Below are 54,553 nucleotides of genomic sequence, written 5' to 3' on the forward strand. Positions count from 1 at the left end.
CACCGTCGGGGCAAACAGCAACTCGGCCCCCGTCGCGCCCGCCGTCGGGGCGAACGCGCTCTCGGTCCTGAAGGCGGCCCTCCTCGTCGGGCTCGTCGCCGGGCTCGGCGCAATCCTCCAGGGCGGGAGCATCTCGGAGACCATCGGCAAGGACCTCATCACGGGCGTTGCCATCACGCCGCTCGCAGCGGCGGCGGCCCTGCTGACGGCCGCGACGCTCATCACTATCGGAAACACGTACGGGTATCCCATCCCGTCCGCGTTCACCGTCACCGGGGCGATGATCGGGTCGGGCATCGCTCTCGGCGGTGGGTTCGCTGTCCACGAGTACGTCGTCATCCTCGGATTCTGGTTCGCGATTCCCATCGTCGAGGGCGTTCTCGCGTACGGGCTCGCCCGTGGGCTCCGAAGCGATGCCGTCCCCGAGGTTGTCGGCATCCCGCTCCTCGGTGGGACGGTCGGCTATGCGTTGGCCAACATCCAGCTTACTATCATCCCGACTGCGAGCGGCACACAGGGGTCAGTCGCTCAGTATCTCGCCACCACGTACCAGTTTCTGCCGACGGTCATCGGCGGCTCTTACACGCTGGGAATGGTTGTCGTGAGTGTGCTCAGCGGGCTCGTTGCGCTCGTCGGGACGCGCGCGTTACTCCGCCGCGACGAGACCGCCGGTATCAATCAGTTCCTCATCGCGCTGGGACTCGTCGTCGTGTTCACAAGCGGCGGGACGCAGGTGGGGCTGGCGACCGGCCCGCTGGAGGCCGTCTTCGAGACGGACCTGCAGCTCCCGTCCATCTACCTGCTCGCACTCGGCGGCGGCGGGATTCTCCTCGGAGCGTGGATCAGGGGGCCCCGGCTCGTCCATGCCGTCTCGAACGAATACGCGTCGCTCGGCCCGAGACGGTCGATTGCGGCCCTGATTCCGGCCTTTCTGGTCGCACAGCTCGCTATCGTACTGGGAATCCCGATATCGTTTAACAAGGTGATGATTGCGAGTATCGTCGGCAGCGGGCTGGCCGCCAGTTCGTCGGGCGGGAGCGGCATCTCGCTGCGAAAAGTCGGTATCACTATCGGGTCGTGGGTCGGCTCGATGCTCGGCGCGGGTATCGTCAGTTACGGCCTGTACAGCGTCTTGAACGCGTTCCCGGGCGTGGCATAATCACGAGACTATCTGGTCGATGATGTCCTCCTCTGCGGCCTGGGTCTTCATCCCCTCCCACGTCTCGAACTCCGTGGTGTCGTCGATATACTCGTTGAGCCGGTCACGGGAGATATCCTGTACGTCGCTAATCCCGTCGAGGTCCCACGGACTTTGGGCACAGAAGGCTCCGAACGAGTCGAACTCGGTGTGGTCGCCCATAAACCGCCTGGAGAAGAACGTTTCCGACTGGACTCGGGTGCCGGCTTGCAGTTCGCCGATTCGTTCGAGCGCGTCCCCGACTTTCTCTTCGAGGTCTTCCAACCCAGCGACCTGAAGATCCATACCCCCAAGTGAACTCTCGACGCTGGTAAAAGCCACGACCATCGTGCTGGCGGGTCTCTCCGGGGACCCGAGTTCGCCGTCGGTCGTCTCTCAGTCGTCGACTGTCGCCACCTCGAGTTCCTCCTCCAAGTCGGACTCCCCGACACTCGTGGGCTCTCGGACGTCACCGTCACGCCAGGTTCCGCGACGGAACCACAGCCAGGCGATGGTCGCGCCGGCGATGTTCGAGATGAAGAACGCGATCCAGATGCCGCGAACGCCGAAGACGAGGTCGGCGTACGGTATCGGCAGGCGGTACTGCGAGGCGACGTAGGCGATGGGGAGTCTGATGACGGCGAGCGTCAGGACCGAGATGGCGGCGGCGACGAGCGTCTTCCCCGCGCCGCGGAACCCACCGGTGAACGCCCGCATGATGCCGATGAAGCCGAACGACAGCGAGACGTACCGCAGGAACGTTGCCCCCTCGGCGATAACGGCGGGGTCGTCGGTAAACACGGCGACGATGGGCTCGGGCAGCAGGAAGATGCCCACGCCCATGAGCGCGAGGATGACAAAGAGCCCCTTCGCTGCGAGGTAGTTTGCCTCCTCGGCGCGGTCGTATTTGCCGGCCCCGATGTTCTGTCCGCTCATCGTCTCGACCCCGCGGGCGACGGCGATAGCGGGCAGGAAGATGACCGAGAAGACGCGGGTCCCGATACCGAACGCCGCGACGACCGTCGTCGAGAACATTCCGACGACGAGGAGCAACGCGTTGATAGAGAGCGCTCGCCCCGTCCCCTCGACGCTCGCCGGGACGCCGATTTCGAGAATCTTTCGCAGATACGTGAAGTCGGGAACGAGGTCCGAGATGTGGACCTGGATTCCCCGGGTTCCCGAGAGCATAATCGCGAGGCCGACGACCATCGCCAGGCTCCGGGAGAAGACCGTCGCAATAGCCGCCCCCTCAATGCCCAGCTGGGGGACGGCAATCGGGCCGATGTCCCAGCCGTTGATCAGGAACGGGTCGAGGATGACGTTGAGGATGACGGTTCCCAGCATCACCAGCATCGGCGTGATGGTGTCGCCGGCCCCGCGCATCAGCGAGATGAACACGAAGAAGCCGAACATGAACGGCAGACCGAGGGCGATTACCTGCATGTAGGCCGTCGCCCCGGGGAGCACGTCCGGTGAGGCCCCGAGGAAGTCCAGGAACAGCCGGATGAACGGGTACGATGCCAGTCCGAGTATCAGCGACGCGGCGAAAGCGAACGTGAACGTCTGGGAGGCCGCGTACTCGGCTTGTTCCGTCTCGTCCGCACCCGTGTGCTGTGCGACGAGGACGCTTCCGGCGACCGACAGGCCCATGCCCAGCGAGATGAGCAGGAAGACCATCGGGAACCCGAAGGAAACCGCGGCCAGCGCCTCCGTTGAGTAGCGGCCGAGCCAGAACGTGTCCGCGAGGTTGTAGGCCGTCTGCAACAGGTTCGTGACGACGATTGGCAGCGAGAGATACACCAGCGGTTTGAGGATGTCACCGTCGGTAAGCTGGAGTTCGTCTTGCCCCTTGAACAGCTTCATGCCCTCACCTCCGAACCGGGCTGCCAGCCCAGATACAGCGCCAGCGTCCACTCGATAGCCTCGCGGGTCCGGGTGGTCTCCTCGCCGAGCGCGACCGACCGGACGTGTGCGCCGTTCATCATCGTCGCGACCAGCCGTGCCACCTGCTCGGGGTCGGCGTCGTCGAAGTGTCCGTCCTCGATACCGTCCCGAACGGCCGTCGCCACCACGTCCTGGACCACGCTGTCGAGCTCGACGAACCGGTCCCGGAAGACGTCGTGATAGGGCGCCTGCGCCTTCAGCTCCATCATCGCGACCGGAAAGTCGTCGTGGTCGGAGGAGGGCTCTTCGAAGACGGCGTCGAGAAATTCGTTCAGTCGCTCGCGCGGGTCGCGGGCTTCGCAGGCCAGTCGCGACTCGAAGCGGTCGAGCAAGTCATCGAGAAAGGCGTTCAGTAACTCCTCTTTGGTATCGAAATGGTAGTGAATCGCGGCCGAAGTGACGGAGGACTCGGCGGCGATCCGCTGCATCGTGAGGTCGGCGTAGCCGTGCTCGCAGAGCGCACGCCCCGTCGCCTCGATGATTTCGGCAGTGCTCTCAGAACTCATGCTACCGGACTTACTGACTAGTCAGTAAAGAAGGTTTTGACTGACTAGTCAGTTAGATTGGCGCCGCTTCTGTGCGACGACCCGCAACACCGACACCGTCCGTGAGAGTGCTTATAAGTGAATCCGGGCCAAAGTCCGTAGTGTGAATCATCGACCGCTCGGAAACACCGGCTTTTCCGTGACGGAGATAGGGCTCGGAACGTGGGAAATCGGCGCTGATTGGGGCGACGTGCCCGAGGAGACCGGGTACGAGGCCGTATCGACGGCCTTCGACGCGGGCGTCGACTTCCTCGATACGGCCGACGTGTACGGCGACGGCCGGAGCGAACGGCTGATTCGCCGCGTGCTCGACGAGGAGGACATCGACGAGGACGATGTCGTCGTCGCCACGAAGGCCGGCCGTCGGTTGGACCCGCACACGGCCGACGGCTACACCCGGGACAACCTCGAACGGTTCATCGACCGGTCGCGGGAGAACCTCGGCGTCGAGACCGTCGACCTCCTGCAGTTGCACTGTCCACCGAACGAGGTGTACTACCAGCCGGAAACGTTCGAGGCACTGGCGGCTATCAGAGCGGCCGGCAAGATCTCCCACTACGGCGTCAGCGTCGAAAAGGTCGAACAGGCGCTCAAGGCTATCGAATACCCGGGCGTCGAGACGGTCCAGATAATCTTCAATCCGTTCCGCCAGCGTCCGAGCGAACGGCTGTTCGAAGCGGCACGCAAGCGGGACGTCGGCATCATCGTACGGGTCCCGCTGGCATCGGGGTTGCTGACGAACGCCCTGGACCACGAGACCGAGTTCTCGGCGGATGACCACCGGAAGTTCAACCGCGACGGGTCGGCGTTCGACCGCGGCGAGACGTTCGCCGGACTGTCCTACGACGATGCGCTCGAAGCGGTCGACGAGCTGGAGCCACACGTCCCGGCGGACATGACGATGGCCCAGCTCACTCTCCGGTGGATTCTCGACCACGACGCCGTGTCGACGGTTATCCCAGGCTCGACCTCCCCCGCTCATATCCAGGACAACGTCGCAGCCAGCGACTTTGCGCCGCTCTCCCACGAGCTACACGGCGTGATTCGGGACATATACGAGTCACACGTCTACGACGACGTCCATCACCGCTGGTGAGTTCCGGTCGCTTTGCTGCGTACCACCCGTCCGTCTGCGACCGCTGTCCGTGGATTCGGAATCGGTCTCTCCCAGACTCGCAGTTGAGGAGCAAGTCCTGACAAGCAGGGCCCTCATCACTGAGCTTCGCGATGAGTCCTCGGTCAGGCGCCGCGAAGTCAAGTCAGGCAACGAGTGAGTCACCGCACCGACCCGATGAGATTCGGCGGCAGACCGCCGCCCAAACGCGGGCCCTCGCGAATATTGGGTGGACTGGCGCCGTGATTGGCCGGTGTTCTCAGACGTCTCCAGAGACGATTTCCGCGATGCGCTCGCGGTCGAACAGCGTCGCATCGGCAAACGCGTCGGGATAGATGTCCTTTGCCGCTTTGTCAGTATGGTAGAAGTTGATTATCGGTCCCTGGTCGAGGTATCCGGCGTTGTAGACGGCGTCGTTCTGTACCGCCTGCATATTGCTCGTGACGGAATGTTCCGCTAGCGGTTCAACGACGCTTTTCCTGAATTCGGCTTCGGATGCACCGCCGTAGTTGCGTACCAGTAACGCTTCGGGGTCAATTTCGAGGAGGGCCTCCGGGCCGAGCGTCCCGTCGTCGGAGTAACTGTAGTGGCCAACGTCAGTCTCGGCGAGCGCATCACTTAGGCCGAGATTACGCCACTGTTTGGTGCTGACCCCGCCATCGTCGATTCGGAATGGGTAGAACGAGGTCCCCGTCTTGCCGGCTGGGAAGACGAGCATCACGGTCGGTCGCTGGTCGGCCGGTGGCAATCGCTCGTCGATCGTGTCCAGCATTTGTTCGTGGAGCTCAACGAACGCTTGGTACCGATTGCGGGCCTGGAAAACATCGGCCATCAGATCGAAGGCCTCGTAGAGGTCGTAGTAGCGATAGTCGTGCCAGTCGTCGCTGTGACGACGGATGAAGCTCCCGAAGAAGGGACCCAGGCTGGTCCTGACTTCGTCGATATCGGCCTGGCTCCAGTCATACCAGAGGTCCAATATATTCGGGTCGATGAAGTGGGTATCGGCGTTCATATCATAGAACAGTTCCTTGTCGACATTGCCGCTGACGAGCTCGACAATCTCGTCTCGGTCATGCGAAACGCCTGGCAGTGCGTCAAAGGCTTCGGCGGCGTAGCGGTCGTGGTTCTGAATGCCCAGTGTTTGGCCGCCACCGAGTGCGAACGCCATGTCCGCAAAGGTCGGCAACAGGGCGGTCCATTGCTCCGGTGGTCCATCGAACTCGACTTCACCGACTGGTTCGATATCGACAGTATACGTGCCAGCACTCGCTTCCTGGTCTGAACTAGAAGCAGTACATCCCGCAAAGAGCATACTGCCAATCACACCACTCGTCCCCAAGAACTCCCGTCGCGTTGATTCGACACGTCGCATACTCCCTAGAATTTAGGGTGGCCTAAAAATACTTTATGCAATCCGATGGTGGCTGCTACAGCATGGGACCTTGCCATCGAAGCGACAACCTCGACTCGGGCTGGAAGTTCAAAGTACGCTCGTCAGGTCTACTGCTAGTAGCGGCCACAAAGCGCAACTGAGCGGGCTTGGGACGATGGGAAACGAACGGTCACCCTGCGCGAGGTCTTTCGAGCCAGATATAAGGACTGGCGTGGTCCGGCGCCAGCGTCGACGGCGCTATGCGGGGTGTTCGGCCAGAGCGTCCACCAGAACGCGGCAGTAATCGGGGATGTCCGCGACGACGCGTCCCCAGACGATGTTACCGTCGCGGAACGCCGGTTCGTCGACCCAGGTCGCGCCGGCGTTAACCAGGTCGTCCTTGATGCCCAGCGAACCCGTAGCGTCCGAGCCCTCGACGATGCCGGCGGAGATGCCGACCAGCCCGGCGTGACAGATCATCCCGACGATTTTGTCGTCCTCGTAGATGTCCCGGACGAGGTCGAGTACCGACTGGTCGCGACGGATCTTGTCGGGCGTCCAGCCACCGGGAACCAGGACCGCGTCGACCGCCGCCGGGTCGACCTCCTCGGCCGCGAGTTCGCTCTCGGCGGTGAGTCCACCGCTCTTTCCCGTGTACTCCACGCCGGCGTCCACACCGACGACATCGAGCTGTGCCCCTTCCTCTTCCAGGCGCATGTAGACGGCCCAGAACTCGAGGTCCTCGAATCCGGGTCCGACCAACATGGCGATTCGTTTGTCTTCCAGTTTCATGTCTCATCACTGTTGGGAGCGCAAACCGGATGCGCCGGATGTACCTCTCCCGTATCGGCCCGCACCGGTCGCTTCCCAACCGTGTATCCGCATAGGCCCCGTTTCGGGATAGTCTTTTATTCTGGTGTTGCGAGAGGATGTCGAACTGGTTTGAAAATCAGAAAATCACCGTTTTATCCCACAAACGACACGTGAAAGACCGACGGCAGCGTACATCGATAGCTGTCAAACTCACCCTCTTTGCGCATATTTCTTACACGACCCTGGGAGTGATTAACAGCTGACTAGAAGGCAGGTATGTGGGCCGACGTTGTCGAAGCGTTCCCCACGAGTAGCCCCAGGATGTTCTCAGTCTTCCGCCCCAATGGTCGAATGCGAAATCCATTTCGACTAGTTCATCGATCACAACATTTTCTCGGGGGTAGACGAGTTTCACAGCCAACTCTCAGTCGGGAAAGCGTGGACACCAGAGTGGACAGGACGTGATTCCCTTTCACCCGCTGTTATCCCAGCTTTCACCGGCTAACTCGTTCTGTTGACCCATCTGAGACGTTGCAGACTATGGTCAGTTAGCAGGTGCTAGAAGCGCCAAGTAGTGAGGGCAGACCGTAGTTATAAGAACACTTGGAATGAACGTAAATTTATGGTACGAGTGCTGCTAGCCCTTGACGATGATTTAGCACAGACAAAGGCCCAGGTTGCGGCCATCGAGGACATGGTGGAAACGGCCGACGACGCGGAGGTGTTTATCCTACACGTCTTCGAGAAGAACCCTGAGGGAGCGTCTGTGCACCAGGTAGAAGCGGTCAGAGAGGCGAAGAAACGCCTCGAAGCGGCGGGCGTCACAGTCGAACTCCTCGAAGCCAGCGGTGACCCGGGAGAGGAGATACTCGAACGCGCGAAGGAGCAGGACGTCGATCAGATCTGTGTCAGCGGCCGGAAGCGCAGTCCTGCGGGGAAAGCGCTGTTCGGGAGCGTCACACAGGACGTGATTCTCGGAACCAACCGCCCGGTGCTGGTCTGTGGCAACTCGGAGGAGTAACCACGCCACCGGTCCGCCGTGGTTTCGGGAACTCGTTTGCCAGCAGGAGGAGCCCAGCGCTCCTGCCCCGGCCACTCCGACACAGCAGTGGAGGTAAGCGTAGTCGCTCTTTCCCCGCTGAAGACGGCCACGCCTCGTCTCGCTCACTGTTCGTCGGCTCGTCGCCGGACCATCGCGGTCGCCGCGTAGGAGATAATCAGCTCGTCGTCTTGATTCAGCCCCTGGTGGCGGGTCGTCACGACACCGCAGCTGGTGTCACTCTCGGAGATCCGTTTATCGATTATCTCGGTTTCCAACCGTAGTTCGTCACCCGGCCGGAGCGGCCGATGCCACCGGAGGTCATCCACACCGAGGCCGGCCTGTGTCGCCATGTCTTCGCTGCTCTCGACGTAGAGGCGCATACTGACGGCGGCTGTCTGCCAGCCGGAAGCGACCAGGCCACCGAAGACGGAGTCCTTGGCCGCTTCCTCGTCCGTATGGAACGGCTGTGGGTCGTACTTTTCGCCGAACTCGATGATATCCTCCTTGGAGAGTTGATATCCGTCCGAGTGGTGCGTGTCGCCCACCGAGATATCCTCGTAGAAGCGCATGGATGTTTTACCGCGGCGGGCGAATAAAAAACCGACGCGAACACCCGCAAGCGAAGGCCTACAACGCGATTACCGAATTTTATTTCACCCGGAAGTCCACCACTGTAAGGGCGAAACCACCACGGGTTTCTCGCTCTTCAAGTACTGCAGCTCTCGGCCGTGCATATTCTGGAATGGGTCAGTAAATGTGTCTCCGGGGCGGCTGCTCAGCCGGGCTCGGCCCAACAGGCCCAAAGTAATCCTAGAAATACAAAAACATCATCACCTTTAGAATTTGATATGATTTCGAGATATTCCACTCCTCTCCTGAATCGGGAGTATTTGACTGAAGCAAATCTAGGAGGGAGCTCTCCTCCCCGGAAAACGACTCGGTAGACTGATTTCAGAATTTCCCAATATCACCACCTATAAGCCGCGATAATTGTAGCTTATACGGATTATTTCGCTTTTTGTTCGAATAGGCGCTCGGTACTACCCTGTATCGGTCATAGTCAGAAGCCTGTTTCTTTATTTGTTGATTTGCGTCTGCGACCAATCCCTACGTAGCCGGGGGTCGGTTTGCAATATTCGTCGTGACCTCTTCTGGAGCTTTCTGAAGGAAATTCTATTAGAAAAGCACATAACATAGAATATTATAATATCGGCATAGCTATTCGGACTCCAGACACTCACATTCGAGCCCGTCTATGGCGTACAGTAAATACGTCAATACAGATGAAAGATAGTCCAATATCAAGTGCGTTGATTACCAACCGTCCGTTTCAGTTTTGTGGCCCCGTGGGTATCATATTAACTCTTATATATCTCTCGGAATAACAATCGTCAAATGCCGACATCCAAAGAAACTTCAAAAACTGCTACGTTCGGCGTAAAAAATATCGGTGGGATAAACAGTACTGAGATCTCGATTTCACCCGGCGTGACTGTCCTTACTGGCAAGAACGCGACAAATCGAACCTCTTTTCTCCAGGCGATTATGGCGGTTATGGGTAGCGACCGTGCGTCACTCAAGGCTGACGCGGACGAGGGACACGTCAAATTGGACCTCGGCGACGAGACGTACACACGGACGCTCACGCAGGCCGGAGACACGGTCAGAGCCGAGGGCGACCCCTACCTCGACGACCCGGAAGTCGCTGATCTGTTCGCGTTTCTGTTGGAGACAAACGAGGCCCGACAGGCTGTAGCCCGCGGCGACGACCTCCGGGAGATCATCATGCGGCCGGTCGATACTGACTCGATTAAACGCGAAATCCGGCGTCTAGAGGAGAGGAAAGACGATATCGATGCGGAGCTCTCGACGATTGAGTCCCGGCAGCGCGACCTCACCGACCTCGAACAGCGACGGAACTCACTGCGGGAGGAAATCGGTGAAAAGCGGGAGGAACTCGCCGCCAAAGAGGAGGAAATCGATCAGAGTAGTCGTGATATAGAGGAGGGCCGGAAGGAACAGGAGCAGTTCGAGCAGAAACTCAAAGAGCTCCAATCAACACGGTCGAGTCTAGAGTCCATACGGAACAAGATCGAGTCACAGGAAGCGAGCATCAGTTCGCTGAAACAGGAACGGAATCAGATACAGAACGAGATCGACGAGCTGCCGGAAGTCCCAGCGGGAGATCGCGATCAAATTGACGCGGAAATCGATCAGTTGCGAAGCGAACGACAGGCGCTGAATTCGGAGATCTCTAACCTGCAAAGCCTCATCCAGTACAACGAACAGCGGCTCGAGGAGGAGGACTACGAGATCGCCCAGACACTTGCGGAAGATACAGAAGGGGGCCCGTCAGACACCGTCACTGACCAGCTACTGGATGACGACGAGGGTATTGTCTGTTGGACGTGTGGGTCGAACGTCGACCGGAAACAGATCGAAGACACCGTTTCCCGCCTCCAGGATCTCCGCAGAGACAAAGCGCAGAAAAGAAGCGAGCTGAAGTCGAAGATAGACGATATAAAGTCCGAGAAGCGAGCAATCGAGGAGAAGCGAAACCGGCGTCAACAGGCCACCCGGAGACTGGAGAAGGTAGAGGCCGAATTAGACGAGCGCGATAGTAAGATCACGGCTCTCAAGCAGGAGCGAAAGGAGTTGACAGAAACGGTCGAGACGCTCGAGACGGAAGTCAAAGAGCTCGAATCCGAAGACTTCGAGGGCATTCTATCGCTACACAAGGAGGCCAATCAACTCGAATTCGAGATCGACAGTCTCGAATCGGACCTCGAAAGCGTGACCCAGGAGATCGAAGAGATAGAAGAGCTGGTCGCACAGGAGGATACACTCCGCGACCAGCGCGAGCAGGTCGAAGATGAACTCGCCGACAAGCGGACGAAAATCGACCAGATAGAGGCGGATTCGGTCGAGGAGTTCAACGAGCACATGGACGCTATCCTCGAAATTCTGGAATATGGCAATTTAGAACGGATCTGGATCGAGCGGGTCGAGAAATCCGTCCGAGAAGGGCGAAAGAAAGTCGAGAGAACGAAGTTCGAACTGCATATCGTTCGGACCACCGAGAACGGGGCCGCTTATGAGGACACCATCGACCACCTGAGCGAGAGTGAGCGGGAGGTGACGGGCCTCATCTTCGCGCTGGCCGGCTATCTCGTTCACGATCTCCACCGGGGCGTTCCGTTCATGCTGTTGGACTCACTCGAGGCGATTGATAGCGACCGAATCGCGACGCTGACCGATTACTTCTCCGACTACGTCGAGTATCTCGTCGTGGCGCTCCTGCCTGAAGACGCCCAGGCGCTGGACGACTCGTTCGACAGAGTTACCTCAATCTGAAAGGCGTTATCGGGGCCGTATCCCGCGATTGTACGGCGTCCTATCGGGCTATCTGAACCGACGGGCAGTAGCGGACGGATAGCATTTGATTACGCATGTACCCCCGTAAAAGACGACCCGCCTCGGAATAGACGGGACAACCGGCGTTCCGTTATAGAAATGCATTTCAAACTCGTATTACTATGTATTCTCAATGGCTGAACAAAAATCCGAGAGCCAGGAACCGGCCTGTGGCTGTAAACTCGGCCGAGTCGCCGCGAAATACGACCTACGAGATATCGACGAGAAGTTAGTCGAGTACTGGACTCACGACGGCGATGAACAACGCAGTACGCGGGAACTCGCGACGTACGTGAACCAGCGAACACTGGAGGCGGCAGTTACGAACGCCGGTATCTCGCACAAGGAGGGGGAAATCGAAAACACGTATCGACTGCTCACGAGCGACGACGTAACGAGCGGCACGCGAACGGAGACGCGGAACGAACTCGAACAAGACGGCGTCCCGATCGACGCCGTCGAATCCGACTTCGTCTCCCATCAGACGGTGTACAATCACCTGACTAAGTGCCTCGAAGCGTCGATCAAGCCCCCTAGCGATGAGGAAATACTCGAGAAGAGCGAGGAGAAGTTGGGTGCGCTCCAAAGCAGGACGGTAGCAGTGACCACGGATACGGTCGAGAAACTTGACCGCGATGGAATCCTCGATATCGGTGAGTTCAACGTACACGTCTCCGTGACGGTAACCTGTGAGGACTGCTTCCGGGAATACACTGTCCAGGACCTCCTTGAGCAGCGGCGCTGTGAGTGCCAGGAGTCGGACGACGGTGAACAATAGGTATCTGCCACCCCGTTGGCTCTCTCGTTTTGGGCTTTGTAACTCAGACTCACCAACAAATATGACAGATTCCACACCATAATGCTGAATACTCAATATAAAGATATTAAATGAGCTCTCGCCGGCTCGTTCTATACACTCCACAAAGCTGTTCAAGAAAGATACAGCCAGAGATACACTCAGATAGGACACGTATCAAAATAAGTTCCGTGTTTGGAAGGCACTGAGGGCCGAGAGCATACGTTGCCACAGTTTCTCGAGAACGATTTCGGAGAGCTCGGTGGTATAGTCGGGAGTACTCGCATTCGAAGAGTATGACCGGCCGGCTGATTCATCACGGTGTGCAGCCAGAGCGACATACCAGAGCGTGAAGCAGGGCTCGTCGATTGCGATACGATTCAGTTGGTTATCGCTGACAGGCTGTAACCTGGCCTTCTGAGTCTAATCGTGAAGGGCGTTCCAAGATTATAGGGCCCAAAATATCAGAAATATGAGTTGTATTTGAAATTGATGGTTTTTTGCGGTGCCAGAGAACCCACCCTCCTCTCGGGAGTCCGCTGTCGCTCCGGGAGCCCAGATGTTCGACCGCGACTCAGGCGAGACGGGTGGTTTCTGCCATCAAATCCGAGCGATTCCCCAGTTTATGTTCGCACGTGTCTGAACACCGGCTCGCAAGCGTCCGGCTGAGTTCGCTGGTAAAAGTTTAGGAAACGCCATTACCATTGCTAATTGCAAATGGTATAGAGAGGCGTAGTACAATCAATACAGACCGTGTCACGTGAAAAGATTGGATTTCGGTGAACAAGCGTCCAATCACCGTTTACGACGTAGCGGTCGAGAAAACGCCGGACTGGCGGTGAAAATGCGGAGACGGCTTAGTGACCAGCACAGAATATGGAGGTCTCCTCGGTGAGAACTGGATAGGGCTATCGACGACCTACAGCTCGTCGCGGTGGTCCGCATAATGTGCCCGACCCTCGTCAGTAATCCAGTAGATGACAGTTCTCTCACCGGGCTTTTTTCGGTCCAGGAGACCTGCCTCGACCATCCCGTTGAGCCAATTTCTCGCTGTCTCGCCTTCTACGTCGAACTTTTCAGCTATCTCTTTGGTGATGAATGCGGGGTCCGGAGAGACGACGAACTCTTCGAGGACGCGTTCGCGGCTAACCGCTGGATCGGGTCCGCGCGACACATGTGTCCGTGACCCCGGGGCGTATTCAATCCAACTAAGATATACTGCTGTCTATTACCAAATAATAAGCGCCCGTAGAAGAACACAGTAGGGACCCACCCATGGCGGTCGGTTTGTGTCCATCATCGGTTGCCACGGGGCAATCGCCAGCCGCGTCCACCTACAGCTGAGACACATACCGTCGGCGGTCAGTATCTACACGGGACTCTCGGGCGGTAGTCGTTCGAATCCAGCCAGTACCCACCCGAATACACTCAAATCCCAGTTTGAGTCATCCCAACTGATAGGGTATATCCGGGTAACGTCTAGTCCGATGACACACAGATTACTCGTCTTAGTTGTACTCTCCTCGGTACTGGTAGCGGGATGTGCCGGTTTTCAAGGGGCCGAGACGCCGACAGCGGAGACGCCAACGGCAGAAACGCCGACTCCAAGCCCGACCGGTCCTGAGACCAGCGCTGTCGCCGGTGTCTCGAACGAAACGCTGACGAACGCCTCGGCGCTTATCGCGTCTAACGAAGCGGCCATCACAGAACACGGAGCGAGAATCAGTATCGACCAGGCCGGGCCCGAAACGAAGCGGGAATCGCAGTTGACGGTCGGGGCAGACGGGACGTTCGAACGTACGATGACAGCCACCGCCAGTAGCGGCCAATCCGGGTCGTCGGCCTACTACAGCAACGGCTCAGCGACCTACGTTCGGGTGCAATCCGAAAACGGAACGAGCTACCGCGTCGTCGAGCAGGGGGACAACACCTGGGCTGGCTTCAGTTCGTCCCTCGAAACCGTCCTCGCCGCCGGAACGTTCACCGTTGCTACCGATTCGAGCGACTCGGAAAGGGTCGTGTTAACCGCCGACGAGTTCCACACGGAGGGGACTCACGGCGTTCTCGGCGACGCAATGGCACTGGACGGCCGACTCGTCCTCGACCGGAACGGTCAGATACAGAACCTCACGGTAACCGGGGACGAGAACGGTGAAGCGGTGGCCTACACCTATGAACTCCGAGAGTCGTCCGTAGAACGTGCGTCCCCACCAGCGTGGATTGCCGACGTTCCGCCGAGCGCGAGTCTACACCCCGACCTCTCCACGACGGTAGAAAACGACTCGTTCCTTCGCATCGACCACCGCGGCGGTGACGCAGTGCCGCGGAACGCGACGCTCTCCTTCTCGGCAAACAACACCGCTGGCACCGTCACGTTCGACGCCGCACTCGAATCCGGGGAGACCCGCTACGCCTACTTCACGGCGAGCGACGGGTCGCTTGTCTTGACATCCGAACAGCCCGCTTCCGGGGAAGCTGCGGCTATCGAGAGTCCGGCCACCGTCACGATCTCGGTCGGTGACAGTGTAACGCTCCACAGCGTCGGTATGGGCTGGGGTTCCGAAATGACCAGCGAGCCCGCCGAAGCTGAGGCCAGTCAGGATACCGGGCCGTAGACGACTTCGGCAGACAGACATTCGGAGGGAGTCCCTGGCCGGCAGCACCCTCGGCTACTAGACGGAAAGCCGACACACAACAGTAGCCACGATGATAGTCACTCAGCGCCCCGGAACGTCCGGATTAAGATAGCCAGAGTCAGCAGCAGTACGACGGTAAAGCTGACTGCGATGATGAGTGTGCCCGTCCCAACCATACGCCATGCCCGGTAGTAAATCGGAAGAAGATTCTGCTTTGGAACTCCCTGCCAGGCCGAATCCTGAGCAAGTACCGGCACCGGCCCCGAGAGCCCAAACGGGCGAGTCCGTGGCGGCAGAACAGCCCCTACAGTATTATACGCGACAGACGACAGTGTCCCCTGATGCCCTCCAGACGACAGGTCCTAACCACGATTGGTGGAAGTACAGCAGTTGCGACGGCCGGCTGTGCCGGGTTATTCTCGTCGGACGACGACAGCGTACCCGGTCCGGAGTATCCGGGCGGAACGCTGTGGATATACAACACGGCCAAATCGGACCTCGCGGTGACGGTCAAAACGGTCGATTACTCCCCGTCAGCAACCCTCCAGAAAGTGGTTCCATCGGGGGATACCGAGATTCGGGAAGCGTTCGTCTCAGCGCCCGCCGGCACCAGCGTCACGCTGAAAGCGCGTGTCGAGTCGTTCGCCGAAGAGTGGCTCTCCTTCACGTTCCTGCCGAGCGGGGGCGGCACTGAGACTGCGACGCCACCGCAGTACGCCCGGCTCCATATCCCCGGCACCGACGGCGAGGTCAACTGGCAGACGCGGGAAGCCAGCGAGTAGCGCCGAGTCGAGATGTACCGGGCGGTCACAGCGATAGGTTCACCCGCGGATTGAGCGGCGGTACCTCAGGCCAAGACACATGTAGCAGATGGGAAAAGTCACACAGCATGGACGATGCTGCCGCCCGGAAGAACGATATTATGCGTATGATTATCGGGCTGCAGCTCACTGTGCTCGGAGCGGCCGTCGACGAGTTGGTTCTCCTTCTCGCTGTTGGCCCGCTTTTGACGTTCGCTGTGTACACGAACGAACTGCGGCGACGCAGGTGAGTTTTGCATCCGTACTGTCCAGACCAACCCGGAGACACCAGCGGCCGTGGAGACGTGGTCCTAACCGGAGATAGACCTCTAGAGACGAAGTGACTGGCGCGAAGGGCCAGCCGAGTTCGGTGCCTCTGACAGCCCGTGTACGGCAGCGACTTTCGGGGCCAGGGACGGATAAACATCCCAGTAACGTCGGTGATACTACACCTACCGACCAGCCAGACCGAGGGATGCCTGCTCTCCCCTGACGGGACTTCACGGGACGGGACCCCGCACCCGCTGATACCGCGCGTCGGCGGCGTCCAATCGGTTTGTTCCCGCATCGGGAAGCATACATTTTTTACCCGACCGGCGGGAGATGAGCCCGATGGACGAAACGGCCACGCGAGTAGCGAAACTGGGCGTCCTAGTGAGCGTCGCAGGCGTGTTTCTGGCAGTCGGTCTGTGGGTGTATCTCGGCCTCGACCTCAGCCTCGGCCTCGCCGGTCCGGTGTTCGGCCTGGTGCTGTTGTTCTACGTCACCAACGACGTGTACACGACGCTCAGCGGCTGATTCTTTCCGCCGGGACGTAGCTGTCCCGGTGACTCCGCAGGTTCCGTTGTTGTTCACCGTGAAGGCTGCCGCCGACGGGACCGTCGCGGCGGCGGAGCGTCTCGACGACGGATTCGGCGTCATCAACGACATCTCGGAGTTCACGCCGCCGTCCCCCGACGCCGCCGCGCCGATCGAGGAGGCACAGGTCGCCTTGCGGGAGATTGGCTTCGACGACGTGGTCCGCGTCGTGGCCGAGGGGACGAACGCCGTCACCGAGAACGCCTTCCAGCGTCGGTCCCGGGCGGCTACGCGGGCAAGACCGCATCGACGGTGGCCGAGGCCGAACAGAAACTGGCGTAGGCGGCGCCGTGAGTCCGGTCGGCTACCGCCGCGGCGGCCGGACGACGAGTCGAGTACCACCCTGATTTTTCGGCGACGGCGGCGGCGGGTACTCCCCAGTCCGGACCGCTTTGTTACCACGTATAAATATAAGGTGACATCACTATCCGTTCGGACAGTCAACAGGAAGGCATGGATGGACAAACTATGGCGGAGTCACTCTCGAAACAGGAACTCGCACAGCGAGTCGTCAAACTGGAGGAACGGCTCGACTGTCTCGAGACGACGCTGACGGCCGTGACCGACGAGATAGACGGGGTCTCCCTCTCCAGTCAGTGCGGCCACTGCGAGAAGTCGCTGTTGCTCGTCAAGGACGAGACGCTGTATTGCCCGCACTGCAGCAACGGACATCCCCTGTAGCGGATGTCCTGACACATCTGGCGGGTACGGCGGTATGGAGCCTCCCAATCACGAGTGACGACCGAGAGCGGTCGGTGGGGGTGTCGAGTTCGCTCGGCTCCGGATTGAACGGTAGAACAGACGAAGCCGCCCAGCGGCGGACGGCTGCTCGCCTCACCGGGGCCGGCCGTCGCCGTCGGTCGCGACCGGTCGCTGAGTCTCAGCCAGCGTCGCCTCGAACGAGGCGACCGATGCGGACGCCCCGTCGAGGGCGCGCTGTTTCTCTATCTCGGCCGCGATGGCGTCGGTGACGCCCGGGTGGTCGAGCAGGGGGTCGGCGTAGGCCATACCGCCCCGGTCGAGTTCGAGCGCTTCGGGAATCCGCCGCTCGGTCGCCTCGCTACGGCCCAGGAACAGCGGGACCGCGACCGCGGAGTCGGTCGGGACGGTGTAGCGGGCGCACTCGACGGCCGGGTTCTGGAGGAGGTAACAGGTCACCACCGCCTCGTAGTCGGACTGGGCTTCCAGCCGGCTCGCGTGGTAGTCGGTCGTCTGTCGCTGGTAGGGGTCGGAGCTACTGCCGAAGCTCACCAGCACGAGCGACGCGTCGCCGTCGGGCTCGACCTCCGCTCCGGCCCGCTGTGCGAGTACGTCGGTTATCGCCGGGCTCTGGCCCGGCGGCTCGCAGTAGTGGACGGTGCCCGCGACGGCAGAGAGCGCGGCCGGAATCTCGTTTGTCGTGTCCCGCGTGTGCGCGGCGACCATCGGGACGGCGTACACCGTCTCGGCCGTCAGTGATTCGAGCTGGGGGGTGAGCTCGCGTACCGGCTCGTCCTCGTAGGTCGCTACTGCCACGGAGTCGACGTCGGTACGCGCGCGCAGTCTCGCCGCGTGTGTCTCCAGTAGGTCGTCGGAACCGGCCGCGTGCCGACCCACGAGGAGTATCGATTCGGTCGTCATGCCGTCGTCCCGTTGTACAACTTCATTTGGTTTACCCCAACTACTCTTGGGCTAGACGATGGTGGGGTCCGTCAAATAGGTTGCGGTGGGTCACCCCCGACAGGACTATGCCCGGACAGACGGAGACGGAGAGCGCGGTCAGTCCGGACCGTCGGTACGTACGGCGAGTACCGACAGGTCCGAGTAGGGCGTGTCGTCCCGACCGTCGCCACCGGCCGACGCCGCGAGGTCCCCCAGCGTCGTGCGGGTTATCGACTCGTCGTCGTGGGTGAGGCGTTCGAGGACGAGTGCCGAGAGCGACGGGTCCGCGCCGGAGTCGACCAGGTCGGCCGCGATATCGCCAGGCATCCAGTCGAACGGTCGCGGAAGCACGAGCAGATTCCGCTTGCCGGCGTGCTCGCGGAGGCGAGCGAGGTCCGACTCGACGGGGCCGCTCTTGTGCAGCGTCACGAACTCGGTGGCCTCCATCGGCGTCCGCGCGCGACTCGCCGCCACCTGCAGCGAGGAGATGCCCGGAATCACCCGAACCGGTCCGTCGACGGCCCGCTCTACCTTCCCGAGGAACTGATAGCCCGAGTGGTTCGGGTCGCCCATCAGCACCGCCGTCCCTCGCTCGCCGTCGGCGACCCGCTCGCCGAAGGCCGCAAGCGTCTCGCCCTCGTCGCGGTAGCCGCAGGTGAGCAGGTCTGCGTCGGTCTCGTCACGGACGAACTCGACGACGGTCTCGAAGCCGACGACGACGTCGGCCTCGGCGATGGCACGGCGCCCGCATCCGGTCAGGTACTCGACGTTCCCGGGGCCGATGCCGACGGCGTAGACCGGGTCGGTGGCGTCCGGCGGTTCAGGCGCCGCTGCGGCGAGGGTCGCGGGGTCTGGCCCCTCGTCGAGATCGTAGTCGTCGCTCATGGGTCGGTGGCCGCGGCTGTCCCGTCGGTTCCGAGGGCGACCGCGCCGTCGCGGGCGTCGCTCGCGACGTGGACGAGTTCGTTCGTCAGCCCCGCCGCGAGCCCGCTGCCGCCGCGGCGGCCGACGGTCGTGACGGCGGGGACGCCGTACTCGTCGGTGACTTCACGGACGCGCTCGCGGCTCTCGGCGGCCTTCACGAAGCCCACTGGCGTGGCGACGACGGCGGCGGGCCGGGTGCCGTCCTCGATGCAGTCAGCGAGCGCGAGCGCGGCGGTCGGCGCGTTGCCGACGACCGCGATGGCCCCGTCGTAGACGCCCATCTTGTCGAGTTCCAGCACCGAGGCGGCGGTGCGTGTCATCCCCGTCTCCGCGGCCAGCTCGGCCCCGTTGCCGATAGCCTTGCGCACCTCGCAGTCGTGTCCCCGGCCGGTGATACCCGCCTTGACCATCGTAATGTCGGTGACGATAGGCTGTTCGTCGCGCACGGCGCGGGCGCCGGCCCGGACGACGGCCGACGGCTCGGTTCCCGAGAACCGCACCAGATGTTGGAACTCCGGGTCCCCGGTGGCGTGGACCGACTTCTGGCGGATGCGGTCGGCCAGCGTCTCGTCGGGGACGAGTTCGCGCACGCGGTCCATGCTCGTCTCCGCGATGTCCATCGCGTCGCTCGTGGTCGCGCCGAGGTCGGCGTACTCCTCGAAATCATCGTCAGTCGCCGACGCGGCTTCACCGTCAGTCGTCATCGCTGGACACCCCCTGCGGGTCGGCGGCGCCGGCACGCGCCTCCAGGTCGCCGTCGACGGAGAGGTTCACGTCGCGGATGGCGTCCCGCATCTCGTCGCTGGCGTCCCAGAGCCCGCGGTCGATGGCCTCCAGCAGCGTGTCGGTGATGCTCTCCAGGGCCCACGGGTTCACGTCCGTGAGCCACTCCTGGCGGTCCTCGTCCAGCGCGTACCGCTCGGCCACGTCCTCCCAGAGCCGGTCGCTGACGACGCCCGTGGTCGCGTCCCACCCGAGCACCACGTCGACCGTCGTCGAGAGGTCGCCGGCGCCCTTGTAGTCGTGTTCCTCCATCGAGTCGAGCCACTCGGGGTTGAGCACGCGGGCCCGCATCGCCTTCCGGACCTTCTCCTCGTTGGTGTAGACGTCGACGTTGTCGGGGTCCGAGGAGTCGCCGACGTAGGAGGCCGGTTCGGTGCCCGATATCTCCGAGACGGCGCTGATGAAGCCGCCGTGGAACGCGTACCAGTCCGAAGAGTCGAACTCGTCCTGTTCGGCCGTGTCCTCGATTTTGACCGTCGCCTCCACGCTCCCGAGCCGGCGCTCGAAGGCCTCGTGGGCCTCGCTGACTTTCCCGCGGGAGCCCATGGCGTAACCGCCCCACTGGACGTACACGTCGGCGAGATCCGAGCGGTCGTCCCAGTTGCCCTCGTCGACGGCCTTGTTCGTCCCCGCGCCGTAGCCGCCGGGGCGCGTGGTGAACACGCGGGCTTTCGCCGCGCTCTCGGCGTCGCCCTCGTCCATGCCGTCGGCGACGAGGTCCTCGGTCTCCTCTTCGACGTGTTTCTTGACGTAGTTCATCTCGTGGGGCTCGTCGAGGTCGACCACGGCGTCGACGGCGTCGTGGACGACGCTCGCCGCGGCGGGGAAGGCGTCACGGAAGAGCCCGGAGACCCGCGTCGTCACGTCGATGCGCGGCCGGCCGAGTTCGTCGAGCGGAATCGGCTCCACGTCCTCGACGCGGCCGGCGTCGCTCCACACCGGTTCGACGCCCATCAGCGCCAGCACCTGTGCGATGGTCTCCCCGCGCGTGCGAACGGTAGGGGTCCCCCAGACGACGACGCCGATTTCCTCCGGGTAGTCCCCTTCGTCAGTCTCGTGGCGTTCAAGCACGCCCTCGGCCACCTCGCTGCCCACGTCCCAGGCGGTCTTGGCCGGCACCTTCCGCGGGTCCAGCGTGTAGAAGTTCCGGGCCGTCGGCAGCAGGTCGACGCCCCCTCTGGTGGGAGCGCCGGAGCCGCCCGGTGGGACGTACTCGCCGTTGAGCGCCTCGGCGGTGCGCGGTATCTCGTCCGCCGCGCCCGCGACTCGCGGCGCGGCCTCCTCGCAGATGTACGCGAGCGCCTCGCGTAGCCGGTCGTGGGCGCCCGAGGCCGCGCGGGCGTCCCCGAGCGGGTCGATATCGACCACGAGCAGGTTCATGTTGACTTCGCTACTGCTGTCTTCGAGTTCGCTCTCGGGCACGTCGAAGTCGTACTCGGCGAGCGTCTCGACCAGGTCGAGGCTCGTCTCGTGGACGCGGTCGGCGGCCTCGGCGTAGGTCATCCCGAGCGCCTCGTCGTACTCGCCGGGGGCGTTCCGGAGTTTGTCGTAGTCGACGCCGAGCACGCCGGCGACGCTCTCCCGCAGTGAGGGCGCGCCGGGGTTCTCCAGCCGGGTGAGCGCGACCAGATAGTCGACCAGGCGGTCCTCTGCGGGCGGCTCGCCCATCGTGTGGAGCCCCTTGCGAATCTGGGTGGTCTTCACGTCCGTGAGGTACTCGTGGACGCGCTCTACGAGCGTGTCGATGTCCACGTCGTCGCCGTCGACCTCGCCCTCCGCCAGCGTCGAGCCGGCTTCGTCCGGGCCGCGCACGTCCGCTTTCTCGTCGATGTCGCCGGCGACGCCGAGTTCGACGGCCAGGTCCATCTCGTCGACGACCTTGCGGATTCGCTCCGCGAGGTGCTCGCCGTCGTCGGTCCGGGCGTCCTCCATGCCGGCCTCGCGGTAGCGGTCCGCGAGTTCCTCCAGGTCGGCCAGGTCGTCGTAGGTGCCGGCGTTGGCCATCACCGGCGTCAGGTAGTCGACGATAGCGGCGTAGGACCGACGCTTGGCCTGGGTCCCCTCGCCGGGGTTGTTGACGATGTAGGGGTAGACGTTCGGGATGTCGTCGATGAGCTGGTCGGGCGCGCTCTCGCCGTCCAGCCCGACGGTCTTGCCCGGCAGCCACTCCAGGCTGCCGTGGGTGCCCAGGTGGACCACCGCGTCGGCCTCGTAGCCGTTGCGGAGCCAGCGGTAGAAGGCGACGTAGTCGTGGGGCGGCTGGAGGTCAGAGTCGTGGTACACCTTCGAGGGGTCCATCCCGAAGCCCCGGGGCGGTTGGACCGTGACGAGCACGTTCCCGAACTCGACGCCCGGGATGGCGAAGGGGCGCTCGGGCGGGTCGCCCCACTCCTCGACGACGTTCTCCCGGAAGCCCGCATCGAGCGCGTCGAACCACTCGCCGTACTGCGCCGGCGAGACGGTGTCGACGCTCAGCTCGCGCACGTCCTCGGGGGCGACCCAGCGGTCCTCAAGGGTGAGCTGTGCGGTCAGGCGCTCGACGAGGGACTGCCCGCTGTCGGGCATCGTCGGGCCGGTGCTGTAGCCGCGGGCGTCCAGTTCCTCCAGCAGGTTCACCGTGCTCTCGGGCGAGTCCAGCCCGAAGGCGGTGCCGATGCCGTCGTCGCTTGGCGGGTAGTTGTGGAGGACGACGGCCACCTGCTTGTCCTCGTTGGGCGTGTGTCTCAGTTCGGCCCAGTTGACCGCCAGACGGGCCGCGTGGTCGACCCGGTCGTCGATGGGGAAGTGCTGTTTGGGGGCGCTCCCGATGTCGGCGGCGTCCTCGGTGCGTTCCTTCCCAGAAATCGGATGGGTGATGACGTTGCCGTCGAACTCCGGCAGAGCGACCGACAAGGCGAGTTCGAACCCCATTACGCCGGTGTCACTCGAATCGTACCGCGAGCGCGAGCGCATCGTCGTCACGGTCTGGATGACCGGGACGCCCAGCTTATCCAGGAACACGTCCTCGGCGCTCTGGCCCTCGTCGTCGGCGTCGCGGCCGCGCTCGTCCATCGACAGCGAGAACATGAACGATGAGCAGACGGCGTCCACGGTCGGGTTGCCGTCGGCGTCGATAAGCCACTCCTCGGTCACTTGCTCGGCGTTCCACTGGCCCTCGGCGTCGGTCGCCGGCTCGCAGAAGATAGGTAGGGCGTTTGCCCCCTGGGCCTCGATGGCCCGGACCTGCGCGTCGACGTAGCGGGTGTTCTCGTGTGTCCAGTGGGACTCGTAGAACCACACCGCGACGGTCGGTTTGGCGGGGTCGAACGTCGAACGCAGCTCCTCGTAGCTCGCGCCGGGGTGGTCGGGGTGGTAGACCCCTTCGGTCGGGAGCGCGACGGGGTCGTCGTAGCCCGGGTCGGCGTCGCCGTACTCGCCGACGAGATAGCGCAGGCAGTTCGCCACGTTGCTCGCGCCCCCCTTCTCCAGGTAGTCGTAGACGGTCTCCCGGTGTTCCTCGGGGACCGACGTGTCCTCGTAGGCGAAGGCGTCGCCGGTGGCTTTGACCACGAGCGGGACGCCGGCCTCGCGCAGGCGTTCGACGGCCCGCTCGTAGCCGGGCATGCTGTCCTCGGCCCCGTGGAGCCAGAGGACAACGGCGGTCGCGTCCGTCAGTTCCTCGACGAACGACTCGACTGCGGGTTCGTCGTCGAGGTCGCTCTCCGAGCGGACGACGAGGTCGGCGTCGACCTCGCCCGCCGCCCGCTGGACGGCCCCGAGTTCGTTCTCCGTCGCGGTGTAGAGTCCGAGCTGTGGCATAAGGTTATTAAAACTCCGTTGTGGCTAGTACAACTATGGTTGATTTCGCTGCGGACAAAAAGGCTTCGGGCTTCCGGGGGGTGGTCGGCCAGCGCGACCTCAAGCAGGGGCTGCTCGCCGTCGCGGCCGACGACGACCTCGACGGCCTGCTGATTCGCGGCGAGAAGGGGACCGCAAAGTCCACGGCGGTGCGCGGGCTGGCCGAAATGCTGCCCGACCAGCGGGCCGTCGCGGACTGCCCCTACGGCTGTCCGCCCGACGACCCCGACGCGCAGTGTTCGGACTGCCGGGGGCGGGCGGACCCGCCCGTCGAGACGCGCGCCGCGCCGCTCGTGACACTGCCCCTGGGCGCCACCCGGGACCGCGTCGTCGGGACCCTCTCGGTTTCGGACGCGATGGACGGCGAGGCGACGTTCGACCCCGGCTTGCTCGCCCGCGCCAATCGCGGGATACTGTACGTCGACGAGGTGAACCTGCTCGACGACCACCTCGTCGACGTGTTGCTCGACGCCGCGGCCGGCGGCGTCAACCGCGTCGAGCGCGACGGGGTCACCGTCTCCCACCCCGCCGAGTTCACGCTCGTCGGCACGATGAACCCCGAGGAGGGGGACCTCCGGCCACAGCTCCGTGACCGCTTCGCCCTCCAGACCGAGGTCACGGCGTGTGACGACATCGAGGACCGCGTCGCCATCATCGACGGCGCGCTCGACGGGCGCGACGACGGCGGCCGGGAGTCTGAAGCGTCCGCGGGTCGCCCGGCGGAGGAGCGACTCGCCACGGCCAGGGAGCGGCTCCCCGAGGTGACGCTGGCCCGGGAGTTCCGCGAGGAGATAGCGGAGCTCTGCCGGGACGCCGGACTCGACGGCCACCGCGGCGACATCGCGACCGCCCGGGCAGCCCGCGCCTTCGCCGCGCTCGACGACCGGACCACCGTCCTCCAGTCGGACGTCGAGCGCGCCGCTGAGTTCGCGTTGCCCCACCGGCTCCAGTCCGAGCCCTTCGAGTCGCCCCCGGAGCTCGACGACGTGCTGGACGACCACTTCGAGGACGACAGCGACGAGACGGACGAGTCGGATGCGGAGAGCGGAGAGGAGGGAGACGAGGCGGACGGCGATGACGGGTCGGCCGAGGGTGAGGGAAACGAGACCGGCGCAGACGGGGACGGAGAGGCCGAGCCTGGAGAGGGCGACGCCGAGCGCGACCAGTCGCCCGAGAGTGAGGGAGAAGCGCCCGACGCCGCCGAGGACGGCGACGCGGGAAACGGTCCGGCACCGGAGCCGGCCGAGGCGGGCGACGGGGAGACCGGTAACAGCGGCGGGGAGGACAGCGACGGGGAAAGCGACGACGGCGACAGTGAGGATGGCAACGAGGACGCGACACCCCTGCTCCCTGGCCAGTCGCGGGCCGGTGTCGGTGACAGCGCGAGCCCGGAAGTCGAGCCTCCGGCGGTCGACGCCGACGGCGGCCCATCGAGCGGCCGCGCGACGGCCACCGGCACCACTCGCGGGGCCTCGGTCCGGACCGAGCGGGCGGGCCCCGACGACGACGTGGACGCGGCGGCCTCGGTCAGAGCCGCCGCACAGCGGGGGGCCGACGAGGTCGGCTCACGGGACCTCCGCCAGTCCGTGCGGGCCGGCGACGCCGGCACGCTCGTCGTCTTCGCCGTCGACGCCAGCGCGTCGATGCGCCCGGCGATGCGAACGGCGAAAGGCTGCGTGCTGGAGCTGCTGAAAGACGCCTACCAGGCCCGCGACGAGGTGGCGGTCGTCACGTTCGCGGGCGACGGCGCCGACGTGGTGCTCCCGCCGACGAACAGCGTCTCGCTCGCGGCGCGACACCTCAAGGAGCTCCCGACCGGGGACCGGACGCCCCTGCCCGCGGGACTGACGACCGCGGCCGAGGTGGTGACACAGGCGGACCCCGACGCCGCCGTCGCCGTCGTCGTCACCGACGGCCGGGCGAACGCGGCTGACGGGAGCCCGGTCGACGGAACCCGCGAGGCGGCTCGGCGGCTCGGCGCGGTCGCCGACCGGACCGTGGTCGTCGACGCCGGGACGGAGGAACGGGCCGCCCTCACCGGAGCCGTCGCCGAGGCCACCGACGGGTCTGTCGTCCCCCTGTCGGCGCTCAGCGCCGAGCGAATCGACGCCGCCGCGGGGCAGTAAGCGCCCCCGACCAAGCGCTGTGGGTCGCAAGTTTTACAATCTAACTTGTTCAATAGACAAGTAGAATTTCAATGCAGGCCGAGACTGACACCGTCCGTCGACGCGTCGACATCGCCACCAGCACCCTCTCGGGCACCCAGATGGCCCTCGGACTGGGCCTCCTGGCCGCTCTCGCGTTCACGCTCCTGTTCGTCCAGGACCCGATGGTCCACGACTCGCTCCACAACTTCAGGCACGGCGCCGGCATCACCTGCCACTGATGGCGACCGACTACCTCACCCGCGGGGCGCTCTCGGGCGCGGCCGGCGGGCTGGTGTACGGCCTGTTCCAGGCGACCGTCGGTAACAGCTTCGTCGCCGGGCTGGAGACGTTCGAGTCGGGACACGGCCACGGCGCCGGCCCGGCCGTCGACGGCGTCACGACGGCGGCGGTCAGCGTCGGCGGCGGCGTCCTCTGGGGGCTGCTGTTCGGCATCGCGGTGTTCGGGGTGGGCTACTACTTCCTCGAACCCGCGCTCCCGGGGACGGGCGCGACGAAGCGGCTGGCGCTCGCGGCCGCCGGCTTTCTCACCGTCTCGGGCGCGCCGTGGCTCGTCCTCCCGCCCCAGCCCCCGGGGGTCGAGCAGGCGCTCCCGACCGAGACGCGCATGCTCTGGTACGGCGGCCTGATGGCGCTTGGCGCGCTCGTCGCCGGCCTGTGCGTGTCCTCATATCGACGAACCGGGGACCGACATCCGGCGATAACGGCCGTCGCAACGGCACTGCCGCTCGCTCTGCTCGCCGTCCCGGTCGCCCTCGCTCCGGCGAACCCCGTCACCGGCCCCGTGCCGGCGGCGCTGGCGACGGCGTACCGGTGGACCGTCGTCGTCGGCCAGATGGGACTGTGGGCGACTGTCGCCGCCGTCCACGCCCGGCTGGGCGACCCCGCGCTCGTCACCGACGGGACGGAGTTCGCGGCGACGGCCGACTGACCCGGCGTACCGAACCGTCGGGATTCGCGGTGACGCACCTCTTTTCCAGCTGATAGCCGCCGGTCTATGCTACTGAACGGGCGTGAGAGCCGCTCGCGGACAGGTATCGGGTGATACCTGAGCCGCGACTGCGGCTGTCGGGCCGCCGTCGGTTCAGTCAGAACCGCCCCTGGGACGGCTGAAAGGGTCGCCACAGCTAGATTTAGGGCCGCCTAAAGTTCGACGGGTTTTTATTGTATTAGGCTGGCCTAAAACACATGCGACCAACCAGACGGAAGCTGCTGACGGCGGCCGGGGCGGCGCTCACCGGCGCCGTCGCCGGGTGTAGTAGCGGCGACGAAGAGACCACCGCGACGGGGACGGCCACCGGGACGCCGACCGGCGGGCAGACACAGGACGGCGCCTCGATGAGCGCGTCCGTCGAGACAGCCGTCGCGGCCGAGTGGAACGCGATGCGGGCCCGCATCTGGGACGCCCACGCGGCGGGGCTCGCGGGTGCGACCGACTCTGGCGCGACCGTCGCCCAGTCGACCTTTGCCCGCTTCGAGAACGCCGGGGGCGAGTACGGGGCCCACGAGATGCTGGAGTCGACGAGCGAGCAGAGCTACGAGGGCTTCGAGGAGGCGCTCGGGGCGCTGCGCGAGGGGCTCGAAGCGGGCGACATGGAAGCGGCCGGCGAGGCGGCGAACTCGGCGAGCACGCATCTGTCCAACGCCCAGTGGTCCCTGCTGAGCGGGGCGGCCGCGGAGCTGTTCGAACTGCAGTTGCTCGGCGCCACGGCGCAGAACGCCGGCTTCCTGGCGGCGTCGGGCAACCTAGACGCGGCGGGCACCGTCGCGTCGAACGTCGCGAGCCGGTTCGAGTCGTCGCCGGTGTACGACAGCCTCGAATCGGCCGAGGGCGACGCCTACGACCGCTTCGAGAGCGCCCTCTCGTCGGCCAGTTCAGCCGCCGACAGCGGCGACGCGGCGGCGGTCCAGTCGGCCGCCGACGACGCCTTCAGTGCGGCCATCGACGGGAGCTACGCCCTCGCCGGTGACGAAATCGTCGCCGGGACCGGCCACATGGCCACGCTCCAGGCCCGAGGGCGGGACGCCGCCACGGTCGGGTCGATGGGCGGCCCCTCGACCGACTACGCCCACGCGGCCGCGCTGACGATATACCGGGCGCGGGCCTACGACTGCCACTGGCTCGCCGCCCGCGGCGAGAGCGAGCAGGCGGCGACGATGGCCGGCGACATCTTCGCCCACTTCGAGGGCGCGAACGCACACGAAGCGCTCGAATCGGCCGACGAAGCGGCGTACGAGTCCTTCGAGACCGGGCTGTCGGAGCTCAAGACCGCAATCGAGAACGGGAACAGTTCGGCCGTCGACAGCGCGGTCGAAACCGTCGATTCGAGCCTCGTGACTGGCGTCGAGGCGCTGGCCGGCGCCGACGCCCCCCTGCTGGAAGCGGCCTTCTTCCGGGCGCGCTTCGCCGACGCCTACGAGCTGTACCAGTTCGGGGAGAGCGACGTCGCCGCGACCGTCGCGGAGTCGCTGTTCCAGCGCTTCGAGCAGAACGAACTGGACTTCCACGAGACCGTCGAGGACACCAGCGAACAGCTCTACACCAGCTTCGAGGAGGAGCACCTCAGCGGCCTCATCGACGCCTTCGAGAACGCGAACGACGGCGACGTCGAGACCCACTACGAGGGCGTCAACTCGACGCTGCTCTCGTTCGAGACGGAGGCCGGGACCGCGGCGACGGTCAGCGGGGCCGAGGGGGCCTACATGGCCGCCCGCGGCTCCGACGCCGCGGCGGTCGACGCGCTCGGAGAGGACAGCCGCGCACAGGCCATCGCACAGAGCGCGTTCCAGCACTTCGAGGGCGGCGCCGGCGGCTTCCACGAGGCGCTGGAAGACGCCGACGAGTCGGTGTACGAGTCCTTCGAGACCGAACTCGGGGCAATCGGCACCGCGGCCGGCGACGGCGACGCCGTCTACCCCGCCGCGAAGTCGTTCAACGCAGAGGCGCTGTCGGCCATCTACGCGGTCGTCGGCGCCGGCGGCGGCACTCAGGGCGCGGCGGCCGCGGTGATGCAGGACGTGTTCGCCCACTTCGAGGCGGCGCGCGTCCACGAACTCATCGAGGACGCCGACCACAACGCCTACGAGACCTTCGAGGGCGGGCTCGACGCCTACATCACCGCACTGGAGGACGGGGGCGACGTCGAGGCGGCCGCGGACACGTTCGCCGACGGCGCCCAGTACGCGGAGTTCGCGCTCGTCGACAGCGTCGAATCGCTGCCGCTCGACCTCGACCTCGCGGGCGGGGCCGGGGGGGCGAGCGAGGGCGGCGAGAGTGGCGGCGAGTCCGACCTGACGGGCGGCCCGAACGTCGCCGACGGGAGCCCGAGCGACGCCGACCACGTCGTCGACATGAACGCGGTCGCCTTCGAGCCCGCCGACCTCACCGTCTCGCAGGGCGACACCGTCGCCTGGGTCCACAGCGCCGGGGAGCCTCACTCGGTGACCGCTTACGGCGAGGAGATTCCGGACGGGGCGACGTACTGGGCGTCGGGCGGGTTCGATTCCGAGGACGCCGCCCGGAGCGGCTGGGAGAACGGCGAGGGCGCGGTGCAGTCCGGTCAGTACTACACTCACACCTTCGAGACGACCGGGACCCACCAGTACTGCTGTATCCCCCACGAGGCGGCGGGGATGACAGGCAGCGTCACGGTCGAGTAGGCGACCGTCAGCTCGCGCCGGCCTGGCAGTTCCGGACCTCCTCGACGAACGCCAGGAAGTTGTCGAACAGCCGTTTGGCCTCGCGGGCGGCCTCGTAGTTGTCGTCCGTAATGTCCGCCAGGACGGACTCGATTCGCTGGTCGGAGAGTTCGTCTTTTCCCCGTGTGACCGACCGGGCGGTGGCCATGTCGTACTCGGGGTGGAACTGCACCGCGAAGACGCGGTCCTTGCGGAAGCCGTGGATGCCGTAGTCGTTCCTGGCGAAGACGGTTGCGCCGGGCGGTGCCTCGGCGACGTGGTCGGAGTGGGTCGTGAAGACGGTCAGCCGGTCGTCGAGCCCGTCGAGCAGCCTGTTGTCCCCGTCCTGTTCGACCGTGCGGTAGCCGATTTCGTACTCGCCCATGCTCCGGACGCGCCCGCCCATGACATCGGCGAGCAGCTGGTGGCCGTAACAGACCCCAAGCGCCGGCAACCCCGCCTCGACGGCCTCGCCCACCCAGGTCTTCAGCCGGCCGATCCACTCCCGGTCCCAGTACACCGACGCCCACGAGCCGGTCACCACGAACCCGTCGTAGCGGAAGTCGGGCGGCACCTCGCCGGACGGGCAGTGGAACACGTCCAGGTCCGCATCGAGTTCGCGGCGGAAGTTCTCCCGTGTCTCGTCGGCCGCCTGGGCCGCGTTCAGCAGCGCGAGACGCATGTGACAGCCTTCCGGCCGCCGGCTGAATACCCCACCAGTCGTGTCAAAACTTGCCAGACCCCGTCGACAGCGCTACGTGGGTCGACACTGCGGGCCTGTGGCCGCACGTTCGGCCCTACAACAGTTGTCGGCGGCGCTCACTCCTCGACCGGGAACGCCTCGTGAAGCACGTCGTGGGCCTCGCCCAGGCCCGAGAGGACGTCCTCGCCCTGGGCGGTGATGCGGCTCACGGCCCGTTCGGCGTCCCGCACGGCGACGAGTCGGCCGCGCATGTAGTCGTACTCGTCCGTCTCCTCGTCGGTGCGGGCGATTTCCTCTTCGAGGTCCACCAGCGCGGCGTCGAGGTGGCGCTCTATGGCGGACAGCGTCTCCGCGTTCGCCAGCGCCTCGATGGGACCGGACAGGTGCCCCTCCAGCTCGGCTTCCGCGTGCTGGCGCGCGTGGTCGTCTTCGGTACCGAGAACGTTCATGAGGCCCAGTCGGAGGGCCTCGATTTCGTAGCAGCTCATATGTGTCAGTGTTCCTCGTCGTACTTACAGCGTCTGGTCGACCAGTTCGCTCACGATGCGGTCGCGGTCCAGGTGGTCGCCGACGATGTCGTCGGCGTCGTCCGCGCCGACGCCGCCGTACCAGACGCCGTCGGGGTAGACCGCGACCATCGGCCCCTCGCCACAGCGGCCCAGGCAGGACGACCGCGTGATGCGGGCGTCGCAGTGGTCGCTGTCGCGGACGGCCTGGCGCAGGCGCTCCAGGACCGCCGGCGCGCCGTCGGCGGCACACGTCTGGTTGGTACAGACCGCGACGTGTTTCTCGGGTGCGTCGTGGACGTGTGGATCGTCGGCGACATCCTCGCGGTCCTCGTGTTCGGCCTGGTGGGTCAGCGCCCGCAACATCGCGCGGGCGCCGCCGGTGTCGTCCTCGTAGCCGTCGAGTTCGACCTTGTACTTGCAGGTGTCACAGGACATCTCGACGCTGCCGGTCCGGGCCTCCTGCCAGCGGTCCCCCAGCACGTCGAGCAGCCGCGGGTCGGTCCCGAGGGGCTCGCCGAAGCCGGCGTCGACGTAGGGGTACTCGTCGTCGAACTCGCGGGCGCCGTCCTTGATGCGGCCCGTCAGCACGCCGTCGCCGAGCATGTACGGCAAAACGACGACGGCGTCGGGGCGGGTCTTTGCCACGTCGTGGAGCGTCTCGGAAAGGAGCGGCTCGGTGACGCCGATGAAGGAGGCGTCGACGCGAGAGAACTCACGGCCCTCGTACAGCAGGCGGGCGAGCTTGTGAACGTCGGCGTTGGCGTCGGGGTCAGACGAGCCCCGCGCGCAGACGACCACCGCCACGTCGTCGTCCTCCCGGTCGACGCCCAGCTCGGCCTCGACGGCGGCCGCGCGGTCGTCGAGCAGCGAGAGCAGGGCGGGGTGGACCCCCAGGTGCGCGCCGTTGTTGATGGTGAGCTCCGGGTGCCGTTCCCGGGCCTGCGTGACGGCGAGAGGCACGTCGTTTTTGACGTGGCTCGCGGCAAAGAGCGAGAGGTGGACGACCGACACCTGCGAGACGGTCGCCGCCAGCCCCGAGATGGCCTCGTCGATGGCCGGCTCGGCGAGTTCGAGGAAGGCGGCGTCGACGGGGATGCCGAGCCGGCCTTCGAGGGACGCGGCCAGCTCGCGGACCTGCTCGTTTGACTTCTCCCGGCGGGAGCCGTGTCCCGCGAGCAGGATAGCCTCGTCGTCGAGGCCCTCGGGGGCGGTGGTGGCTTCGCTCATCTGACTCGCTCGATGCTCCGGCGGAGCTTGCGGCGACGGCTCGGGGCGAAGAGCCCGGACGATTCGCTGCCCTCGTAGAGCCACTCGCCGACGGCGGGGACGGCGTCGTCGTCGACGCCGAACCAGTACCCCGAGGAGGCCTCGCTGGGGTCGTCGTACGGCGCCACGACCGGGACCTCGTCCAGCAGCGACTGGACGGTCCGGAGGAGCTCGCGGCTCTCGTGGACGAAGGACAGCCCCACCGCGTCGTCGTCGGACTTGAAGCAGACCGTGCCACAGCCCTCGACGAGTCCGCGGAGCAGCTGGCGGTCGTAGTCGGCCAGGGTGTCCAGCCGGTAGCCCCCGGACTCGCCCTCGAAGGGGAGCCCGAGCGCGCCGCTGGCCCGCTCGCCGAGCGGCCCGACAACCTGGACCGTGTACTCCTCCTCCCGGCGGGTAATCGAGGTGTCGTGGGCGTAGGGGCGCTCGACGATGCGCTGGTCGGTCCGCTCGGCGCCGGCGATGGTCGCCAGCCGCCGGGCCGCCGTCTCGTCGGCCGTCCGAACGGTGACGCAGTTCTCGTCGCAGTCGCCGTCGCCAGCCACGCGGCCCCAGAAGTACGCCGTCTCCGGGTGGGCCGCCAGCATGTCGCCGGGCGGGCCGGTCTCGATGCTCACGGCTCGGCCTCCCCCAGCGGCTGGCTCCGCGGGGCGTCGGTCCCGGCGTCCTCGACGGTGATGGCGTCCAGCGGGCAGGCGGCGGCCGCCTGCTCGGCGTCGTCGCGGCGGTCGTCGTCGAAGGTCCCGGCGATGGCGTGGGCGTCGTCAACCTCGATGGCCGCCAGCCCGTCGGACGCCTCGACGAAGCGGTCGTCCCGGACCAGACAGGCGAAGACGCCGTCGCAGGCCTCGCGGTCGATAGTGACTGTATACATTGTCAGTAATCGTATTTCGTCTCGTAGCCACGGGGCGTGACCATCCGGTCGTCCCAGACGTAGGTGTCCTCGTTGCCGACCAACAGCGTGGTCGTCATGTCCACGAGGTCGGTCTCGCCCAGCTCGGGGAGCTCCTGCAGCTCGACGATCTCGACCTGCTCGTCCTCGCGGCCGGCGGCGTGGACGACGCCGACAGGGGTCTCGGGGTCCCGGTGTTCGAGCAGTATCTCACAGCACTTCTGGTAGTTCTCGCGTCGCTTTCGGCTCCACGGGTTGTAGATGCTGATGGTGAAGCCCTCCTTGGCGGTCGCGTGGAGCCGCGACTCGATGGTCGGCATGTCCGTGAGGTGGTCCGACAGCGAAATCGAGACCGTATCGTTGACCAGGGGCGCGCCGACCCGCGCGGCACAGGACTGGGCCGCGGGGACGCCGGGCACCACGTCGAAGTCGAGCATCGACGCCGTCGCGCCCTTGGACTCAATGATTTCGAGCGCGAGCCCGGCCAGCGCATAGACGTTCGGGTCGCCGCTCCCGATGATGGCCACGTCGTTGCCCGCGAGGGCCCGGTCGATAGCCTCCTCCGTTCGGGAGACCTCGCCGCACATCGGCGTGTTGTAGATATCCTCGGCCCCCTCGACGACCTCGTCGGGGAGCAGTTCAACGTAGGTTGTATAACCGACGATGTGCTCGGCATCGAGCAGGGCCGAGCGCGCTCTCGCGGTCATGCCGTCGGGCTGGCCGGGACCGAGGCCGACGGCGACGAACCGCCCGGGGTCGGCCTCGAAGTCGTCGACGGTCGCGCCGACCTCCTCCTCGTCGCTGGAGGCCCCACAGGAGCTCCCGGAGGAGTCGGAGTCGCTCGCGCCGCACTTCGAGCCGGTGTCGGCCGCCGCGTCGGTGGTTGTCCCGTCGGTCGATGCGCCACATTTCGATTCGGTGGACTCGGTGTTGTCGGTGCTCATGGTTCAGAAATCCTCCACGTCACGCCCGCCCCGCGGGGTGACGAGGAACTCGCGGTAGTCGTTATCCCAGACCTCGGTCTCGTGGGTGCCGACGACGATGGACGACCCCATCCCGCCGACCTCCTCGCTGTGGTCCGGCAGTTCGCCCAGCGTGGTGATGGTCTCGACCTCGTCGTCGAGATTCCGGCCGGCGCTGCCCCGTCCGGCGTCGTTGACGATGGCCGCGGGCACGTCGTCGGCCCGCTCCTCGCGGAGGACCTCAACGGCCCGCTCGTAGTCGCGCCAGCAGTTGTACAGCACGACGACGAAGCCGCTGATGGCCGCCGCGCGGAGCTTCTCCGCTATCTCGTCCCAGCCGCGCCACTTGTCCGACAGCGAAATCGTACAGAAGTCGTTCGACAGCGGCGCGCCGAGATTCGCGGCCCCGGAGAGGGCGGCTGTCACGCCGGGAACGATTTCGATGGGCACGTCGTCGGCCTCGTCCGCCTCGGCCATCTTGAACAGCAGGTCGGACTTCCCGTAGACGTTCGGGTCGCCGCCGGAGACGTGGGCCACGTCCTCGCCGGCCCGGACCCGCTCGAAGGCCGCCCGGGCGAGTTCGACCTGTTTGCCCATCGACGAGCGGATGAGGGTCTGGCGGCTCCCGTCGGGCCGCTCCAGGACGGTCCCTTCCTCGTCGGCCACCTCGCTGTCGTCCGAGACATCCTCGATGGCGGCCGATTCCGGCGGGAGCGTCCCGTCTTTGCGGAGGAACTCCTGGTAGAGGTTCGAGGCGACGACCGTATCTGCGGTCCGGATGACGTCGCTCGCCCGCTGGGTCATGTGATGGGGGAGTCCGGGACCGATACCGACGACGTAGAGCGTACCGTAGTCGTCGGGCCGTTCCGCCGTCCCGTCGGCCGCGGACTCGGCGACACCGCCGTGGTCGCTACTCATCGGCTACCGCCACCGCTCCGACAGTCGTACTGTGGGACATAGCGAATGCAACGTAGCTTTCGCATAAAACAATTTTGCTTGTTTTACTGCAAGCTAGCCTTCTGTGGTGACAGAGGAAACTGGTTTCCGGCCGTGACGGGTGGGGTGGGTATGGAAATCGTCGTCGAGGACCCACAGCGCACCGGCGGAATCACGACCTACCAGCCGGCCCAGTACAGCTACGACGGGGAGACGGAGATGTGGTCGCTCCGGCTCACCGACGGTGGCCGCGAGGTCGAACGGCTGATACCCAGGGAGCGGGTCGTCTACATCGAGGACGAACCGGTCACCGACCGATAGCGACCGTCACCGCTTCGTCGTAGCGGGTCTTCTCGGCCAGCAGGTCGTGCTCGCGGCCGCCGGCGATGGCGCTGGCCTCGGCGATGCCGGGCCAGCCGATGAGCTCCTTCGAGCGGGAGGGGGTCGGCCCCTCGAACTCCTCCAGAGTCCCCTTCTCGAAGGCGACGACGCCCAGGTCCCAGGCCTCGGCGGCGGCGAGCATGCCGTCCTCGTCGGCCTTGCGGGTGCCCGTCGCCACGAACTCCACGTCCGAGCGGTCGAGGCCCGCCTCGTCCAGCGCGGCGTCCCACGCGGCGTGGAACTGCTCGACGTCGGCGCCGGCGACGGAGCCACAGCCCAGGACGACGCCGTCGTCGCCGTTTCGCTTGAGGACGCTCACGTCGTCGTCGACCAGGACCGCCTTCGGCCCGTCGAGGCGCTCGACCGGCCCGAGTTCGTCGTCGAGCACGGCGAGGTTCGTCGCGACCGTCGAGTCGCCGTTGACGACGTGGGCGTCGAGGGCTTTGGCCTGCTTCTCGACGCCCTGCTTGCCCGCGGCCTCGCTCGCGGTCGTCATCGCCGGCACCGCGCCCATGCTCGCGAGGTCGTCGGCGACCTGGTTCGCGCCGTGGTGGCCGCCGGTGATGGGGATGGCCCAGGTGAGCTCCTCGTCGACGACGCAGATGGCCGGGTCGTCCCACTTGTCGTCGAGCAGGTGGGCCGTCTTGCGCATCGCGATGCCGCTTGCCATCAGGCCGACGAAGCAGTCGTACTCGCCCCAGTGTTCCTCGAACACGTCGCCGTGGTACTCGACGATGTCGATGGACTCGTAGCGGTCGCCGATACCGTCGACGATGTCCTCGGCGGTGTCCATCTTGCGCTCGAAGGCGACGATAGCTATATCCTCCGCGACCTCCCCGTCGGAGTCGGGCGCTTTGCAACTGTTCGAACCGGAGTCGGAGTCGCTGTCAGTGCTCATTAATCGTCTGCCTCCTGCGATGTGTCGTCCCCGCTACCACCACTGGCCCACTCGCCATACAGGAACGAGCGCTCGTAGTCCTCCCCGCCCACCGCATCGCCGATGATGACCATCGCCGAGGCCCGATACCCCGCGTCCTCGACTTTCGCACCGATGGTCTCGATGGTCCCCTCGATGACCTCCTCGTCGGGCCAGGAGGCGTGGTACACCGCCGCGACGGGCGTCTCGGGGTCGTGGCCGTCCGCGACGAGGCGCTCCATCGTCTCGCTGACGGCGTGGGTCCCGAGGTAGATACACGTCGTCACGTCGCCCATCCCGACGAAGTCGGAGATGTGGTCCTCCTCCTCGGTCAGCGTCTTGCCCTGCGGGCGGGTGAAGGCGACGTGGTTGGCGACCTCGTTCAGCGTCAGCTGGGTCCGCATCGTCGCGCTGGCGGCGAAGGCGCTGGTGACGCCGGGAACGATGTAGGTCGGGACGCCCTCGTGTTCCAGAGCGTCCATCTGTTCCAGCGCGGCGCCGTAGATAGCTGGGTCGCCGCTGTGGAGCCGGACGACGGTGTCGCCGGCCTCGTAGGCGTCCCGCATCAGTGGAATCAGCTCCTCCAGGTCCTTCCCGATGGAGGAGACGGTCTCGGCGTCGGCGCAGTACTCCTCCAGCAGTTCGCTGTTGACCAGCGAGCCGGCGTGGACCACGAGGTCGGCGTCGGCCAGCAGGTCGCGGCCCGCGACCGTCAGGAGCCGGGGGTCGCCCGGGCCGGCACCCACGAAGGGGATGCCCTCCTGCTCGTCGCCCGCGCTGTGGTCGTAGACGCGGTCGTCGCGGTCGGTCGCGACGGCGTCGATAGCGTCCTGCGGGTCGGTCTCCTGGGTGCGCTCGTCGGTCATTCTCGCACCTCGTCGCCACAGAGGGCGGCCTCGGAGCGCTCCTGTCGGGCGATGCTCGCCGCCCCGCCGTCGGAGATGACCCCCGCGCTATCGACCCCTTCGAGGAAGGCGTCGGTGGCCTGCTCGACCCGGGCGTCTGGCTTCTCGGCGTAGGCCAGCGTGTAGTAGTCCCGCTCGCCTATCTCGGCGGGGTCGTCGGTCACTACGGTCTCGCCCTGCTCCATGAACAGCCGTCGGCCGTAGGTCACGTCGTAGCCCGCCTCGACCAGCCCCGCGTGGGTCGCGGGCGCGTCGGTCACCTTGAACAGAATCATCCGGTCGGGCCCCGTCGGCGCGACGCCGCCGTCGGCCTCCCGCAGCGCCAGGCTCGACCCCGCGGTGACCTCGACGCCCAGCGCCGTCGCGAATGCCGTCACCGCGCTCACGCCGGGGACGACCTCCAGGTCGACCTCGGGGTGGAACGCGGCCAGCGTCCGCCGGAGGTGACCGAAGGTCGAGTAGACGTTCGGGTCCCCCAGCGTGACGAACGCGGCGTCGCCCTCGCGGGCCCGCGGGGCGATTTCGGCCGCGGCCTCTTTCCAGGCCGAGCGCAGTTTCTCCTCGTCGCGCGTCATCGGGAAGTCGAGGTCGCCGATGCGCTCCTCGGGGACGTGTTTGGTCGCGACAGTCCGCGAGAGCCGACCCGGCGAGTAGACCACGTCGGCGTTTTCGAGGGCGCGCTTGCCCCGAACCGTCACTAGGTCCGCCTGGCCGGGCCCGAGGCCGACGCCGTAGAGAGTCATCGGTCGCCCCCCTGTGACTCGGCCGGCCTCCCGCCGTCGGCCGCGACCGCCTCGCTCGCACTGCCGACGAGCATGTAGACGGGGTTCTCCGAATCGAAGCTCGTCGCCCCGGCCAGCTCGTAACCGTGGCTCACCTGGAACTGGAGGACCTCCTCCAGCAGGTCCCGGTCACGGAAGGCCTGGGTCGCCGCGCCGGCGACCTCCAGCCGGGAGACGTTCATCACGACGCGGTCGATACCGGTCTCGGCGGCGTGGTCGAGGACGGCCTCGTAGTTGCGGCTGCCGCCCAGGAAGAGCGCGTCGGCGTCGGCCGGGAGCCCCTCGGGCGCCTCGGCCTCCCGCAGGGTAACGTCGGCCTCGGTGTCGTTCGCGGCCAGGTTCTTCTCCGTCACTTCGAGCCGCTCCGGTTTCCGTTCGAGCGCGGTGACCTCGCCCGCGCGTCGGGCCGCCTCGACGGTGACGGCGCCGGTACAGGAGCCGACCTCGACGAAGTGGTCCGACGGGCCGAGCGCGAGCTTGCTCGCGAGGACCGCCCGGACCTCCGGCTTCGTCGGCCCGGCTTTCGCGTCGTGGGGCAACGAGACGTGTGCCATGCGCAGTATAAACTCACGTGGGGCATAAATCAATTGTGCTTGTACTACACCAACCCTCGTTGTCTTATCGGCGATTTCTCCCCGATTTCGGCCAAGCCAGCCTTCGATAACGAAAAGCTACTTTAGCTCGTAGACCCGAGAGAGCCGTATGGGACAGCGTTCGGACGGGAGCGAGGAGTTCGGCGTCCTCCGGAGCAAGCGGACCGCGACACGGTACCAGATACTGGTCGAGGTCGCGGAGCGCCAGCCGGCGGTCAGCCAGCAGGAGATAGCGGACGCCATCGGTATCACCTCCCAGGCCGTCAGCGACTACCTCCGCGGGCTCGCCGACGAGGGCCACGTCACCAAACACGGCCGCGGTCGCTACGAGGTGACGAAGGAGGGCGTCGACTGGCTCATCTCCCAGACCGACGCGCTGCGGAGCTTCGTGAGCCACGTCTCCGAGGACATCATCGGGCAGGTCGACATCGAGACGGTGCTGGCCACGAGCGACATCGAGGAGGGGGAGACGGTGTCGGTGACGATGCGCGACGGCGTGTTGCGGGCCATCGCGGGCGACGCCGGGAACGCGACCGCGGTCGCGGTGACCGACGCCGACGCCGGTGGGGACCTGGGCATCACCAACGTCGAGGGCGTCGTCGAGTACGACCTCGGCGACGTGACCGCGGTGTCGATTCCCCGGGTGCAAAACGACGGGAGCGCGGCCGTCGACGCCGACCGCATCGCGCAGTTGGCGAGCGACCACGACCTCGTCGCCGTCGCCGGCGTCGAGGCGCTGGCCGCCGCCCGGGCCGCCGACGTGCCGGTCGACATCCGCTACGGGAGCGTCGCCGCCGTCGAGGAGGCCGCCACGAAGGGCCAGGACGTGCTCCTGCTGTCGAGCGCCGACCGGCTCTCGACCCACACCGACGCCCTGGCCGGGGCCAACATCGGCTACGAAGTGCTCGACGCCGCCGAGTAATCACGCGGCGTTACGCGAAGCATTCTGACCAAAACAGTTGGTCCAGCCGAGGACGAGCCGGACCTACAGGGACCCCGCACGCACCGCTGGCCGGACGAGCGTCAGGGGTCTAACCCCTCTCTCACCGTCTGCTGGACGGCGATGGACGCGATGTTGACGCCGTACTCGCCGGTTCGCCGAAGGCTGTCGAGCAGGAGGCCGACGACGTAGGCCTCGGCGGGGTCCTCGTGGGCGTACAGCTCCCGGTCGAGGGCCGATATCTCCTCGTCGAGAGCGTCGTACCGGTCGAGCGCCGAGTGGGCGGCCTCGATACCGGCGTCGCTCAGGATGACGTCTGCGGCCGTGTCGACCACCTTCCTGGCGTCGGCGCCGATGTCGTCGAGCCGGTCGGCGAACGCGCCGGGGACGGCTGCGTCAGGGTCGGAAACGAACTGTGCTATCTTGACCGCGTGGTCGGCGACCCGCTCGAACTGCCGGCTGGCGTAGTAGTACTCGAACAGTTCGGCGCGGCTGTAAGCCAGCTTCTCCACCTCGTGGAGGTTCGTCAGCGCGCGCCGGAAGTGACGGGTCACCATCGCGAACAGCTTGTCCGCCTCGCTGTCGCGCCTGACGACCCGGTCGGCGAGGTCGGCGTCGTCTTCGAGGACCGCGTCCACGGCGTCGCGATGCATCGCGAGCATCAGTAGCCGGAGCCGGAGCGCCGACTTGCGGACGTCGACGTTCTCGGCGTCGATGAGGTTGGTCAGTTGAATCCGCGAGTCGGAGGCAGAGAGCAGCTCGAACCCCGACAGCTCGGCGACCGCCTCCTCGACGACCGCCCGGCGGTGGTCGGAGTGTCCCGTCGGGTCCAGGAGCGTCACCGTGTCGAACCCCACGGCGTGCAGGGCCCTGATGCGCTGTCGCAACGCCGTGTCCGAGTCCGTCGCCACGTCGACGGTCGTCTCGTGTTCGGTCCCCGCCGGGTTCGCGCTGGCCTCGACCAGCAGGCTCCCGTCGCCGTTCGCGTGCAGCGAGAGTACGGACCCCGCCTCGATACCGTGTTCCTGTGCCCACTGCTTCGGCAGCGAAACTGTGAACGTCGTCCCCCCGGAAAGCTGGACTTTCCGTGTTTCCATGTGTCATGCACGTAGTAGTACAGTACTTATTGTTTATATGAGGGGAACGTCCTGCTACAGACCAGTATATAGCTATTGTCAAATTACACTCAACGGCCAGACCCCGTGACAGCGCCACGTCGTCCGTGTGTCTCAATAGGGACGGAACGGCTCAATAGGCGTCCGGACAATCTGTGGGACACCGCTATACACGACAACATCGAGTTGCGAGTATGTCCCGACAACCGTGGCAGCGGCCGCTGGCGTCGACACAGCAGGGCCGCGACGCGACGCGAGCGCAAGTCGTCGAGGCCATCGACCGGACGGCCCCGGAGACGAAAGGGGAACTGGCCGAGACAGTGGGTATCTCCAAACAGTACCTCTCGGAGCTGCTACAGGAACTCAAGTCCGAGGACATCGTCCGGAAAGGGTACGTCGTCAACGACGCGGCGGTGTACACGGAGACGCCGGGTATCTCCCGGCTACATGGCGAGGAGATCGGGGAAGAGGCGGCCGACCGCGGGCCCGCGGTCCTGGCGTTACTGGAGCGGCTGGAAGCCGTCACCACGTCCCAGTACGAGGCCGCGCGCACGGCCTTCGAGGGCGGCGAGCCGGAGCAGTCGGCCGACACGCTCGAATCGCTTGCCAACGAGCGGTACTCGGCGGTCATCTCGGAGCTGAAGTCGTACACGCTGACCACGGACTGGCCGGGGAACCGCGTGGCCGCGGACCTGGCGACGATAGCGACCAACCTGGAAATCGTCGGCGACCGCGCCTGCTTCATCGCGGACGTGGTCGCCGAGCGGCCCGCCCCCGGGGCGGGGGTCATCACGGACCGGCTGGAGGAGATATTCGCGGCCGGGGACCGCATCAACGACCTCTTCAGCGCCGTCCTGTTCGACGCCGACACGTCGGCCTATCCGGAGCTGCGCTCCGAGGAGGCGACCGTCCACCGCGACTTAGACGAGCTGTTCGAGCTGGTGACCGCCTACGACATGGACCTCTTTGGCTATCTCGTCACGGTGACACGGGCGCTCGAACGGGCCATCTACTACTGGGCCGACGCCGCCGAGCTGGCGGTCCAGTTACAGACGGGGGTCGGCCCGGACCACGCGTTGACCTGGTGACGGCGTCGGTCACGTAGCCGAAGAAAAGCCGTATCGTCGGTCAATACGGTCGCGGAAATCAGTCCCACGTTCTGAGGGTCAGCGGTGAGAATCACTACCGTGAACGCTCACGTACTGTGACAGCCTCGGCTTCAGTCGTGCTTTTCGACCGGCGCCGGCGCGTACTCGTCCAGAAAGGTCTCCAGGTCGCGAAACGCCGGGAGCCGCTCTGCGAGGGTGTCGTGGTCCCAGGTCCACCACTCGGTCGCCTCGATTCGCTCGGCGACCTCGGGGCTGAACCGGCGTCGAACCGGCGCGGCCGGGACGCCGGCGACCACGGTGTAGGCGGGGATGTCCTCGGTGACGACCGCACCCGCTCCCACGACCGCGCCCTTGCCGATAGTGACGCCCGGGAGGACGATAGCGCCGTGTCCGAGCCAGACGTCGTGGCCGACCTCGACTGGCTGGTCGGCGCGCCACTCGAAGACGGACTCGTCGTCGTCGCCCAGTTCGTACCGCTGCGCGCGGTAGGTGAGGTGGTGGGCCGTCGGCCGGTCGATTGGGTGGTTCGTCGGCCCCAGACGGACGTCCGTCGCCACGCTGGCGAACCGCCCGACCGTCGTGTAGTCGAGCTGGACCCGCTCCATCAGGTACGTGTAGTCACCGATGGCCGACTCGTTGAGCCGAGCCCCCGCCCGGACCTCCGTCCAGGCCCCGAGCTCGCTCTCGGTGACGCTGACCGGGTCGTGCAGCGTCGGTTCCGGTCCGAGCGTCCGCGACTGGTCCGGCCCGTACGAGTCGATGTACACCATCTACCGGCGCCCCGCGGTGGATTCGAGGATTTTCCCGGGAGCGTTGACGAACGCTTCGATGACCCCCGATTTCTCCACGTCGTCGCCCTCGCGGAGCGCGGACCGGACCCGCTGGCTGACCAGTTCGACCGACCCCGCCAGCAGGAAGATGAGGATGATGCAGGCCATCATCTCCGTGTAGTGGAACGTCTGGCGCTGGACGTACAGTTCCAGGCCGAGACCGCCGGCACCGATGATGCCCAGCCCGATCGCCGCCCGGACGTTGTGTTCGAGGTCGAACGCGATCCAGGCGATGAACTGCCGGAACACCTGGCTCAACATCCCGAACGAGACGATCTGTGAGGAACTCGCGCCGGTCGAGCGAATTCCCTCTATCGGCCCGTCCTCTATCTCTTCGAGTTCGTCGGTGAACAGCCGGCCGAGATACCCCGTGGTGTCGACCATGATCGCAAGCGCGCCGGTAAAGGGCGTGACACCGGCCAGCGGAATCAGGATGAGGAACCACACGATCCCCGGGATGGCGCGGATGAGGCTCATCGTCCCGCGGAAGAAGAAGTTGAACGGATAGGGAACGACCCGCTCGCTGGACATGACACCGAAGAACAGCGCAAGCGGAAGCCCGAGCACTGTCCCGGCGAAGGCGACGGCCATCGTGACGAACATCGCGCCCCAGACGATCTGTCCGCCCTCTACCGTGAGAATGAGGTTCTCCGCGACGATGAAGTCGGCGTACGCGCCGATGTCGACGAACGGGATGCCGAAGTACGTCGTCGGCGGGAAGTATTCGAGCAGTGCCTCGTAGAACTGGTCCAGTTGGCCGACCAGCTCGGCGAGACTGAATTCGATGAGGACGAGACTGGCGTAGAACGCCGCGTAGGTGCCGATCAGACCGATGAGCGTCCAGAGCCGCCGCTTGGTCTTGCGGCGTTTCATGTCCTGGAGCTTCCGTTCGGCCGGCGAGTCGCCGGCGTCGCCGTAGCCGAAGTACGCCGCAATCGAGTTATCCTCCGACGGGGGCATGCTCATACTTCGATCTCCCCGCTCGGCGTGTCGTCGGGTATCGACTCGACGGCCCCTTCCTGTTCTGCGAGGCTGACCGTCTCGACGCTCCCGTAGAGGTCGTCGATAAGCTCGGGCGTGAGTTCGCCGCGCTCGACGTCGAACAGTTTCTCCCCCTCGCGGAGGCCGATGAACCGGTCGCCGAAGTGCGCGGCGACGTTCACCTGGTGGAGGCTCACGAGCGCGGTCACGTCGTGTTCGGTGGCGGCCTTGCGGAGGTAGCCCATCACCGACTCGGCGCTGGACGGGTCCAGACTCGCGACCGGTTCGTCGGCGAGCAACAGCCTCGGGTCCTGAACGAGCGCCCGCGCGATGCCGACGCGCTGTTGCTGGCCGCCGGACATTCGCGAGACTTTCTGGTGGCTCTCGTCGAGCAGGCCGACCGTTTCCAGCGCTTCCAGCGCCCGGACCTTGTCCTCCCGGGACTGCCACTGGAGCATGCTCTTGGCCAGCGAGACGCGGTCCAGCGATCCCGTGAGCGCGTTGAGGTACGCCGAGACGCCCTCGACGAGGTTGTGCTGCTGGAAAATCATCCCGATGTCCGTCTGCGAGCCGGAGACTGGCTCGCCATCGAGGGTAATCGACCCGCCCGTCGGTTCAGTCAGCCCGTTCACACAGCGCAACAGCGTCGACTTGCCCGCGCCGGACTCCCCGAGCAGGACGACGAACTCGTCCTCTATCTCGAAGGAGACACCGTCGAGTGCGGTCACGTCACCGTACTGTTTCGACAGGTTCTGGACTTTGAGGGAACTCATTGTGAAATATTGAAGCTGAGTGATTACGCGCCGGGGTCGATACCCACGGCGTTCATCCGCTCGATGATCGGCTGGTAGTCGTCGATCGACGTCTCCTGCAGCGTCGTAAAGGGCAGTTCGTCCTCGTTGTAGTCCGTGGGGTAGTGCTGTTCGATTGTGTCTTGGTCGGAGCTCCGGAGTACCTCGCCGACCTCCGCTTTGATGTCGGATTCCCAGCTCTTGCGGGCGTACATCGGCTGTTTCGGGATCGGGAACGACCACCAGACGGCCTTGAACTCAGGCGTCTCCGTGCCCATCGTATCGAGGAACGAACTCTTCTCGTCGACGCGGTCGGGAACCTCGTGCCCCTCCGGCAGGTGGGGAATACCGTTACCGCCCCAGGTAGTCGCGCCGTCGGCCTGCCCCTCACCGACTCGTTGGAGCGCCTGGTCGTGGTCGGTCCAACTCCCGTCGAAGTCGACGGGGTCTTCCTTTGGCGCGCCACCGATGTCGAGGCCGGCCTCTTGAAGCGTGTACAGCGCGAAGATAGAGCCGCTGGTCGAGAGGCGGTCGGCGAAGGCCCACGTCTTCCCCTCGACGTCCGCCGGCCCACTGATGTTCGATTCCGGCGGGACGACCATCATCGAGAAGTAGAACGCCGAGCCGCCGGTCACGGTCGTCCCGAAGATGTCCATGAGGTCCGGCTCCGAGAGGACCGTCACGTCGTCCATCCCGATTTCGGCCTGTTCGCTCTTGAGCGCCGGGAGAATCGCCGAGTAGTCCGTCGGAACCTCCATCTCGAAGGTCGCACCGTCTATCTCGTCGTTGAGGAGGTTCTGGACGGGCTTGTACCGTCGGCGGGCGTCCGCCGGCGTGCCCGGTGTCAGCAGCATCGTCACGGTGTTCTGATTGTCGCCGCCCCCGCCGAGAACACCGGAACAGCCCGCGAGTCCGGTGACCGCCCCGGCTGCGACGGCGGATTTGGCGATGAAGCCGCGTCGGCTCGTTCCTGTCCCCGTTCCCGTAGTCTCAGACTGGCTGTCTGTCATCACCTGAAACGTAACAAAGGGTTGGAATAACGGTTATCTGCGTAGAGTCCGGTCCCTAACCCGTGTCGCGGCGCGGGAACAGTACACAGCCAGCTACTGTCGAGTTAGGTACGGACTAGTCCGTACCCGCTGTGCCGGGAGCCGGATTGAACATCCGCCGCTGGGGAGCAATAGAGAGTCCCCAGTGAACCCTTATCCGAGTGTTGTGGTTGGGTCCCACTGACTGTATGGTTGACCCACACGACCGTTCGGACCGGTTCGAGCTCATCGCGGGCTGCGACGGCGAGACGCTCGCCCGGTTCGCCAACGAGGTACTCGAAGACGACCCGCCGCTGTCCGTCCAGCAAGACCCCCACCCGCAGCTGCTGATGCAGCAGGTGACCGAGCCGGTCGAGCATCGGCCGTTCAACCTCGGGGAGGTCGTCGTCACGCCGGCCGCGGTGGAGCTCGACGGCCATCGGGGGTTCGCGATGGTCCCGGGAAAGGCCGAGCGGGCCGCCCTCTCCGGTGCTATCGTCGACGCCGCCGTCGCCGGGGGCCACCGGCTGAGCGAGTCGATGACGACGGCCCTGGAGCGGGCGGCGGCCGAGCGCGAGGCCGAGCGGGCACAGGCCTGGGCGGAGAGCAAACACACCACCGTCGACTTCCAGACGATGGAGGACGAGACGTGAGGGCGCTCGGAATCGACCCAGTCCACGGGACGCGGACGGCGTTCCAAGCGCTCCTGTCGGCGATGAGCCGCCCGGGCACCGTCGAGTCCGCGCCCGAACGGGCGGACCACGCCGTCGCCGCGGCGCTCGTCGACCACGAGGTCGCGTTCGCCACCGACGACGAGCGCCTGCGCGAGGCGCTCGCGACGGAGGGGCGTCTCGAAGCGAGCGAGCCCGCCACCGCGGACATCGTCCACGCCACCGACCCCGCCTTCGTCGACCTGGCGGAGTGCAAGCGGGGGTCGCTGGTCGAGCCCAGCGACGGCGCGACGGTCGTCTACCGCGTCGACGCGCTCGCGGACGGCGCGACCGACGGCCTGGCGACTGTCACGCTGTCGGGTCCCGGCGTCGACGGGACGGCGTCGCTGTCGGTCGACCTGCCGGCGGTCGAGCTCGAAGCCGTCGCCGAGGCCGGGTCGTCGTTCCCGCGCGGGGTCGACGCCGTCTTCGCGACCGACGACGCCGTGGCGGCGGTGCCCCGGTCGGCGACGGTCGAGTCCCTGGAGGTGGCCTGATGGGGTACGTCGCCGTCACCGCCGGCGAGGAGATAATCGAGCGGGCCGAGGAGCTGTTCGAGAAACAGCGCGTCGAAGGCGAGGGGGAAGATATCGGCCTCGACCAGGTCGCGGGCCAGCTCGGCCGGCTCACCGCGCAGGCGATGAGCGAAGGCGGGCTGTACGCCCCGCGGCTCGCCGCCCTCGCGGTCAAGCAGGCACAGGGCGACACCGTCGAGGCGGCGTTCCTGCTGCGGGCCTACCGCTCGACGCTGGAGCGGTTCGACGAGACCGTCCCTGTCGAACCGTCGGAGATGGTCGCGAGCCGCCGGGTCTCCCCGGCCTACAAGGACGTGCCCGGGGGCCAGATTCTCGGCCCGACGAAGGACTACACCCAGCGGCTGCTGGACTTCGACCTCATCGAGGGCGAGCCCGAGGACCCGACTGCGGGGTGGGACACCGAGGACGCGGGCGACCCCGAGCGGCTGACGAACGTGATGGAGCTGTTGCGCGACGAGGGGCTGGTCGCCGAACCCGACGCGCCCGATGTCGACGAACCGACCGACACCACCCGCGAGCCGGTGAGCCACCCGCCCGACCGCGACGCCGTCCTGCAGGAACTCGCCCGCGGCGAGACCGGCGCGGTCACCGCGCTGGGCTACTCGGCGCTGCGGGGGTACGGCCAGGTCCACCCGACGCTGGGCGAGGTCCGCGTCGGCCGGCTCCCGGTGCGCATCGAGCATCCGTTCACCGGCGACGAGGTGACCGTCTGTCACACCGAGGTCAGCGAGTCCGAGGCAATCGTCCCCGTCTACGCCAAGCGCGACGACCCGCAGTTCGCCTTCGGCTACGGGCTGACCTTCGGTCGCAACGAGCGCAAGGCCATCGGCATGACCATCCTCGACGCCTCTATCCAGCTGGAGGGGGCGGCGGAGGCCGCCGAAGACGCCGAGTTCGTGCTGGACGTCGTCGACGGGATGGACTCGTTTGGCTTCATAGAACACCTGAAGCTCCCCCACTACGTCACCTTCCAGTCCACGCTCGACCGCATCCGCGCCATCCGGGAGCGCGAAGGGCTGGACACTGGCCCCGACGCCGACGCGTCGACGGACGCGCCGGACCGGCCGGCCGGGGACGGGGAGCCGCCGGCCGCGGAGGTGAGCGACGATGACTGACGACCGGGCGGCCGACGACCGACAGCCGGACGGCGGGACCGCGGTCGCGACCGATTCGGTGTCGGCGGTCCTGGACTCGCTGGACGGCGAGGGGCTCTCGGGGTACAACTACGCCTACCTGGACGAACACACCAAACGGGAGGTCCGGCGGGCGACGCTGAAAGCCGTCGCGCTGCCGGGCCACCAGGTGCCCTACGCTTCCCGGCCGATGCCGCTGGCGCGGGGCTGGGGGACCGGCGGGATACAGGCCTCGCTCTCGCTGCTGGGCCCCGACGATGCGTTCAAGGTCATCGACCAGGGCGCCGACGAGAGCGTCAACGCGGCCAACATCCGCCGGCTGGCCGAGAACACCGCCGACGTCGAGACGACGACCGACGCGACCGAGGCCGACCTGATACAGACCCGCCACCGCATCCCCGAGGAGGTCCTGACCGACGAGCAGGTGCTCGTCCTGCAGGTGCCTATCACCGACGCGCTCCGGAAGGTCGACCCCTCGGACGCCGCCAACCGGCGCCGGCACGCCCACCGGAACTACGGGAAGATGTGGGTCCACCTCTACGAGAACGTCGTCGAGTGGGGCGAGATACAGATCAGCTCTCGCTACCCGACGATGGTCGCCGGCCGCTACCTGATGGACCCGTCGCCCATCCCGCGGTGGGACGTGCCGAAACTCGACGACGCGGACAACCTCTTCGTGTTCGCGGCCGGCCGCGAGGCGCGCATCTACGCGGTGCCGCCCCACACCGAGGTCGAGCCGCTGGCGTTCGAGGACCGCGAGTTCACCGTCGAGCGCTTCGACGGGCAGTCCTGTCACGCCTGCGGGTCGACGGACACGTATCTCGTGGAGGTCTCGGAAGAGGGGAGCGAGGACGACTCGTTCGAGACCCGCTACGCCTGCAACGACTCGAGCTTCTGTGCGAAACGCCGCGAGAACCCCGACCTGCCGAAGGACCACCACCTCGACCGCGAGGGGGTCGACTGGGGGCCCGGGACGCCGGACAGCGAAGTCGGGGAGGAGGACGGAGGGAACGAATCGAACGAGCCTGTGCCTGACGGGGGAGCCGCCGACCCGGGAGGTGACGACCGGTGACGCTGCTCGAAGCCGAGGGCCTGCGGACGGTCTACGGCGAGGGCTGTTCGGAGTGCGTCGAATCGACCGGCGACGGCGCCGGGACGAACCAGTGTCCACACTGTGGCAGCGTCGTCGCCTGCGCCGAGGCCGACCTCTCGGTGCGACGGGGCGAGGTGCTCGGCATCGTCGGTGAGTCCGGCTCCGGGAAGTCCAGCCTGGCCGAACTGCTGGCCTTAGAGCGGGACGAGGACGCCAGTACCGCCGGCCGCGTCGACTACGCGGGCCACGACGGCAACCTGCTCGACGTGGACTACGAGCGCCGCCACGAGCTTCGGACGGGCGACATCGCCCTGGTCCACCAGCACATCCGGGACGGGCTCAACCCCGAGTTCTCCGGGGGCGGCAACGTCGCGGAGAAGCTGCTGTCGGCCGGCTGGCGCTCCTTCGAGGACGTCCGGGACCGGGTCGAGGAGCTGTTCGAGGCGACCGAGATTCCGGTCGGCCGCATGGACGACCCCACCAGCACCTACTCCGGCGGGATGCAGCGGCGCGTCCAGATTGCCCGTGCGCTGGCCAACGACCCCGAACTCGTCGTCCTCGACGAACCCACCACGGGGCTCGACGTCAGCGTCCAGGCCCGGGTGCTGGACATGTTCCGGCGGGTCCAGCGCGAAGAGGGCGTCGCCGCCGTCGTCGTCTCCCACGACCTCGGCGTCGTCCGCCTGCTGGCCGACCGGACGCTGGTGATGCGCCACGGCCGCATCGTCGAGTCGGGGCTCACTGACCGGGTCATGGAGGACCCGCACCACGAATACACGCAGACGCTAATCAATTCAGTCATATGACAGTACTCACCGTCGACGGGTTATCGAAGACCTTCGACATGCACGTGCTCGGCGACACGCGGGTCGTCGGGCTGGACGACGTCTCGTTCGACGTCCGCGAGGGGGAGTTCCTCGCGGTCGTCGGGGAATCCGGCAGCGGCAAGTCCTCGCTGCTGAAGTGTCTCTACCGGACCTACGACCCGACCGGGGGCCGCATCGTCTACCACCGAAACGCCGGGTCTGAAGACGCGGAAACCGCCGAAGGCCCGGCCGATGTCGCCGACGCCAACGCCACCGACTCGGTCGATTCTGTCGACCTCGCCGCCTGCGACGACCGCACGATCATCGGGCTGCGGGGTGACGCAATCGGCTACACCTCGCAGTTCCTCGACGAGATACCGCGCGTGCCGGCCGTCGACGTGGTCGCCCGGCCGCTTCGCGAACAGGGCGTCCCGACCGCGGACGCGCGCGAACGTGCCCGCGACCTCCTCTCTCGGCTCAATCTGCCGGAGGAGCTGTGGGAGGCCTATCCGGCGACCTTCTCCGGCGGGGAGCGCCAGCGAGTGAACCTCGCACAGGCGCTGGCGCCCCGACCGGACCTGCTGTTGCTCGACGAGCCCACGAGCGCGCTCGACCCGGAGACCCGCCAGGCGGCCATCGACCTCCTCCGGGCGTATCTGGACTCGGACACCACCGTCGTCGGCGTCTTCCACAACACGGCGGTCATCGAGGCCGTCGCCGACCGCGTGGTCGTCCTCGACGACGGCCGGGTCGACCGAATCGTTCCGGTCGCCGACTTCGAGGGGGCGGTGGTCGGATGACGGAGTCGGTCGCCGATGGGACCGACACCATCGGCACGGGGAACGCGCCGGCCGACACCGCCGCCGAGCGCTCGCTCGCGGTGCTCAACGGCCGCGTGATAACGCCCGACAGCGTCGTCGAAGGCGGCGTCCGCATCGAGGGCGACCGCATCGTCGCCGTGGGCGACGTCGACGGCGACGCCGAGACCGTCATCGACGCCGACGGCCAGTACGTCATGCCGGGGCTAATCGACCTCCACGGCGACGACATCGAGAACCACCTCTACCCGCGCTCGGGCGCTCGGGTTTCGACGCCGATGGCGCTGTCCTCGTCCGACCGGGCAAACGTCGCCGCCGGCATCACGACGAAGTTCCACGCCATCTCCTTCGAGCTCGACGAGTCACAGAACCGCTCGCCGGAGCTGGCCGGCGAGCTGACCGACGCCATCACCGGCGCCGACAGCCTGCTCGCCGACCACCGCCTCCACGCCCGCTGTGAGGTCACCCAGGAGGAGTGTGTCGACGCCGTCCTCGAAGTCCTCGCCAACGGCGACGCCGACCTCGTCTCGGTGATGACCCACATCCCCGGCAAGGGGCAGTTCCGGGACATCGATGCGTTCCGCGAGTACTACGAGGAGTCGGCCAACCACACCGCCGAGGAGGCCGAGGAGATGATCGCCGAGCGCTGTGACGTGCCGATGTCCACGGTCCGCGACCGCGTCGAGCGCGTCGTCGACCGCGCACACGACGCCGGCGTCGTCACCGCCTCCCACGACGACGAGGCCCCCGAGGAGGTCGACCGCCTGGCCGACACGGGCGTCGACATCACGGAGTACCCCATCACGCTGGAGACGGCCCGGCGCGCCGCCGAGCGCGGGCTGACGACGGCGATGGGCGCGCCGAACCTCGTCCGCGGGGAGAGCCAGTGGGGGAACCTCGCCTCCGGCGACGCCATCGACGCCGGCGTCGTGGACGTGCTGGTCGCCGACTACCACCCGCCGTCGCTGCTGGCGGCGGCGTTCGTCGACACCGGCGAGCCGCTCCCCAAGCGGGTCGCACGGGTCACGGCGAACGCCGCCGACGCGGTCGGGTTCGGCGACCGGGGCCGGCTCGCGGCCGGTTGCCGCGCCGACGTCGTCGTCGTCGACAGCGAGCCGACGCCGACCGTCACCCGGGCTATCGTCGGTGGGAAGCCGGCCTATCGCGCCGACGGGACAGCAGGAGGCGAGCGATGACCGACGCCGGGCTGGGGGCGGCCATGGACATCCGTTTCGGCGCCAGCGTCCCCGAGTTCCTTGAGTACATCACCGACCTCGGGCTCGACCACGTCGAGCTGAAGCGGGAGTACCTCCAGGGCCACCCGGAAGCGCCGTCGCCCGAGCGCATGGGCGAGCTGGCCGACGACTACGGCGTCTCGGTCACCTACCACGCGCCGTTCCGGGACTGGAACCTTGGCAGTTTCAACGACGCCTCGCGCCGGGCCTCGGCCGCACAGGTGAAAGCGACCATCGACGACGCGGCCACCGCCGGCGCGGGCGCCGTCGTCGTCCACGGGGGGTCGGTCCCCCGCCGCTACCCGGAGTGGGTCCGCGAGCAGGCCCGCGAGAACGCGCTCCGCTCGCTCGCGGAGTGTGCCGAGTACGCCCAGCTCGTCGGCGTCCCGATGTGCCTGGAGAACCAGCCCAGAAACGCCTCGAAGCGGCGGTACACGGAGACGCCCGATGAACTCGCGGCCGTCCTCGCCGAAGTCGACGTCACGCCGGAGTACTTCGGGGTGACGCTGGACGTGGGCCACGCGAAGGTCAACGGCGTGGACTGGGGCGCGTTCGTCGACCGCTTCGGCGACCGCATCCGCGTCTGTCACCTCCACGACAACGACGGCACCGCCGACCAACACGAGCCCCTCGTCGACCACGAGTCGGTCGTCGAGCACGTGCCGGCCGACTACTTCGTCTTCGAGACGAAGTCCGTTCCCGACGTGGCCCGCTCGGTCGGCGCCGAACCGCTCACCCCCGACACGGAGCTGACGAGCGATGTCTGAGAGCGACTACGACGCCATCGTCTTCGACAACGACGGCGTCATCGTCGAACCGACCGACCGGGCCGTCCTCGTTGACGCCGTCGTCGAGAGCCTCGAGGCGTTCGACCTCGACGTCGGCCGGGCGTTCGCCGAACGGACCGTCGCCAACGACGCCGTCCCGGCCGAGACTGTCAGGGAACACGGCGTCGCGCCGGAGCCGTTCTGGCACCACCGGGAGCTGACCGCCAGCCTGGCCCAGCAGTCCCACGTCCGCGACGGCGGGAAGCCGGTGTACGACGACGTGGTCGCGCTGGGCGACCTCGACGTCCCGCTCGCGCTCGTCAGCAACAACCAACACGCCACCGTCGAGTTCCTGCTTGCCTACCACGACCTCGGGGACCTGTTCGTGTCGGCCCGCGGTCGCGCGCCCACGCTGGCCGGCGCAGCGAAGCGGAAGCCCGAGCCCCATCTCATCGAGCGCGCCCTCGACGCGGTCGGGACCGGCAACGCGCTGTACGTCGGCGATTCGGAGAAGGACATCGTCGCGGCCCGGCGTGCCGGTATCGACTCGGCGTTTCTCCGCCGGAGCCACGTCGACCACGTCGAGCTGTCCGCCGAGCCGACCTTCGAGGCGGCCGACCTGCACGAGCTGTTCGACCGAATCCCGAACGGCCGCTGAGGGCGGCCTCACTGGATGCAGGCGGCGAGTCGGTCCGGCGCCGAGAACTGAGCTCTCGGTGCCGTTTCCGACCGAGTCCGGACTCTACGGACGATACATTGAGGTGTGGCCGGGTGGGGGTCCGCGTATGCATCGTCGCACACTTCTCGGGACGCTTGCGGCCGGCTGCGGGTCGGCTCTGGCCGGCTGTGGCGGCTCGGCAGTCACCGGCGAGGTCGTCGCCAACGAGACGCCGCTGTCCCTGACCCACGAGTACGCTGTCCAGGGGACCCCCTCCGGGACGCGGCTGGTCGTCGACGTGACGGCCGAGAACGACGGGACGGACCGCATCACGACCGAGGGGCGGGTCCCGGAGCTCGCCTGCACGTTTCTGGACGACGACGGCGAACAGCTCTACCGGTCGGGCCTTAAGCCCCGGGACCCTATCGGCGTCGGCGCCACGTCGGCGTTCGAGTTTGCGCTCAGCACCAGCGTGAGCGAGGCCGAACGGTACGAACTCACCGCCACCTGGACCGAGGACTGAGCCGGGCCACGCCGGGCCGGCCGGCGGCCACGCGACGCAACGCCTTTTGAATCCCCGGCCCTGGACCGGGCAATGAGTTCGGACACCCGCTCGAAAGTCGCACGGCTCATCGACGCCTACGACCTCGCGCCCATCGGCGCCGACCTGGAGGCCGCGTGGCTGGGGGAGTCGGGCGAGCGACAGAGCCTGCGGGACCTCGCCGACCGGTTCAACCGGGCGCTCCTGCGCTCGGCGGTTCGGGACGCCGGCATGGACGTCGTCGACGGAGAAATCCGGAACTACTACCGGCTGCTGACCGCTGAGGACGTGAGCGCTGGCAGGCGGGTCGAGGCCGAGAACCGGCTCGACGGGTCGGGCCTCGACGTCGACGGGCTAGTCGAGGACTTCGTCACCTACCAGGCGATACGCCACTACCTGACCGAGGTCCGCGGCGCGAGCTACGAGCGCGACGACCGCGCCGGTGTCGACCGCGAGCGGTCGGTCATCGACCGGCTCCAGAGCCGCGTCGAGCGGGTCGTCCGCGACACCGTCGACCGGCTCGCCGGCGACGGCCGGCTCGCCGTCGGCGACTACCGCGTGTTCGTCAGCGTGGACGTGCTCTGTGAGGACTGTGGCGGCCAGTACACCGTCGGGGAGTTGCTCGACCGGGGTCACTGCGACTGCGACTGACCGATGTTTCGCACCCGGTCGTAGCTGTCGGGCAGCGCCGCGGCGTCCTCGGGCAGCAGTGCGACGACCAGGTAGGGCACCTCGTCGCTGAAGTACTCGACCAGGGCGGCGATGCGGTCGGCGTCGATGGCCTCCAGGGAGTCGAGCAGCATGAACGGGACCTGCTCGGCGACGTCGTGGACGAGATAGCCGGCCAGCGCGAAGACGAGCCCGGTGACCGCCCGCTCCGACTCCGAGAGGTGGGCCACAGTGTCCTCGTAGACGGTCCCGCCGACGGAGCTGCGGACCACGTGGAGCGCGAACTCCGAGCCCTCGATGACCGAGTCGGCGTCGACGGTAGCCACCGAATCGCCCGGGCCGTCGAGCCGTTCGAGCCAGATGCGCTCGACGTTCTCGTAGTCCAGTATGTCGAGCAGGTCGGCCATGC

At 66.4% G+C, this 54,553-nt stretch carries 57 protein-coding genes (2 of these 57 cut by a window edge); 28 read left to right on the forward strand and 29 right to left on the reverse strand.

Going from position 1 to position 54,553, the window contains the following annotated elements; all coding sequences use genetic code 11:
* Nucleotides 1-1,159, forward strand: partial view of an inorganic phosphate transporter gene (locus tag NJQ98_RS06330; RefSeq protein ID WP_262177106.1) — the 3' portion only. It extends 59 nt beyond the left edge of the window; the window shows 1,159 of its 1,218 coding nt (coding positions 60-1,218); the start codon falls outside the window, past its left edge; it ends in the stop codon at nt 1,157-1,159.
* Here NJQ98_RS06330 and NJQ98_RS06335 read toward each other — a convergent pair whose 3' ends face one another.
* The 3 genes from NJQ98_RS06335 to NJQ98_RS06345 all read right to left on the reverse strand — a co-directional run bounded on the left by NJQ98_RS06335 (nt 1,160) and on the right by NJQ98_RS06345 (nt 3,627).
* Entirely contained in the window at nt 1,160-1,483 is a 324-nt protein-coding gene (locus NJQ98_RS06335; protein ID WP_262177107.1) for a hypothetical protein, read from the reverse strand.
* 90 nt (nt 1,484-1,573) lie between these two features.
* The gene (locus NJQ98_RS06340; protein ID WP_262177108.1) at nt 1,574-3,040 is read right to left on the reverse strand and encodes an MATE family efflux transporter; all 1,467 of its coding nucleotides are present in this window, start codon (nt 3,038-3,040) and stop codon (nt 1,574-1,576) included.
* A complete protein-coding gene (locus tag NJQ98_RS06345) occupies nt 3,037-3,627 on the reverse strand; it encodes a TetR/AcrR family transcriptional regulator (protein ID WP_262177109.1) in 591 nt (196 codons plus the stop codon). Before NJQ98_RS06345 ends, NJQ98_RS06340 begins: the two co-directional genes overlap by 4 nt.
* A 142-nt stretch (nt 3,628-3,769) precedes the next feature.
* On the opposite strand from NJQ98_RS06345, the gene NJQ98_RS06350 reads away from it, so the two are divergent.
* Complete coding sequence (locus tag NJQ98_RS06350) at nt 3,770-4,762, forward strand: aldo/keto reductase (RefSeq protein ID WP_262177111.1); 993 nt, start codon at nt 3,770-3,772, stop codon at nt 4,760-4,762.
* A 277-nt stretch (nt 4,763-5,039) separates the two neighbouring features.
* On the opposite strand, the gene NJQ98_RS06355 is transcribed toward NJQ98_RS06350, so the two are convergent.
* Both NJQ98_RS06355 and NJQ98_RS06360 read right to left on the reverse strand, forming a co-directional pair.
* Nucleotides 5,040-6,152: an ABC transporter substrate-binding protein gene (locus NJQ98_RS06355; RefSeq protein WP_262177112.1), complete on the reverse strand. Its 1,113-nt coding sequence runs from the start codon at nt 6,150-6,152 to the stop codon at nt 5,040-5,042.
* A 258-nt stretch (nt 6,153-6,410) separates the two neighbouring features.
* Complete coding sequence (locus NJQ98_RS06360; protein ID WP_262177114.1) at nt 6,411-6,944, reverse strand: type 1 glutamine amidotransferase domain-containing protein; 534 nt, start codon at nt 6,942-6,944, stop codon at nt 6,411-6,413.
* A gap of 643 nt (nt 6,945-7,587) precedes the next feature.
* Here NJQ98_RS06360 and NJQ98_RS06365 point away from each other — a divergent pair.
* Nucleotides 7,588-7,986, forward strand: a complete 399-nt coding sequence (locus tag NJQ98_RS06365) for a universal stress protein (RefSeq protein ID WP_262177115.1) — start codon at nt 7,588-7,590, stop codon at nt 7,984-7,986.
* Between the two features lie 143 nt (nt 7,987-8,129).
* Here the strand turns inward: NJQ98_RS06365 and NJQ98_RS06370 are convergent, their stop codons facing one another.
* Complete coding sequence (locus NJQ98_RS06370) at nt 8,130-8,576, reverse strand: MaoC family dehydratase (protein ID WP_262177117.1); 447 nt, start codon at nt 8,574-8,576, stop codon at nt 8,130-8,132.
* Between the two features lie 826 nt (nt 8,577-9,402).
* Between NJQ98_RS06370 and NJQ98_RS06375 the strand changes: the two genes are divergently transcribed.
* Both NJQ98_RS06375 and rdfA (NJQ98_RS06380) read left to right on the forward strand, forming a co-directional pair.
* A complete protein-coding gene (locus tag NJQ98_RS06375) occupies nt 9,403-11,361 on the forward strand; it encodes an archaea-specific SMC-related protein (protein WP_262177118.1) in 1,959 nt (652 codons plus the stop codon).
* Between the two features lie 193 nt (nt 11,362-11,554).
* A complete protein-coding gene (gene rdfA / locus NJQ98_RS06380) occupies nt 11,555-12,199 on the forward strand; it encodes a rod-determining factor RdfA (RefSeq protein WP_262177120.1) in 645 nt (214 codons plus the stop codon).
* Between the two features lie 937 nt (nt 12,200-13,136).
* Here rdfA (NJQ98_RS06380) and NJQ98_RS06385 read toward each other — a convergent pair.
* A complete protein-coding gene (locus tag NJQ98_RS06385; protein WP_262177121.1) occupies nt 13,137-13,391 on the reverse strand; it encodes a MarR family winged helix-turn-helix transcriptional regulator in 255 nt (84 codons plus the stop codon).
* 115 nt (nt 13,392-13,506) lie between these two features.
* On the opposite strand from NJQ98_RS06385, the gene NJQ98_RS06390 reads away from it, so the two are divergent.
* The 4 genes from NJQ98_RS06390 to NJQ98_RS06405 all read left to right on the forward strand — a co-directional run bounded on the left by NJQ98_RS06390 (nt 13,507) and on the right by NJQ98_RS06405 (nt 16,451).
* Complete coding sequence (locus tag NJQ98_RS06390; RefSeq protein WP_262177123.1) at nt 13,507-14,832, forward strand: DUF7537 family lipoprotein; 1,326 nt, start codon at nt 13,507-13,509, stop codon at nt 14,830-14,832.
* A 362-nt stretch (nt 14,833-15,194) separates the two neighbouring features.
* Nucleotides 15,195-15,635: a hypothetical protein gene (locus NJQ98_RS06395; RefSeq protein ID WP_262177124.1), complete on the forward strand. Its 441-nt coding sequence runs from the start codon at nt 15,195-15,197 to the stop codon at nt 15,633-15,635.
* 107 nt (nt 15,636-15,742) lie between these two features.
* Complete coding sequence (locus NJQ98_RS06400) at nt 15,743-15,904, forward strand: hypothetical protein (RefSeq protein WP_262177126.1); 162 nt, start codon at nt 15,743-15,745, stop codon at nt 15,902-15,904.
* A 361-nt stretch (nt 15,905-16,265) separates the two neighbouring features.
* Entirely contained in the window at nt 16,266-16,451 is a 186-nt protein-coding gene (locus NJQ98_RS06405; protein ID WP_262177127.1) for a hypothetical protein, read from the forward strand.
* Here the strand turns inward: NJQ98_RS06405 and NJQ98_RS06410 are convergent.
* A complete protein-coding gene (locus NJQ98_RS06410) occupies nt 16,441-16,758 on the reverse strand; it encodes a hypothetical protein (protein WP_262177129.1) in 318 nt (105 codons plus the stop codon). The two genes, NJQ98_RS06405 and NJQ98_RS06410, sit on opposite strands and share 11 nt — an antisense overlap.
* A 206-nt stretch (nt 16,759-16,964) precedes the next feature.
* Between NJQ98_RS06410 and NJQ98_RS06415 the strand changes: the two genes are divergently transcribed.
* Nucleotides 16,965-17,192 (forward strand): hypothetical protein, encoded by a 228-nt coding sequence (locus NJQ98_RS06415; protein WP_262177130.1) that lies wholly within the window; start codon nt 16,965-16,967, stop codon nt 17,190-17,192.
* A gap of 153 nt (nt 17,193-17,345) precedes the next feature.
* On the opposite strand, the gene NJQ98_RS06420 is transcribed toward NJQ98_RS06415, so the two are convergent.
* From NJQ98_RS06420 to cobN, 4 genes are all read right to left on the reverse strand, one after another.
* Complete coding sequence (locus tag NJQ98_RS06420) at nt 17,346-18,131, reverse strand: CbiX/SirB N-terminal domain-containing protein (RefSeq protein WP_262177132.1); 786 nt, start codon at nt 18,129-18,131, stop codon at nt 17,346-17,348.
* A 138-nt stretch (nt 18,132-18,269) separates the two neighbouring features.
* Nucleotides 18,270-19,037: a cobalt-precorrin-7 (C(5))-methyltransferase gene (locus NJQ98_RS06425; RefSeq protein WP_262177133.1), complete on the reverse strand. Its 768-nt coding sequence runs from the start codon at nt 19,035-19,037 to the stop codon at nt 18,270-18,272.
* Nucleotides 19,034-19,780 (reverse strand): precorrin-8X methylmutase, encoded by a 747-nt coding sequence (locus NJQ98_RS06430; RefSeq protein ID WP_262177135.1) that lies wholly within the window; start codon nt 19,778-19,780, stop codon nt 19,034-19,036. Before NJQ98_RS06430 ends, NJQ98_RS06425 begins: the two co-directional genes overlap by 4 nt.
* Nucleotides 19,770-23,657, reverse strand: a complete 3,888-nt coding sequence (gene cobN, locus NJQ98_RS06435; protein WP_262177136.1) for a cobaltochelatase subunit CobN — start codon at nt 23,655-23,657, stop codon at nt 19,770-19,772. Before cobN ends, NJQ98_RS06430 begins: the two co-directional genes overlap by 11 nt.
* 35 nt (nt 23,658-23,692) lie before the next feature.
* Between cobN and NJQ98_RS06440 the strand changes: the two genes are divergently transcribed.
* The 4 genes from NJQ98_RS06440 to NJQ98_RS06455 all read left to right on the forward strand — a co-directional run bounded on the left by NJQ98_RS06440 (nt 23,693) and on the right by NJQ98_RS06455 (nt 29,521).
* Nucleotides 23,693-25,822: a VWA domain-containing protein gene (locus tag NJQ98_RS06440; protein WP_262177138.1), complete on the forward strand. Its 2,130-nt coding sequence runs from the start codon at nt 23,693-23,695 to the stop codon at nt 25,820-25,822.
* Nucleotides 25,823-25,893: 71 nt separating this feature from the next.
* Nucleotides 25,894-26,082, forward strand: coding sequence for a CbtB domain-containing protein (locus tag NJQ98_RS06445; RefSeq protein ID WP_262177139.1), 189 nt, complete (start codon nt 25,894-25,896; stop codon nt 26,080-26,082).
* Nucleotides 26,082-26,792: a CbtA family protein gene (locus tag NJQ98_RS06450; RefSeq protein ID WP_262177141.1), complete on the forward strand. Its 711-nt coding sequence runs from the start codon at nt 26,082-26,084 to the stop codon at nt 26,790-26,792. The genes NJQ98_RS06445 and NJQ98_RS06450 overlap by 1 nt, the downstream gene beginning before the upstream one ends.
* A 257-nt stretch (nt 26,793-27,049) precedes the next feature.
* The gene (locus tag NJQ98_RS06455; RefSeq protein ID WP_262177143.1) at nt 27,050-29,521 is read left to right on the forward strand and encodes a DUF5059 domain-containing protein; all 2,472 of its coding nucleotides are present in this window, start codon (nt 27,050-27,052) and stop codon (nt 29,519-29,521) included.
* A gap of 7 nt (nt 29,522-29,528) precedes the next feature.
* Here the strand turns inward: NJQ98_RS06455 and NJQ98_RS06460 are convergent, their stop codons facing one another.
* From NJQ98_RS06460 to NJQ98_RS06490, 7 genes are all read right to left on the reverse strand, one after another.
* Entirely contained in the window at nt 29,529-30,221 is a 693-nt protein-coding gene (locus tag NJQ98_RS06460) for a type 1 glutamine amidotransferase (RefSeq protein WP_262177145.1), read from the reverse strand.
* Nucleotides 30,222-30,358: 137 nt separating this feature from the next.
* Nucleotides 30,359-30,730, reverse strand: coding sequence for a DUF3209 family protein (locus NJQ98_RS06465; protein WP_262177147.1), 372 nt, complete (start codon nt 30,728-30,730; stop codon nt 30,359-30,361).
* Between the two features lie 24 nt (nt 30,731-30,754).
* Complete coding sequence (locus tag NJQ98_RS06470; RefSeq protein ID WP_262177149.1) at nt 30,755-31,978, reverse strand: CbiX/SirB N-terminal domain-containing protein; 1,224 nt, start codon at nt 31,976-31,978, stop codon at nt 30,755-30,757.
* Nucleotides 31,975-32,634, reverse strand: a complete 660-nt coding sequence (locus NJQ98_RS06475; RefSeq protein WP_262177150.1) for a cobalamin biosynthesis protein — start codon at nt 32,632-32,634, stop codon at nt 31,975-31,977. Before NJQ98_RS06475 ends, NJQ98_RS06470 begins: the two co-directional genes overlap by 4 nt.
* On the reverse strand, nt 32,631-32,891 hold the full coding sequence (locus NJQ98_RS06480; protein ID WP_262177152.1) for a ferredoxin: 261 nt from the start codon (nt 32,889-32,891) through the stop codon (nt 32,631-32,633). The genes NJQ98_RS06475 and NJQ98_RS06480 overlap by 4 nt, the downstream gene beginning before the upstream one ends.
* A gap of 2 nt (nt 32,892-32,893) precedes the next feature.
* Nucleotides 32,894-33,853, reverse strand: coding sequence for a precorrin-3B C(17)-methyltransferase (gene cobJ, locus NJQ98_RS06485; RefSeq protein WP_262177154.1), 960 nt, complete (start codon nt 33,851-33,853; stop codon nt 32,894-32,896).
* A 3-nt stretch (nt 33,854-33,856) separates the two neighbouring features.
* The gene (locus NJQ98_RS06490) at nt 33,857-34,789 is read right to left on the reverse strand and encodes a precorrin-3B C(17)-methyltransferase (protein WP_262177155.1); all 933 of its coding nucleotides are present in this window, start codon (nt 34,787-34,789) and stop codon (nt 33,857-33,859) included.
* Nucleotides 34,790-34,939: 150 nt separating this feature from the next.
* Between NJQ98_RS06490 and NJQ98_RS06495 the strand changes: the two genes are divergently transcribed.
* Nucleotides 34,940-35,128 (forward strand): hypothetical protein, encoded by a 189-nt coding sequence (locus NJQ98_RS06495; RefSeq protein ID WP_262177157.1) that lies wholly within the window; start codon nt 34,940-34,942, stop codon nt 35,126-35,128.
* On the opposite strand, the gene cbiG is transcribed toward NJQ98_RS06495, so the two are convergent.
* From cbiG to cbiT, 4 genes are read right to left on the reverse strand one after another with little or no spacing between them, the layout of a single operon-like run.
* A complete protein-coding gene (gene cbiG / locus NJQ98_RS06500) occupies nt 35,115-36,086 on the reverse strand; it encodes a cobalt-precorrin 5A hydrolase (protein ID WP_262177158.1) in 972 nt (323 codons plus the stop codon). The genes NJQ98_RS06495 and cbiG overlap by 14 nt on opposite strands.
* Nucleotides 36,086-36,970: a cobalt-precorrin-4/precorrin-4 C(11)-methyltransferase gene (locus NJQ98_RS06505; RefSeq protein WP_262177160.1), complete on the reverse strand. Its 885-nt coding sequence runs from the start codon at nt 36,968-36,970 to the stop codon at nt 36,086-36,088. The genes cbiG and NJQ98_RS06505 overlap by 1 nt, the downstream gene beginning before the upstream one ends.
* The gene (locus NJQ98_RS06510) at nt 36,967-37,752 is read right to left on the reverse strand and encodes a cobalt-factor II C(20)-methyltransferase (RefSeq protein ID WP_262177161.1); all 786 of its coding nucleotides are present in this window, start codon (nt 37,750-37,752) and stop codon (nt 36,967-36,969) included. The genes NJQ98_RS06505 and NJQ98_RS06510 overlap by 4 nt, the downstream gene beginning before the upstream one ends.
* Nucleotides 37,749-38,345 (reverse strand): precorrin-6Y C5,15-methyltransferase (decarboxylating) subunit CbiT, encoded by a 597-nt coding sequence (gene cbiT, locus NJQ98_RS06515; protein ID WP_262177163.1) that lies wholly within the window; start codon nt 38,343-38,345, stop codon nt 37,749-37,751. Before cbiT ends, NJQ98_RS06510 begins: the two co-directional genes overlap by 4 nt.
* A gap of 148 nt (nt 38,346-38,493) precedes the next feature.
* Between cbiT and NJQ98_RS06520 the strand changes: the two genes are divergently transcribed.
* On the forward strand, nt 38,494-39,306 hold the full coding sequence (locus tag NJQ98_RS06520) for a DUF7839 domain-containing protein (protein ID WP_262177166.1): 813 nt from the start codon (nt 38,494-38,496) through the stop codon (nt 39,304-39,306).
* Nucleotides 39,307-39,407: 101 nt separating this feature from the next.
* On the opposite strand, the gene NJQ98_RS06525 is transcribed toward NJQ98_RS06520, so the two are convergent.
* The gene (locus NJQ98_RS06525) at nt 39,408-40,421 is read right to left on the reverse strand and encodes a phosphate uptake regulator PhoU (RefSeq protein ID WP_262177168.1); all 1,014 of its coding nucleotides are present in this window, start codon (nt 40,419-40,421) and stop codon (nt 39,408-39,410) included.
* A gap of 212 nt (nt 40,422-40,633) precedes the next feature.
* Here NJQ98_RS06525 and NJQ98_RS06530 point away from each other — a divergent pair, with 212 nt between their 5' ends.
* The gene (locus tag NJQ98_RS06530) at nt 40,634-41,527 is read left to right on the forward strand and encodes a MarR family transcriptional regulator (protein WP_262177170.1); all 894 of its coding nucleotides are present in this window, start codon (nt 40,634-40,636) and stop codon (nt 41,525-41,527) included.
* 131 nt (nt 41,528-41,658) lie between these two features.
* Here NJQ98_RS06530 and NJQ98_RS06535 read toward each other — a convergent pair whose 3' ends face one another.
* The 4 genes from NJQ98_RS06535 to NJQ98_RS06550 are packed head-to-tail and all read right to left on the reverse strand — an operon-like array spanning nt 41,659 to nt 45,160.
* Entirely contained in the window at nt 41,659-42,318 is a 660-nt protein-coding gene (locus tag NJQ98_RS06535) for a DapH/DapD/GlmU-related protein (protein ID WP_262177171.1), read from the reverse strand.
* The gene (phnE, locus tag NJQ98_RS06540; protein ID WP_262177172.1) at nt 42,319-43,344 is read right to left on the reverse strand and encodes a phosphonate ABC transporter, permease protein PhnE; all 1,026 of its coding nucleotides are present in this window, start codon (nt 43,342-43,344) and stop codon (nt 42,319-42,321) included. It lies immediately after the preceding gene.
* A complete protein-coding gene (locus NJQ98_RS06545) occupies nt 43,341-44,132 on the reverse strand; it encodes a phosphonate ABC transporter ATP-binding protein (protein ID WP_348533553.1) in 792 nt (263 codons plus the stop codon). The genes phnE and NJQ98_RS06545 overlap by 4 nt, the downstream gene beginning before the upstream one ends.
* Nucleotides 44,133-44,155: 23 nt before the next feature.
* Complete coding sequence (locus tag NJQ98_RS06550; RefSeq protein WP_262177174.1) at nt 44,156-45,160, reverse strand: PhnD/SsuA/transferrin family substrate-binding protein; 1,005 nt, start codon at nt 45,158-45,160, stop codon at nt 44,156-44,158.
* Between the two features lie 227 nt (nt 45,161-45,387).
* Between NJQ98_RS06550 and phnG the strand changes: the two genes are divergently transcribed.
* The 11 genes from phnG (at nt 45,388) to rdfA (NJQ98_RS06605) (ending at nt 54,126) form a co-directional block, all read left to right on the forward strand.
* Nucleotides 45,388-45,831, forward strand: a complete 444-nt coding sequence (gene phnG / locus NJQ98_RS06555; protein WP_262177176.1) for a phosphonate C-P lyase system protein PhnG — start codon at nt 45,388-45,390, stop codon at nt 45,829-45,831.
* Entirely contained in the window at nt 45,828-46,385 is a 558-nt protein-coding gene (gene phnH / locus NJQ98_RS06560; protein ID WP_262177177.1) for a phosphonate C-P lyase system protein PhnH, read from the forward strand. Before phnG ends, phnH begins: the two co-directional genes overlap by 4 nt.
* Nucleotides 46,385-47,539, forward strand: coding sequence for a carbon-phosphorus lyase complex subunit PhnI (locus NJQ98_RS06565; protein ID WP_262177178.1), 1,155 nt, complete (start codon nt 46,385-46,387; stop codon nt 47,537-47,539). Before phnH ends, NJQ98_RS06565 begins: the two co-directional genes overlap by 1 nt.
* Entirely contained in the window at nt 47,532-48,629 is a 1,098-nt protein-coding gene (locus tag NJQ98_RS06570) for an alpha-D-ribose 1-methylphosphonate 5-phosphate C-P-lyase PhnJ (RefSeq protein ID WP_262177181.1), read from the forward strand. Before NJQ98_RS06565 ends, NJQ98_RS06570 begins: the two co-directional genes overlap by 8 nt.
* Nucleotides 48,626-49,456: an ATP-binding cassette domain-containing protein gene (locus tag NJQ98_RS06575; RefSeq protein WP_262177183.1), complete on the forward strand. Its 831-nt coding sequence runs from the start codon at nt 48,626-48,628 to the stop codon at nt 49,454-49,456. Before NJQ98_RS06570 ends, NJQ98_RS06575 begins: the two co-directional genes overlap by 4 nt.
* The gene (locus NJQ98_RS06580) at nt 49,453-50,256 is read left to right on the forward strand and encodes a phosphonate C-P lyase system protein PhnL (protein WP_262177186.1); all 804 of its coding nucleotides are present in this window, start codon (nt 49,453-49,455) and stop codon (nt 50,254-50,256) included. The genes NJQ98_RS06575 and NJQ98_RS06580 overlap by 4 nt, the downstream gene beginning before the upstream one ends.
* Nucleotides 50,253-51,470, forward strand: coding sequence for an alpha-D-ribose 1-methylphosphonate 5-triphosphate diphosphatase (locus tag NJQ98_RS06585; RefSeq protein ID WP_262177189.1), 1,218 nt, complete (start codon nt 50,253-50,255; stop codon nt 51,468-51,470). Before NJQ98_RS06580 ends, NJQ98_RS06585 begins: the two co-directional genes overlap by 4 nt.
* Nucleotides 51,467-52,276 (forward strand): sugar phosphate isomerase/epimerase family protein, encoded by an 810-nt coding sequence (locus tag NJQ98_RS06590; RefSeq protein WP_262177191.1) that lies wholly within the window; start codon nt 51,467-51,469, stop codon nt 52,274-52,276. The genes NJQ98_RS06585 and NJQ98_RS06590 overlap by 4 nt, the downstream gene beginning before the upstream one ends.
* Nucleotides 52,269-52,934 carry an HAD family hydrolase gene (locus tag NJQ98_RS06595; protein WP_262177194.1) on the forward strand — a complete coding sequence of 222 codons (666 nt, stop codon included), beginning with the start codon at nt 52,269-52,271 and terminating at the stop codon, nt 52,932-52,934. The genes NJQ98_RS06590 and NJQ98_RS06595 overlap by 8 nt, the downstream gene beginning before the upstream one ends.
* A gap of 127 nt (nt 52,935-53,061) precedes the next feature.
* Nucleotides 53,062-53,457 carry a hypothetical protein gene (locus NJQ98_RS06600; protein WP_262177196.1) on the forward strand — a complete coding sequence of 132 codons (396 nt, stop codon included), beginning with the start codon at nt 53,062-53,064 and terminating at the stop codon, nt 53,455-53,457.
* A gap of 72 nt (nt 53,458-53,529) precedes the next feature.
* Nucleotides 53,530-54,126 (forward strand): rod-determining factor RdfA, encoded by a 597-nt coding sequence (gene rdfA / locus NJQ98_RS06605; RefSeq protein WP_262177198.1) that lies wholly within the window; start codon nt 53,530-53,532, stop codon nt 54,124-54,126.
* On the opposite strand, the gene NJQ98_RS06610 is transcribed toward rdfA (NJQ98_RS06605), so the two are convergent.
* Nucleotides 54,108-54,553, reverse strand: the final stretch of a protein-coding gene (locus NJQ98_RS06610) for an archaea-specific SMC-related protein (RefSeq protein WP_262177199.1). Its footprint extends 1,537 nt past the window's final position; 446 of the gene's 1,983 nt are visible here — the last part of the coding sequence; its start codon lies off the right edge, out of view; its stop codon occupies nt 54,108-54,110. The genes rdfA (NJQ98_RS06605) and NJQ98_RS06610 overlap by 19 nt on opposite strands.

The organism is Haloarcula laminariae, assembly GCF_025457605.1.
GTDB classification, from domain to species: domain Archaea; phylum Halobacteriota; class Halobacteria; order Halobacteriales; family Haloarculaceae; genus Haloarcula; species Haloarcula laminariae.

Bases quoted from the DNA above. Each gene is read 5' to 3' on its own strand.
- NJQ98_RS06335 (WP_262177107.1), bottom strand. From the start codon at position 1,483: ATGGATCTTCAGGTCGCTGGGTTGGAAGACCTCGAAGAGAAAGTCGGG.
- NJQ98_RS06340 (WP_262177108.1), bottom strand. From the start codon at position 3,040: ATGAAGCTGTTCAAGGGGCAAGACGAACTCCAGCTTACCGACGGTGAC.
- NJQ98_RS06345 (WP_262177109.1), bottom strand. From the start codon at position 3,627: ATGAGTTCTGAGAGCACTGCCGAAATCATCGAGGCGACGGGGCGTGCG.
- NJQ98_RS06355 (WP_262177112.1), bottom strand. From the start codon at position 6,152: ATGCGACGTGTCGAATCAACGCGACGGGAGTTCTTGGGGACGAGTGGT.
- NJQ98_RS06360 (WP_262177114.1), bottom strand. From the start codon at position 6,944: ATGAAACTGGAAGACAAACGAATCGCCATGTTGGTCGGACCCGGATTC.
- NJQ98_RS06365 (WP_262177115.1), top strand. From the start codon at position 7,588: ATGGTACGAGTGCTGCTAGCCCTTGACGATGATTTAGCACAGACAAAG.
- NJQ98_RS06370 (WP_262177117.1), bottom strand. From the start codon at position 8,576: ATGCGCTTCTACGAGGATATCTCGGTGGGCGACACGCACCACTCGGAC.
- NJQ98_RS06375 (WP_262177118.1), top strand. From the start codon at position 9,403: ATGCCGACATCCAAAGAAACTTCAAAAACTGCTACGTTCGGCGTAAAA.
- rdfA (WP_262177120.1), top strand. From the start codon at position 11,555: ATGGCTGAACAAAAATCCGAGAGCCAGGAACCGGCCTGTGGCTGTAAA.
- NJQ98_RS06395 (WP_262177124.1), top strand. From the start codon at position 15,195: ATGCCCTCCAGACGACAGGTCCTAACCACGATTGGTGGAAGTACAGCA.
- NJQ98_RS06400 (WP_262177126.1), top strand. From the start codon at position 15,743: ATGGACGATGCTGCCGCCCGGAAGAACGATATTATGCGTATGATTATC.
- NJQ98_RS06405 (WP_262177127.1), top strand. From the start codon at position 16,266: ATGGACGAAACGGCCACGCGAGTAGCGAAACTGGGCGTCCTAGTGAGC.
- NJQ98_RS06410 (WP_262177129.1), bottom strand. From the start codon at position 16,758: ATGCGGTCTTGCCCGCGTAGCCGCCCGGGACCGACGCTGGAAGGCGTT.
- NJQ98_RS06415 (WP_262177130.1), top strand. From the start codon at position 16,965: ATGGATGGACAAACTATGGCGGAGTCACTCTCGAAACAGGAACTCGCA.
- NJQ98_RS06420 (WP_262177132.1), bottom strand. From the start codon at position 18,131: ATGACGACCGAATCGATACTCCTCGTGGGTCGGCACGCGGCCGGTTCC.
- NJQ98_RS06425 (WP_262177133.1), bottom strand. From the start codon at position 19,037: ATGAGCGACGACTACGATCTCGACGAGGGGCCAGACCCCGCGACCCTC.
- NJQ98_RS06430 (WP_262177135.1), bottom strand. From the start codon at position 19,780: ATGACGACTGACGGTGAAGCCGCGTCGGCGACTGACGATGATTTCGAG.
- cobN (WP_262177136.1), bottom strand. From the start codon at position 23,657: ATGCCACAGCTCGGACTCTACACCGCGACGGAGAACGAACTCGGGGCC.
- NJQ98_RS06440 (WP_262177138.1), top strand. From the start codon at position 23,693: ATGGTTGATTTCGCTGCGGACAAAAAGGCTTCGGGCTTCCGGGGGGTG.
- NJQ98_RS06445 (WP_262177139.1), top strand. From the start codon at position 25,894: ATGCAGGCCGAGACTGACACCGTCCGTCGACGCGTCGACATCGCCACC.
- NJQ98_RS06450 (WP_262177141.1), top strand. From the start codon at position 26,082: ATGGCGACCGACTACCTCACCCGCGGGGCGCTCTCGGGCGCGGCCGGC.
- NJQ98_RS06455 (WP_262177143.1), top strand. From the start codon at position 27,050: ATGCGACCAACCAGACGGAAGCTGCTGACGGCGGCCGGGGCGGCGCTC.
- NJQ98_RS06460 (WP_262177145.1), bottom strand. From the start codon at position 30,221: ATGCGTCTCGCGCTGCTGAACGCGGCCCAGGCGGCCGACGAGACACGG.
- NJQ98_RS06465 (WP_262177147.1), bottom strand. From the start codon at position 30,730: ATGAGCTGCTACGAAATCGAGGCCCTCCGACTGGGCCTCATGAACGTT.
- NJQ98_RS06470 (WP_262177149.1), bottom strand. From the start codon at position 31,978: ATGAGCGAAGCCACCACCGCCCCCGAGGGCCTCGACGACGAGGCTATC.
- NJQ98_RS06480 (WP_262177152.1), bottom strand. From the start codon at position 32,891: ATGTATACAGTCACTATCGACCGCGAGGCCTGCGACGGCGTCTTCGCC.
- cobJ (WP_262177154.1), bottom strand. From the start codon at position 33,853: ATGAGCACCGACAACACCGAGTCCACCGAATCGAAATGTGGCGCATCG.
- NJQ98_RS06490 (WP_262177155.1), bottom strand. From the start codon at position 34,789: ATGAGTAGCGACCACGGCGGTGTCGCCGAGTCCGCGGCCGACGGGACG.
- NJQ98_RS06495 (WP_262177157.1), top strand. From the start codon at position 34,940: ATGGAAATCGTCGTCGAGGACCCACAGCGCACCGGCGGAATCACGACC.
- cbiG (WP_262177158.1), bottom strand. From the start codon at position 36,086: ATGAGCACTGACAGCGACTCCGACTCCGGTTCGAACAGTTGCAAAGCG.
- NJQ98_RS06505 (WP_262177160.1), bottom strand. From the start codon at position 36,970: ATGACCGACGAGCGCACCCAGGAGACCGACCCGCAGGACGCTATCGAC.
- NJQ98_RS06510 (WP_262177161.1), bottom strand. From the start codon at position 37,752: ATGACTCTCTACGGCGTCGGCCTCGGGCCCGGCCAGGCGGACCTAGTG.
- cbiT (WP_262177163.1), bottom strand. From the start codon at position 38,345: ATGGCACACGTCTCGTTGCCCCACGACGCGAAAGCCGGGCCGACGAAG.
- NJQ98_RS06520 (WP_262177166.1), top strand. From the start codon at position 38,494: ATGGGACAGCGTTCGGACGGGAGCGAGGAGTTCGGCGTCCTCCGGAGC.
- NJQ98_RS06525 (WP_262177168.1), bottom strand. From the start codon at position 40,421: ATGGAAACACGGAAAGTCCAGCTTTCCGGGGGGACGACGTTCACAGTT.
- NJQ98_RS06530 (WP_262177170.1), top strand. From the start codon at position 40,634: ATGTCCCGACAACCGTGGCAGCGGCCGCTGGCGTCGACACAGCAGGGC.
- NJQ98_RS06535 (WP_262177171.1), bottom strand. From the start codon at position 42,318: ATGGTGTACATCGACTCGTACGGGCCGGACCAGTCGCGGACGCTCGGA.
- phnE (WP_262177172.1), bottom strand. From the start codon at position 43,344: ATGAGCATGCCCCCGTCGGAGGATAACTCGATTGCGGCGTACTTCGGC.
- NJQ98_RS06545 (WP_348533553.1), bottom strand. From the start codon at position 44,132: ATGAGTTCCCTCAAAGTCCAGAACCTGTCGAAACAGTACGGTGACGTG.
- NJQ98_RS06550 (WP_262177174.1), bottom strand. From the start codon at position 45,160: ATGACAGACAGCCAGTCTGAGACTACGGGAACGGGGACAGGAACGAGC.
- phnG (WP_262177176.1), top strand. From the start codon at position 45,388: ATGGTTGACCCACACGACCGTTCGGACCGGTTCGAGCTCATCGCGGGC.
- NJQ98_RS06565 (WP_262177178.1), top strand. From the start codon at position 46,385: ATGGGGTACGTCGCCGTCACCGCCGGCGAGGAGATAATCGAGCGGGCC.
- NJQ98_RS06570 (WP_262177181.1), top strand. From the start codon at position 47,532: ATGACTGACGACCGGGCGGCCGACGACCGACAGCCGGACGGCGGGACC.
- NJQ98_RS06580 (WP_262177186.1), top strand. From the start codon at position 49,453: ATGACAGTACTCACCGTCGACGGGTTATCGAAGACCTTCGACATGCAC.
- NJQ98_RS06585 (WP_262177189.1), top strand. From the start codon at position 50,253: ATGACGGAGTCGGTCGCCGATGGGACCGACACCATCGGCACGGGGAAC.
- NJQ98_RS06590 (WP_262177191.1), top strand. From the start codon at position 51,467: ATGACCGACGCCGGGCTGGGGGCGGCCATGGACATCCGTTTCGGCGCC.
- NJQ98_RS06595 (WP_262177194.1), top strand. From the start codon at position 52,269: ATGTCTGAGAGCGACTACGACGCCATCGTCTTCGACAACGACGGCGTC.
- NJQ98_RS06600 (WP_262177196.1), top strand. From the start codon at position 53,062: ATGCATCGTCGCACACTTCTCGGGACGCTTGCGGCCGGCTGCGGGTCG.
- rdfA (WP_262177198.1), top strand. From the start codon at position 53,530: ATGAGTTCGGACACCCGCTCGAAAGTCGCACGGCTCATCGACGCCTAC.